The sequence below is a fragment of the Sinorhizobium sp. 22678 genome, from assembly GCF_052044265.1.
Lineage (GTDB): Bacteria > Pseudomonadota > Alphaproteobacteria > Rhizobiales > Rhizobiaceae > Sinorhizobium > Sinorhizobium meliloti_A.
The window spans coordinates 1-45,269 of record NZ_JBQEMS010000037.1 but is presented as its reverse complement, the minus strand read 5'-3'; the positions used below and the strand labels follow the sequence as shown (position 1 = coordinate 45,269).

The following is a 45,269-nucleotide window of genomic DNA, read 5'->3' as shown; positions in this document are numbered from 1 at the left end:
CGATCGCCGTCATTTTCTCCGACTTCGGCCCAAAGAGCTGACCCTCCAGGAAGGCAACGCGCGCCTTGAGGTCGGCATTCTCCGCATCGAGCGAGAGAATGATCCGGCTCAATTGGGCGCCATCCTGAGGTAAAGGGTCGGGTCGAAGCGGCATGACTGACCCTAGCACATGATCCTGAATCTTCAAGCAAATCCAATAGGATCAGCCCACTTTCGTCGACCGCTTTACGACGTTCCGTTTAACCCGAGTCCAGTCGATACCGGCCAGCAAAAGCGAGAACTCTTGGCTACTCATCTGCATCGCGCCATCGCGGATCGGTGGCCAAACGAACTTGCCCGCCTCAAGCCACTTCGTCGCTAGGATCATGCCCGACCCGTCCCAATAAATGCAGCGCAGGCGATCGCACCGCTTGGCGCGGAACACAAACACGTCACCACAGTAGGGATCAGCCGAAAGCGCTGACGCCACCAGCGCAACAAGGCCATTCATGCCGCGCCGGAAGTCGACAGGCTGCGTCGCCACCATGATCTTCACGCCATTCGGCGGAAGTCCGATCACCGGCGTGCTCGCAACGCTGCCACGATCGCCTGCGCCAACTCAGGCGCCACCGAGCCGATCACGGTCATGCGTGCTCCGGCAATCTCGATCTCAATTCGGCCGGAAGCAACGGAAGCGATATCCGACGACGCGCTCTGGGGAGGCGCTCGTTCTCCAACGACGGTCACCGGCACGAACATGGCCTGCTGCGCGCAGGCTTGCGCGGATCGTCGAGCGGTCAGCCCGGCTTGGCGGCGCCAGACATTCAGCAAACCACGGTTGACGCCCCAGCGCCGGGCGACGGCCGAGATGTTCACGTCGGGTTCTGCGCTTTCAGCAAGGATCCGCGCCTTCTCCTCGTCGGTCCAATTCCGCCGCTGGCGTCGCCCGGTGATCACCTCGATCCGCCGGTAGACTCCATCATGCCTGGCTTCATCCATGGCTTCATCCATGACTCCAAGCATGGCGCCAGCGCGATCTCCAACCATCCCGTTCCACTCCTGCAGATGAAGGACCTTATCTCGCGGTCTCAATCAGCAAAGAAAAGGTGGGCTGTTCGTCGCGCTCACTCTCGAACGCACGAAACAAGGTGGATGCAGGCGCCTACCATTGAGTTCCCTACCTTCCAATTTCCGGAAAAGCGCTTTTCCATTGAGCGAGAGAAGCAGGCGGCGCCAGCTCCATCAATATCATGCGCGGGCCTGCCACTTCACGGAGTCTATATCGGCGTAGAGCAGCCCGTAGCTCGCCAGTTCGTATGACTTGGGCAGGTATTGCCCAAGAGTGCAGTCCTCTACTGACAGAGGTGTAAGTATTTTCTGTGAAAGTTAACTGGAAGTCGCGCCAACCCAACATGAATACGTAGAGCGTCAGATGCTACACTGCGTACTCGAAATCATCCGCAATTTAAATGAAATTGTATCCGATATCCGCGTTAGTGTTCAGCAGTCCGTCCACGCGATATTTCAAGCGTAGACCAAATAGAATATCACCCACGCGATCCTCGCCATCTTCGAAGTAGGCGAATCGAACTTTAAGCTGCGTCTCCTGATAGAGTACTGAGAAGTCACCGTAGCTAGCAGGATCAAACGGCAAGTGGAGATACTCTGTGCGGGGGGGCGGAGGCAGTCATTTTTCCCGTTCTGATCATTTCAGCAGTTCCCGGGCCATAAGCTGGAGAAAGCTGGAGGTCGCAAGCCGGAAAACCCATTGTTTGCAACCAACGTACTTGTTCACAATCCACTTCTCTGTAGACCGAGGAGGTCTCACCCTACTGACGGAGCGTTCGTCTGACGCTCCGAAAGCCCATGGTTGGCCCGAGCAGCAGACAGTGACAAACGCCCATTAGGCCCACCTCAAGCGCGATGCCGGCACGCGCTCGCGCCATCCGTGCCGTATCTGCTTCGAAGTCGTAGTACTTCAGCAGCTCTTCGAGGTCTGAGCGATGTCGGCAATCGAAATCGAGCGCCCTGCGGCGCCAGGGAGAGCGGAGGCGTGCGGCTGGCCTTCGGCCTGGCCGAAGGAAACCGTCCTGGGAGCGGAGAAAATAGGGGCGAAGTCGTCTGTTGGGCGTCGCGTCACCGCCATCGGTGCATTGGTTCCAGGAAAGCAAGACTGCCATCTACATGCGCTGCAATCGGTCCGCCAGTCTCATGCGATTGCTGTCACAAATTATTGCTCGCGGACGGTCGCCCGTTCAAGCTCTCCGAGTCGTTCGGTGCAAATCATCTCGACGAGGCGGAGGAGGTGTTCCGTTCGGTCGAGAAGCCAGCTAAGCGCCTCCTCGGTTATCTCGAAGTGCTTCGAATAGCGTGCTTTTACATAGGCTTCGTTGAGGATGTTGTACCAGGTCGTGAAGTGGTGCTGTTCACGAGGCCATACCTCGATGAGCCGGCGATCGTGATCCTCGGCCAGGCCGCGCAGGAATTTGAGGTTGTGCGATGGCGGACTGTAGTTCGTCAGCGTTAGGAGTAAGCAGGAGTAGGCCGTTTCGACAGCTTGATGGAGCTCAAATGCTGCACGGCGATGATTTCCTTTCGCTAGGTAGAATCTACAGCCAGCGATTAGGTCGCCAATTTCCGGTATATGGAGATTTGTGTGCTCCCGTGCGACCCTAAGGGCATGGGTGGAAGACAGTGGTTTCGGTTCCGCCAGCGGCTCGTCGTCCAGTTCGTAGAGCACAATGCCATCGCGCCGGATATCAACGAAGAAATATTGTCCTTCGTATAAGGCCGTGTTCACCTCCCGGCGCGAATGAACAATGAGGCTCACCGGCGTTTGAACCTCCGACAGATGCAACAGACGATCCTGCGCCTTTGACCAGTAGGTGGCAAAATCCGTCAGCCGCCGGTCATTTACCACGACCAAGAGGTCGTAATCGGATTTGTAGCCTTTCTTCGTGTGTGGCTCGTCGACCCAAGTCCCGCGGGCGTAAGAGCCAAAAAGAATGATTTTGAGAATACGACCGCGCTTCTTGAATTCGCTCGTCCCGCCCTTCAGTGCGTCTTCAAACTCCTCGTGAATGACCTCGACAATACGGGCGAGCTCGCGCTGCTTTTTCTCCGGCAGGTGTTCGAGACTCGATCTCATCGACGATTGTGCGCGTTTCTCTTCGGCCATTCCCTTGAAACCACTAAATGAATCGCGACTACTGTAGATCGCGGTCACTCTTGTGCATACCCGTAAAATCGTGTTGGCCATGCGAGAGGTTGAACCCACCTGGCGATCGCGGCGATGCAGCGATGCTGTTCTTGGACGTCTTCTGATTCTTGGATGGCAGACAAGAAGTGTCAGCTTAGCCTCGGGCGTTGCGCCCGAGTGGGACGCGTCATTTCGCGCACCCGAACTGAAGCCGAGCCAAGGGCGACGATCGCCGCTTGGGTCATAGCGTCTTGAACAAGCGGGAACGAATGTCGACCGCTACGATCATTATACACGTTGCAAGTGCCGCTTAGACGGGGTGGACCTGGGCCGCCAAGCGGAGCAACTTGCCGGGCGCAGTCGGTCCCGGCTTCCGGCCCTTCGGGCGGCGCTTCTCTAATCGGCGGGTCGAGGCCGGCGTAATGTTGCATGGCTGCGCTTCCTCTTTCTGATGCTTGTGGCTGTTACGAACAGACCACGTTTTATCATCAGCTCGGAGCGCAGCACCTTCCTTCCGGTCGGCGAAGATGGGGCACGAAGCCGATTACCCCATCTATGCTATGCCTCCTGCGGCTGCGCTGTTAACCGGCGTCTGCGCCTGGTACGCTCATTTCACTTGCCATGACCCTGGCGGGCTAGCTGCTGCATCCCAGGTCATCACGGTGCTGCGGGGAGGGGCAGGTTCACTGCTTTCGCAACGGTTGGAGCTCGGTTTCGTCGTACCGCGCCAGGCTGTATAAGGCATAATGGCTTGAAGCATGCGATCGGTGCTGAAGGGAGGACGGAGCAGTCGATCCCTTCCGGGGAGGCGAGAACATCAATCGTGCCACTTTTCGCCGGAAGATTGGTGCGGCCCTATGCTATACTGCTATTTTCAATTTGGCCTGCTCTAGCGACCAGTACTCCATGTCGAAGAGATCTGCCTCGCTGATCGGGGTGAAACAGCCATAGGCTTGCGCGGCGTTGATTACCCGCGCAGCCTGTTCGCAGAGATCTCCGCCGATTTTGGCCGCCTTGGCATTCGCGCCGATTGCGAACATGCCTTTGCCAAGCACCAGAACCACCCGTGGATAGTCGTCCAGTATCCGTTTCTGCTCGTTGGCGCGGGTCGGTGGCATGCTCGCGACCGTTCTCGACGTCACCAGCAGGTACGACCCTTGTGGAAACGCTTTCAGGGCTTGTCTCGCGTCGAAGTTCCGCTTGAACAGTCGATAGCGTCGCTTAGTCCAGGCTCTTTGCAATCATCGGTGATTTGCAGGGTGTTGTGATAGCGGACCTCGATTAGAGGAACACTCGCCGGGCCCTGAGGAGGAGTTCACCACCTCCCGCCGTAGCCGCATATTGCCGAATTTTGAACGCAGGCAGGGCAACTGGTAAGCCGCGTGGCTCATAACCACGAAAGACCGGGTTCGATTGCGCGCCTACAAACGCTCACGCGCAACCACCCAATGACCGCCGACTATGCCGTAGGGTGGTCGCCTATTAAACGTTATTGCCCGGACGGTACCGGGCAGGAAAGATCGCCTTCCTGGCAATTGAGGTAAGCCTTCAGCGCCTTCGTTCTATCTGTCGTCAGTTCGGTTCTGCAGGCAGCAACGAGCATAGGGTAGGCGCTACCGTCCGCACTGGCTGATGTCTGAAATGCACACTCGTTGTCGCGGAAGGAAATCCACGCCTTTTGGGCGGAGACAAGCAGCTTTTTCGTGCCTGCATCGTCGCCAATGCGTGCCTCGATGTCCTTGAACGTCGAATTCAGTTCCTTGTCAGCCGTAGCGAACGCCTCGTCGCCTTCGGCTGCGACAGCAACAGTTCCAAACGAGCCGATAAGCATCACGGCGGGGATCAATAGGATACGCATTGCAAGCTCCTCCCGTTCGACAGTTGTAGCAGCCACCGATGGTGACTAGAATAAGACGTTCGCGCAGGAGTTTAGTCAAATCAAGTGGCCGAATTTATCCGTCTCCCGCCGGAGTAACCGCCAAAGTGGAGTGATCCATGCATCCCTGAAAGCTAGTTCATCTCGGGGGCGTCGGAGGGGTCACCTCCGGTACATCGGTTGGCACCTCTTCTGGGACGAATCCCAGGATGCTCACCACGAGAGCGACGAGGATGCAGATGAGTACGAGGAAGGCGACGCCGGCTTTGTCCATGCATTATTAGCAGTTTCGAATGTGAGCAATTCGAGGCAATGCCTCCCGAAGATCGGGAAGGCGGACAGTTGTTCGTGAAGATCGGGGCTCGTGCCTGGTCATTCCTTCCCGAGAAAGATCAGGACGGCTCCGCATCACGACTGTGTTAACCGGGATCCAAGGTTCACGTCTGACACAGAACTTCTTTGCGTCGGTAAAGGCGGGCCTTGCTGCCGATCTGCCAATCAACGGCGTTGGTGCGCTCGGCAAGCCACGATTGGCCTCTCGGTCATGGCCATCCATGGGTGGGTTTAGCCATGCTCACGTCCTGTTCACGGCTATTTCACAGCGCCCAATTGAACGCAAAGCCTAGCCAATGAGCTCGGAGGAGACGGAGCAACTTGCCGGGCGCAGTCGGTCCCGGCTTCCGCCCTTCGGGGGGCGCTATGCTAAGCCTCCTGCGGCTGCGCTGTTAACCGGTCAAGTTGCGCGCGAACGGGCTTCGACGCTGAAGCGTCTGCGCCTGGTACGCTCATTCCACCTTCCATGGCCCTGGCGGGCCAGCTGCTGCATCCCAGGTCATCACGGTGCTGCGGGGAGGGGGGAGGTTCACCGCTCTCAAAAACAGGCTGTAGCTCGGTTTCGTCGTTCCGCGCCTCTATGAGAGGCAAGATAGCCGCGCAGTGAAGCGCACCTCCCGCGTAACTGCGTCGTAGTACTCAACCAGCGGCTTGCATTATCCAGCCGTACCTCACTGGGAACACCGGAAAACCGCAGGAAGGCTCCTTCCAACCTCTAACTTGTTCCCAGTGGCCCCGCATGTGCTGTCAGTTCAGAACCGCCATTTGCAACTCGGCCTGTCGCCCCAGTGTTGTCATCCACTCGGTGAACTGCGGTCGGCTTTTGATTTGCCGGCCATAATGGCGGCCGAGCGCTGCTGTTAGGTCGCCTTTGCGTCCAAGTTGCTCGTCGGCGAAACGGATCATCTGCGAATTCGGCCATGCTTGCGGCCGGATCACGATCAAACGGGCAAACAGGTCCTCGGCAGACTCATCTGGGTTCGCCTGCGCCATCAGTGACAGCATGGCGGCCGTCGAGCGCGACACGCCCATATGGCAATGGACGAGCAGATGGCTTGAGCCATTTGCATCCTGCCTTGACTGAAAATCCGTTCCGAAGCGGAGGATCTCGGCCACATGGTCCGGATGGGGCATCACCCGCCCAGGCGCCTCCGCAATGATGTCGTGGAAGCGTAGCGTGGTGCGGTGGTGTTTGCCGTAGGTCTGGAAGGCGTCCAACTCGGGATATTCGGGATCGATCAGCGAGAGGACATGGGTGACGTTGCGTGTGCTCTGGCCCGGCAGTTCCTCAATCCCGCAAACGGTCAACTCCGGTGTGAAAATGACATCCATATCCGTTCAATCCCGTTTTCCGCGGCCTATCAGCGCTATCGCGCTCCTGAGCGACAAGCTAACGAATGTCACATACATCGGTTTGGGCGGCCGCGGTAGGCGGGATCCAAATCCTCACTTCTGATCTGTTTTGCGCATCCAGTCCGGCCGGACCTGTCGCTCGTTAATGTCGCGGCGACGTTTAGAAATAAGGACCGGACTTGCCGAAATGGTCGGCCAGAAACGCGCGCCATTTTTAGGCGGTGCAGGCTGTGGCCAGCCTCCCTCGGCATGTCGCCGCGCCACAGCGATCAGAACTGCCAGCCAAAACTCGTCGCGGCCACGCTCAAGAAACTGGCCGCGCGGAGATATGGCAGGGAGGTTGAACGCACCGCACGCGAAATGTGGCATGAGCGAAAGCCAACAAAGGTTCGAATCACTTGTCCGCACGACAAGCTGCGCCTGCCTTCCGCTTCACGCCTGCCTCGGCGGCCTCGGCCTTCTTCAACGCGTCGATGAAGTGATCGTTTTCCGCAGGTGAGCCGATGCTGACGCGAATATACGTCTCGAAGCCGGGTTGTTTCCACGGTTTGACGATGACGCCTCGCCGGAGCAGTGCTTCGGCCATACGGGTTGCCTCTGTGCGTGCGTCGAAGAACAGAAAATTGCATTTCGATGGTGCAATCCGGTAGCCCATCGTCGTGAGCTCTTTCTTCATCCGCTCACGTTCGACCAGAGCAAGCTCGACGGAACGGGTAAGGTGATTGGCGTCATCAAAGGCGGCGAGGGCGGATACCTGGGCGATCGCATTGGTGTTGAACGGAGTGCGCGCACGATTGAAAAAATCGCAAAGGCTGCCGTCGCTGACAATACCATAGCCGATGCGCAGGCCTGCCAGTCCGTAGGCTTTCGAGAAGGTACGTAGCACGACCCAGTTCAAGCCCGTCGCCTTCAGCACTTCGGCCGCACTTGGATAGTCGTCGCCGGCTGCATATTCCGCATAGGCCTCGTCCACCACGATGAGCGTTTCCGGATCGAGCGCGGCGATAACCTTTTCCAGTTGGCGCGGTGTCAGCCATGAGCCGACCGGGTTCATCGGGTTCGAGAACATCAGCATACGCGGCTTGCGGGCAATTGCGGCGAGAAGCGCGTCCATGTCGACGGTGAGGTCCGGTGCCACGGTGACGCGATCGACTTTTCCGCCCATCAGGGTCGTATAGTCTTCATGCAGGGGGAAGGATGGATAGAGCGTCACCACAGTGTCGCCCGCACGCACCACCGAGCGGCAAATCACGGCGATCAGATCTTCCGAGCCGTTGCCGAGGATAACCTGATTGTTCTCGACATCGAAGCTGGCAGCCAGGCGGGCGCAGAGCGCGCGGCCCTGCGGATCGGGATAAAGCCGGGCTAGTTCGCCGATGTCGGGAAAAAGGCCGCGCAAGGCGGGCGAGGGGCCGAGAGGGTTCTCGTTGGAGCCGAGCTTGGCGACTTCGTCGACATGGTACTTCGCCCGCACCTCTTCGAGCGTCAGGCCGGCATTATAGGGGGCGATCGAGCGAATTTCTTTCCGTATGGGGGTTGATGGGTTTGCCATTTTACCGTCTCCATGGGGTACCCTTGCTATGTGCTATTCATAAGCCGGGATTCATGATCTGTATATATGTATAGACATGTTGTCGAGATAATGATGTCATCCAGGTTGGAACCAGGACAGGAGCCGTCATGACCCGCCCGATCTTCGACCTTTCCGGCCGCCGCGCGCTCGTTACGGGAGCAAGCCGCGGCATAGGGCAGTCTATCGCTTTCGCTCTGGCCGAGGCCGGTGCGCACGTGGCGGTGACCGCGCGAACGGTAGAGGGCTTGGCTGAGACCCAGGCCCTGATCGAAAAGGCCGGCAGCCGCGCGGTGGCGCTTGCCCAGGACGTGCGCGACGTTGAGGCTTGCGCAAGCGTCACGAGAGCAGCGGCTGAGGGTTTGGGCGGTCTCGACATCCTGGTCAACAATGCCGGGTTCGAGAATGTCCGGCCTTCCTTCGAAGTAGACGAGGCGCTCTGGGAAGCGATCGTCTCGACCAATCTGAAGGGCGCCTTTTTCTGTGCCCAGGCGGCGGGCCGGATCATGGCGGACGCAAACGGCGGAGCAATCGTCAATCTCTGCTCCCTGACGTCCTATGTCGGCATTCCGACGGCGGTACCCTACGGCGCCTCGAAGTCGGGCTTACTCGGCGTAACGCGTGCCCTGGCAACCGAGTGGGCAACGCACAACATCCGGGTCAACGCCATAGCGCCCGGCTATTTCCGCACCGCCATGACTGAGGGCTTCTACGAGGACGAGGATTGGCAATCCCGCATGCTGGAAAAAATCCCTCAGCGGCGCTTCGGCAAGGAAAGCGACATCGGCGGTGTCGCGGTTTTCCTCTGCAGCGATGCGGCTGCCTATATCACGGGGCATTGTATTCCTGTCGACGGCGGCTATCTCGCCTCCATCTGATCCGTGCGCGAGCCTGCATGAATGCTCCGTGTGGGGTGCAAACTGTGTGACGGACCCGTCTTGACTGCTTGTCATTCTGTCCATCGCTAGCCAAACTGTCAGCGGCTTTGCGCCTTCCTTTCGCATGTGCACAAATAATCGGCATATGGAATTGCAGTGCAAAAAATGCGCAATGTCAGTTGACGATACTTGTACTAATATGTATAGACAACTAGACGTAAGGGCCGGTGGAGCGCCTTTCCCGCCGGGTCGAATAGAATAAAGCTTCGCCGCGGCCTCATCGGTTGGAGCAAGACAGGGGAATTCAATGGGCGTTGTTGCTGCTGGTCTCCGTCCGACCGGATCCGTTAATCCGGTCGCTGTTTCCGTCAAGGACGTCGGCATGGCTTTCGGCGATGTTCACGCTGTCAGGAATGCCTCATTCGACCTCCCGAAGGGGCGGTTCCTGACCATTCTCGGCCCGTCCGGATCCGGTAAGACGACACTGCTGCGCATGATCGCCGGTTTCGACCGGCCGACCCACGGTGAGATCTTCATCAATGGGCGGCCGGTCAGTGCCGTGCCGGCGCACAAGCGCGCCATCGGTATGGTGTTCCAAAAGCTCGCACTTTTTCCTCATATGACGGCGGCCGAAAACGTCGCCTTTCCGCTCAAGATGCGACGCCATGACGCCCGCACGATCCCGGAAAAGGTCGCGCGCTATCTCGATCTCGTGCGCCTCGGCGGCTATGGCGGCCGTCGGATCAATGAGTTGTCCGGCGGTCAGCAGCAGCGTGTCGCTATCGCCCGTGCGTTGGTGTTCGAGCCGGACCTGCTTCTGCTTGACGAACCGCTTGCTGCGCTCGATCGCAAGCTGCGCGAGGAGATGCAGCTCGAGTTTCGCCGCATCCAAAAAGAGCTCGGCGTCACCACGATCAATGTCACTCACGACCAGCGAGAGGCGCTGGTGGTTTCCGACGAGGTCATCGTCATGGATGGCGGCTCCATTCAGCAAAAGGCCCGGCCGGTCGATGCGTATCGCACGCCGTCGAATGCTTTCGTCGCAAACTTCATCGGCGTGACCAATTTCATTGAAGGCAACGTTGTCGAACTTACTTCGGCGCGAGCCGTGTTCGAAGCCAACGGTGTGCGTCTCGTCGGGATCCCTGCCGATGCTGCCCTTGCGACCGGCATATCCTGCAGCGGCGCTGTTCGTGCGGAACAGATCCGCATCGCGCCGAAGGACAGGCTGCTCGAGGGACTCGAAACGGTGGTCGACGGCCAGGTCGTCGATTGCATTTTCGAAGGCGAACGCGTCGTTTACGAAATTCAGGTTCCGAGGCTGGCCGGCGTGCTGATGCGGGTCTTCGACCACGATCCAGAATCTCACTTGCAGTTCGGTCCGGGCGACGAGGTTCGTCTCGGCTGGAATGCCAGGGATATGCATGTCTTTCAAAAATGACCCCGAGAAGGTCCAGCCAGAGGAGAATGTCTAATGCCGCATGAAAAATTTCTGTCCGCGCAGATCCGCCGCCGGACGCTGCTTGCGTCGATCGCCGCGGCCGGCGCCTCGGCGGGCCTCTCGACGCTCGGCGCCAGTCGCGCCTTTGCCCAAGAGCCGGAAAAGCCGGCCGAGATCATCGTTCGCGCCTGGGGCGGCAGCTGGGTCGATGCGCTCAAGGCTGGCGTGTCCGACAGCTTTACCAAGATGACCGGGATTGCCGTCCGTCACGATCTGACTGAGGACAACGAGATCCAGCCGAAGGTCTGGGCCGCTGTTGCCCAGAAGCGTGTCCCGCCGATCCACATCAACTGGGATACGACCACGAACGCGACAAAGTCGGCGCTGCGCGGGGTCACCGAGGACCTGTCGGACCTGCCGAATCTCAAGAACGCCACGGATCTTGCGAAGCCGGTCGGTCTCGACGGCTATCCGATCGTCAATACCTACGGCTATGTTTACGTGCTCGCCTATCGCCCGTCGGCCTTCCCGAACGGCGCACCAAAGTCCTGGAAGGATCTTCTCGACCCCAAGCTCAAGGGTCGTATCGCGCTGTATAACGACGGCATCGGCTTCCACTTCCCGGCCCAGGTCGCCGGCGGCGGTAAGCTCGAGGACATTCCGGCCAACATGCAGCCGGCCTGGGATTTCATCTCGAAGATCAAGGAGCAGCAGCCCCTGCTCGGCGAGGACCCGGATTTTACCACCTGGTTCCAGAAGGGCGAGATCGACGCCGCCTGCACCATCTCGACCAATGCGCGCGAAGCCAAGAAGAACGGCATCGAGATCGCCTGGGTCGTGCCGGAGGAAGGCGCAAAGTTCGACACCGACGGCCTTTGGATCCCGAAGGGTCTGCCCGAAAATGAGCTTTACTGGGCCAAGAAGTACATCGATCACGCCCTGACCAAGGAAGCACAGCAGATCTGGCTCGACGGTCTCGGCCTTCCCGGCGTCATCCCCGGCATCACTCCGCCGGCCGATCTCGTGGGCGATCCGTCCTACCCGACCACGGAAGAGGACTTCAAACACTTGATCCGTATCTCGTCCAAGGTACAGGTCGAGAACGAAAGCCAGTGGTTCGCCAAGTTCAAGGAAATCATGCAGGGCTGATGCCTCGTGTGCCCGCCGCGTCCCTTCTCACGGCGGGCAACGTTCTCTCGTGAAACAGGATCGATGCCATGCGCGCTTCCCGTGCCGCATATCCCCTGACGTGGCGCGTCATGGATATGCTCGAACGCCTTGCGGCTTTCGTCTGGCCCTCGAGCTTCCAGCGAGGCTTACCTTATCTCATGCTGATGCCCGCGATTGTGCTCGTGGGGCTGCTTGTGCTCGGCCTCGTCCAGATTGGCGACACGAGCCTGAGAACGCTCGATACCAATACCTTCCTGATGTCGGAAAGCTATACGCTCACCAATTATCAGCGTGTTCTGACCGAGAGCTTCTTTGCGACCGTGGCAGGCCGTAGCCTGATTGGTTCGATGATCGTGACCGTGATCACGCTGGTCTTCGCGTTTCCATATGCTTATCTCATGGTGCGCACGCCCTCGTCCACGCTTCGCAAGTTTCTGCTGGTTGCGTTGTTTTTGCCCTTCTTCATCGGACAGGTTGTGCGCGCCTATGGCTGGCTCATCATTCTCGGCAATCAGGGCATGGTCAACGAGGCGCTCGGTCTCGTAGGCGTCCAGCCGATACGGCTGCTCTACAACTACCCTGCGGTACTGTTCGGCCTCATTCAGTACATGCTGCCTTTCGCGGTGCTGATGCTCGCACCGGCTCTGACCGCGATCCCCAGCGACCTCGAGGCGGCAGCGGCCTCGCTCGGCGCGGGCTGGACCCGCACCTTTCGCCACATCGTTCTGCCGCTTTCCCGACCGGGGCTCGTGGGGGCCGGCCTGGTCGTGATGACACTGTCGCTCACCGACTTCGCTATCCCCGCCATCCTCGGCGGCGGCACGCAGGACTTTATCGCCAACGCGATCTACGACCAGTTCTTCCGCACCTCCGATCAGGGCATGGGTGCTACGCTGTCAATGATGCTCGTTGCGGTCGGGTCCATGCTCGTCGGCGTCGTTTTCATGGTATTCGGCGCAGGCACGCTCGCCATGACAGGAGAACGTAAATGACGGGCAGCAAAAGTAAATCCTTCGTGCTATGGGCTTTCGTTGCTACTGCGCTTGTGATGTTGTCTGCGCCCACCGTCGTGGTGCTCGGAGCCTCGTTTACGGCCGGAAACATCATCACCTTTCCGCCGGACGGCCTATCGCTGAAATGGTACGGGGCGATCGCTCAGGCAAGTGACCTCAGGCAGGCGTTCCTGCGTTCGCTGATCGTCGCCACGATATGCACCGTGGTCTCGATCCCGGTCGGCACGCTCGCCGGCATCGCGTTGGCCAAATATCGGGTGCGGTTTGCGCGATCGATCCAGATCTATCTGCTGTTGCCGTTCACCATCCCGCTGATCGGTTCCGGCATCGGCATGATGCTGGTTCTCGGCAACATAGGCGTTCTCGGGCGATTGTGGCCGGTGGGTATCGCCTGCTCCGTCATTAACCTGCCCTTCATGGTCTGGGCTGTGACGGCCAGTGCCAGCAATCTATCGCCCGACCTGGAACTGGCTGCAGCCAATTGCGGAGCGCCGCCGCTGCAACGCTTCCTCTACATCACGCTGCCTGCGGTCTTACCGGGCGTGATCACGGGATCGCTGCTGATGTTCATCCTCGCGCTCAACGAGTTTCTGGTCAGCCTCCTGCTGGTCGACGCTCGAAGCGTGACGCTGCCGGTGCAGATCTACAATTCCATCCGCTCGATCATCACGCCCGACCTGGCCGCCATCTCCGTGGTGTTCATCGCCTGCGCGGGTGTTGCGATCGCGCTGCTCGACCGGCTCGTCGGTCTCGACATCTTCCTGAAATCGAAATGACCCTTCGGCCCTGCGAGGGCTAGATACAAGGACAAGACGATGACCAACGTGTCTTTCTACGAATATTCCAAGCTGAACCTCGAAGAAAAGGCCGCCCTGCTGCGCCGTTCGGAAGCCGACATATCGGCCTTCATCGAGAAGGTCGCGCCGATCCTGGAAGCCGTCCGCACCGAGGGTGACAGGGCGCTTGCACGATTTGGACGCGAACTCGACAAGGCCGACGTCACGGAAGCCAATCTGAAGGTTACCGCGGCCGAGTTCGATGCGGCCTTCAAGCTGGTCGATGCAAGCGTGATCGAATCCGTTCAATTCGGCATAGACAACATCCGCAAATTCCATGAGGAGCAGAAGCCTGAAGCCATGTGGCTGAAGGAGATCCGTCCCGGCGCATTTGCCGGAGACCGCTTTACACCCATTCAGTCGGTCGCGCTCTACGTACCGCGCGGCAAAGGTTCCTTCCCGTCGGTGACTATGATGACATCGGTCCCGGCCGTTGTTGCGGGCGTCTCCAATCTGGCCATCGTCACGCCGCCGGCACCGGACGGTTCCGTCGATGCTGCGACGCTGGTTGCCGCACGCCTCGCCGGTGTCGAAACCGTCTACAAGGTGGGCGGCGCGCAGGCCGTTGCTGCCGTCGCCTATGGCACCGAAACCATCAAGCCGGCGCTGAAGATCGTCGGTCCCGGCAGCCCTTGGGTGGTCGCCGCCAAGCGCTTGCTCTCCGGCGTCATCGATACCGGTCTTCCCGCCGGTCCGTCCGAAGTGATGATCCTCGCCGATGATACGGTCCATGGCGGTCTTGCCGCGCTCGACCTGCTGATCGAGGCGGAACATGGCCCGGATTCCTCTGCCTATCTCGTTACCCACAGCCGCCGCGTCGCCGAGGAGGCGCTCGCAGCCCTTCCAGAACACTGGGCGAAGATGACCGAACAGCGCGTCGCCTTCTCAACGGCCGTGCTGAGCGGAAAGACCGGCGGCATCGTTCTCACCACTTCCATCGAGGAAAGCTACGAGTTCGTAAACGCCTATGCGCCGGAGCATCTGGAGCTTCTCTCAGAAGAGCCCTTCATTCATCTCGGCCACATCACTGAAGCGTCCGAAATCCTGATGGGTCCCCATACTCCGGTCAGCATCGCCAACTTTTCGCTTGGGCCGAACGCCGTATTGCCGACCAGCCGCTGGGCCCGAACGTTCGGCCCGCTGTCGGTCAGTGATTTCGTCAAGCGCAGCTCAATCGGCTATGTCACGGCACCGGCCTATCCGGAATTCGCAAAGCATTCCCACAATCTGGCGATCTACGAGGGTTTCTCCTCGCATGCGCTTGCCGTGTCGCCGGTGCGGGATCGCTATCTGAAGCAGGGCGCCTGAACTATGAAGGCTGTGCGGCTCTACGACGCCAAAGACTTGCGGGTGGAGGAGGTCGCCGAACTGTCGGCTCCGCCGCCAGGCTTCGTTAACCTTGAAGTAAGGGCTGCTGGCATCTGCGGTTCCGACCTTCACAACTACCGTACCGGCCAATGGATCTCGCGCCGGCCCGCCACGGCAGGCCATGAATTCTGCGGTCGCGTGACTGCGATCGGAGAGGGCGTCAGTCACGTGGTGCGGGGAGACGTCGTCTCTGCCGACTCGCGCATGTGGTGCGGCAACTGCCCGGCTTGCACGAGCGGCCGCAAAAATGTCTGCGAGGCCTTAGGTTTCGTCGGCGAGATCTGTGACGGTGGTTTTGCCGAGGCGGTGCAATTGCCAGCCCGACTGGTCGTGCGCCACGATCCTGAGCTTTCGCCCCATGTTGCCGCTATGGCCGAACCGATGGCGGTCGCCTTGCATGCCGTGCGTCGCCTCGCCATTCCGGCCGGCGAACCAGTTCTCGTCATCGGCTGCGGCACGATCGGCGGGTTGAGCGCCCTTCTTCTCTCCCGGTTGCACGCCGGTCCGCTGCTGCTGGCCGATGTGAACGCCGACAAAGCCGCTCTTGTCGCCGAGGTGACTGGCGGCGCGGTCGTTGCTCTCGACAGGGCGGCGATCGAAGAAGCACTTTCCGGCGGAAGGGTGCGCTATGCGCTGGATGCCACCGGCAGCATTCAGGCGATCGCCCGGGCTCTCGACATCCTGTCGGGCGGCGGTGCGCTGGCGCTCGTCGGCATTGGCCACGGCAAGCTCGATTTCGACCCGAACATCCTGGTGGAGAGGGAGATGTCACTCGTCGGCTGCCATGCCTTTGCAGACGAGTTGCCCGAGAGCGTCGGGCTACTCGTCGATCTCGCACCCGCGCTGCAATGCTTCATCGAGGTGCTGCCGGCGCTCGACGATGTGCCCGAGGCTTACGAAAGGCTGCTGCGGGGCGACAGCAAGGCACTCAAGACGATCATCGAGGTGGCGGACTAAGTCCGGTCCGTCATGTCATTCCGGATGCCGGCTCATCCGAGGCGGCGGTGGAGGCAGTGAACCATGAATACGCTTTCAGATTCTGCATCGCCGCTCTACGCGAAGGTGAAGGACTTCGTCCTTGGCAACATCGGCAGCGGCAAGTGGGCCCGCAACAGCCGGCTTCCGTCCGAAAACGAGCTCGTCTTGGCACTCGGCGTGTCCCGTATGACCGTTCACCGGGCGCTGCGGGAACTCACTTCGGAGGGGCATCTGCGCCGCATTCAGGGCGTCGGCACCTTTGTCGCTCCGCCGCGGCCGCAGTCGACGTTGATCGAGATCAGCAACATCATTTCCGAGATCAGAGCGCGCGGTAGCCGGCACCGGGCCGAGGTGTTCGTGCTCGAGCGCATCGCACGACCGGAACCAGAGCTTCTGCTCGCCTTCGAGTTTGAGGCGGTGAAGCCCGTGGACCATTCCGTCGTCATTCATTTCGAGAACGACCTGCCGGTCCAGCTCGAGGAGCGCTACGTCAATCCCAACCTCGTTTCCGGCTATGTCGACCAGGACTTTGCCGCAGTCGCCACTTATGACTACCTACAGAACGCAACGCCGCTGACCGAGGTGGAGCACCTCATCAGCGCTCTGCCGGCCAGTGCTGACCAGGCTCGCCTGCTGAACATTCGCCCGGGTGACTGCTGCCTGGTCCTGCACCGCAAGACCTGGACAGGACCGGTCGTCGCAACTGTCAATACCTTCACCTATGTCGGCAGCCGTTATTCGCTCGGCAGCCGCTATCTGCACGGCGGCAAGTGACCGCCGTTCCTATCAAAAAGACCCATTCGGAAAGAACGCTATGAGCCAGGCCACGAGCCGCACCGCGCAAATCAGGAAAATCGCCAAAGCCGGAGACGGCATGGCGGAACAGTTGCTTGCCGAGCTGCTGCGCGACCTTTTCAGGATCGAGGCAAAGAACGTCGCGATCAATCACGACCAGTATAGTCTCAATTCACTCAATGGATTCTTCGATACCGAAGATGGCGCGTTCTTTTTCAAGTTCCATCAGGAAGAAGGCGAGGAGGCCATGAGCGGCGAATATTACCGCGCCGACATCCTGGCCCGCGCGGGACTTCCCGTAGATCAGCCATTGCTGATGTCGACTCTTCCGGGCGAACAGATCCTCGTCTATCGCCGACGCACTGATCCGCGCTTTTCCGATGTGCTGCGAGCGCTGGATCTGAATGACGATGCTGCCGCGAGGGAAAGGGCTGTTGAGGCCGAACGGAGGCTGAGCGAAGCCGTGCTTCAGGTCTATCTCGATACGCTGCATCCGGTGAATGCTGGAGAGGTTGCGGCCGAGCCGATCCACCGGCTATTTTACGAACGGCTCATCGACCCGTCGGCAGGAACCTTTCCGGGCGGGCGAATGGCGAGCTTCTATGTCGGCAAGGACTTTACCTTTCCGAACCTAACGATCGATTGGGAGACGCTTTCGCGCTGCCGGTTTGTGGTGAACGGCATCGAATACCGCGACAGCCTCGGTGCTCTCTTCGATGCCGCGCATGAGCGGCTGAACCCCTCGCGGCTGACCGATGCCGGGGGAGTGGTCGCGCATGGAGATGCCCACAACGCGAATGTCTGGTACGAGGAGCGCGATGACAGGGCACGCTTGTCTTTTTTCGATCCCGCCTTTGCCGGCGAGAACATCCCGACATTGCTCGCCGAAGTGAAGACGACCTTCCATAACACCCTCGCCCATCCGCTGTGGCTCTACGATCCTGCGATGGCAGCTGAGCACTACAAGGCAAGCGTAATGCTCGATGGTAGTCTGCTCCGCGTAACGACCGACTTCATGCCAAGTCCCGCCAGGCGGGCGCTACTCGACGTGAAGGCAGAGGCACTATGGCGTCCACTGCTCCACGAACTGAAGGCGCGGGGCATGCTTCCGGCCGACTGGCGCCGGGTCATCCGGCTTGGCCTTTTCCTCTGCCCGACGTTGGTGATGAACCTGCGGGCCGGCGCTACGACCCATAACACGACTTCCTCCCTGATAGGCTTCTCCGTCGCGGTGATGGCCGGAAGCGAGCCGGCTGCGGGACACGATTTAATTTCAAAATTCATCGACACAATCGATCCGGACAACGGCTGACATGGCGCCGGTCAACATACACGACTTTCGCGATCTCGCCCGACGGCGGCTGCCGAAGATCTTCTTCGACTATATAGACGGCGGCTCCTTCGAGGAGGAGACGATGCGGGCGAATCGCTCGGACTTCTCACGCATAACCCTGCGCCAGAAGGTACTAGTCGAGCCGCAGCCGCAGGACCTTTCCACGGCTTATCTTGGGCAACGTTATCCCCTGCCGTTCATGCTTGGGCCGGTCGGCTTCCTCGGCCTTTATGCCGGCAAGGGCGAGGTCAAGGCCGCGCAGGCGGCGCATGCCGCGGGCATCCCCTTCTGCCTATCAACCTTTTCCATCGCTTCACTAGCCGACCTTCGCACCGTCACGGACGGGCCGCTGCATTTCCAGCTCTATGTGCTGGAGGATCGCTCGCTCTGCGAGGAATTGCTACAAGCGGCAGAACACGCCGGCGTCGATACCCTGTTCGTAACGGTGGACACAGCCATCACGGGCATTCGCGAACGGGACGTGCGAAACGGCTTCCGGTCGCTGACGCGGGTGACGCCGGACCTCTTCGCCCGCCTCGCGCTGAAGCCGCGCTGGCTCGCACAGGTGGCCCTTGCCGGCATGCCGTCGGTCAGGGCAATCGAGCACCGGCCGGAATTCGGTCGCGGCGCGCTGGAGCAGGCGGCCAATCTCTCGCGCCGAATTGACAAGACGCTGTCGTGGAAGGACATCGCCTCGCTACGCGAACGCTGGACGGGCAAGCTCGTAATTAAAGGCGTTCTCACGCCCGCTGATGCCGTACGCGCTCGCGATCTCGGTTGCGATGGGGTGGTGATTTCCAACCACGGCGGACGTCAACTCGACGGTGCCCCGAGCACGATCCGCGCCCTGCCCAGCATTCGCGCCGCCGTCGGAATCGACTTCTGCCTTATGCTTGACGGCGGTATCCTCCGGGGCGCGGACGTCATCAAGGCGATCGCACTCGGCGCAGACGGCGTGATGCTTGGCCGAGCTTATACTTATGGCCTCTCGGCCGCGGGGCAGGCGGGTGTGGCCGAGGTGATTGCCATCCTCGAGCGGGAGATTTCGATCAGCCTTGCATTGATGGGGATTGCCTCGATCGAGCAGCTCAAGGCTCTCGGCGCGGAAGCCGTCTCGAAATTATGACGGGAGAGCTGCGCAGCTTGCCGGCGACGAACGGCAGAAAGCGCCGGATGCCGTCGTCGGGCCGCCGAGACGAACCCCCACCATAGGCAAGATGCGTTCAGCCAGTAAAGACGCCCCGGATATGGTCGAAAGCGCGGGCGACGGCCAGCCGCGACGGGGCTAGTGCAGGGTCTTGCTCGGCTTCGACCACCAGCCACCCGCGGTAGCCATTTTCCCGGACAAACCGGGCAATCGGGTCGAAATGGACAACGCCGTCGCCGGGCACAGTGAACATGCCGCTTCGCACGCCGACATTGAAGCTCAGGTCACACGCCCGAACGTTTTGGAGCACCGGGCCACGGACGTCCTTCAGATGGATGTGGACGATGCGATCCCCGAAGCGCTCGATCAAGCGGGTATAATCAAAGCCGCCGGCGACAGCATGTCCAGTGTCGAGAAGCAGGCCGGCTTGCTCCCCCGTTCTGCCAAAAATGTCCGAAATCTCATCGAATGTCTCTGCCACCATCATCAGGTGATGGTGATAGGCAAGTTTGAGATCGTACTCGCCCGCCAGACGCTTGGCGAACTCGGTGAGCCGGGCGGCATAGGCGACTACCTCCGTCTTCGGCATAGTCAAGCGCTCAGACATCGGTGCATCGAGCGGCGATCCCGGTGTCATCATCGCGACCTCGCCATAGACCATGACCTTGCACTCCATCTCGCGCAGAAGTTCGGCATGGCGGGCAACGGCTTTCATTTCTTCGCCGACGCCGCGTTCAGCCAGTTCTCCCGAATGCCAGCCGGACGCCAAGGCGAGGCCATGGCTCGCAAGAAGCGGTCGCAATGTTGCGGCATCTCGTGGGAATTTCCGTCCGAGTTCGACGCCTTGGTAACCGGTCTCGGCTGCGTCGCTCAGGCATCTCTCGAGCGAGATGTCGGCGCCAAGGTCCTCAAGCACGTCATTGGTCCAGGACAGCGGACTGACGGCAAGACGCACGCCGGCGGGCAAGGCAATGGCTTTTCGAGGGATCATATTGTTCTCCGCATGGGCTGGATTCTTTGAGCGGTGGGGCGCTCCCCGTATTCGAGAAATAACGGTCTCGCGGATGACTCCCGCTTATGTGGAATTGCGCACGACAAGGGTGCCCGGCAGTGTCACGGTCTCGGGCTCCAGCCGTCCCGTGATAATCCCGACGATCACCTCAACCATTTCGTCGCGGGGCTGCTCGTAGGTAGTGAGGCTGTAGGCGGACGACCCACAGAGCTCGTAGTTGTCAAAGCCGACGACGGCCATGTCTTCCGGGACGCGCAAGCCAAAACGGTCGCGGATCTCATCCATCGCTCCGAGCGCCAAGATGTCGTTTTCGCACATCAGGACGTCGACTCGGTCCGCGGGGTCGGTCTCCTTGAGATAGCCGCGGACGGCTTCGGCTCCGGCTTCGGCGCTGTATTTCTCAGCCGAGAACACCGCGACGTCGTCCACGCCCTTCTCCCCCCAGAAATCGACGAAATGCTGCCGGCGTCTCAGCGCCGTCGACAGGACGGTCGCTCCCGTCATAAAGCCGGGACGCCGGTATCCTCTTTCGAAGAGATGATCGACGATCTCCCGCAGCGCCAGTTCGGCATCGCATGTGACCGCCGGCACGCCTTCGATCTGACTGTCTCTCGCCAGCACGAACATGGGTGGCGTCCCCCGGCCGAATTGCAGATCGTTCAGTGTCTCGCTGCGAAATGCCGTTCCGAACAGGATGACGGCATCGACCTGGCGCTGGTCTGCGTGGAGCAGTGCGTGCACATGGTCGAAGTGCGTGTTGATATTGATGAGCACGGCGACCAGCCCCTCGGCCTGCAGTCGTTCGGTCAATGTCTCCAGGAACGGCAATTTCTGAGGATTGGCGAAATCATCGACGAACACAGCCACCTGATGGGTGGAGTTGGTCGCGAGGCTGCGGGCAAGCAGGTTCGGAGTGTAGTTGAGCGCCGCAGCCGCTTCGAGGACTTTGCGTTTGCTTTCCTCCGCGATAGATGCGCCCGGAGTGAAAGCCCGTATGACCGTCCACTTCGAGACACCGGCGGCATCCGCCACTTCCCTCGCCGTCGCCCGCTTGCGCATAGAGCCTCCCTGTGAAATGGAACGGATATTCCATTTTTTGATTCGGATGAAATGAATGCTTGCTTTTACGGCATCCGAGGATAACATGCACCTGTTTGCACCCGGTAGCAAACAGAAATGCACCCGGTAGCATTCGTTTTTCTCGCCATCCTGTGGAGTGGACGGCGAATGAGGAGGAGCAAATGAAATCCCTTTTGAAGAAGCTCGCATTCGGCGCGGTCGTACTCGGCGTCGCCACCTCGGCGGCCGTGAGCGCGAAAGCTCAGGAGCCCACCATAATCGCCGTGACGCACGGGCAGGCATCCGACCCTTTCTGGTCGATCGTGAAGAACGGCATCATGCAAGCCGGTAAGGACAGCAACGTCCAGGTCGATTACCGCGCGCCGGAGACCTTCGACATGGTGGCGATGGCTCAGCTCATCGAAGCTGCCGTAAACCAGAGCCCTGCCGGCATCGTCATTTCGAACCCGGACCCGGATGCGCTTGGCCCGGCGATCGAGAAGGCCGTCGCCGCCGGCATTCCGGTCATATCGATGAACTCCGGCATCTCCGCAGCCGAAAAACTCGGCATCAAGCTGCATGTCGGCCAGGATGAGACGCCGGCTGGTGTCAAGGTCGGCGAGAAGTTGAAGTCGCTCGGCCTCAAGCACGTCCTCTGCGTCAACCAGGAAGTCGGCAACGCCGCTCTCGACCAGCGTTGTGCCGGTACGGAGCAGGGCTTCGAGGGTGGCAAGGTCACGGTGCTGCCGACGACCTCCGATCCCGCCGAGATCGAATCGAAGATCCAGGCGGCGCTGACGTCCGACCCGTCGATCGATGTCGTGCTCGGCCTTTCGGCTCCGCTCGTCGGCGAGCGGGCCGTGGCGGTGGTGGAGAAGATGGGTGCCGGCGACAAGGTGAAGGTCGCCTCCTATGACCTCTCAGCGAGCTTCCTTCAGTCCGTGGTCGACGGTAAGGCGCTGTTTGCGGTCGATCAGCAGCCTTTTCTGCAGGGCTATCTGCCGGTGACTTTCCTGGCGCTCAATGCGCGTTACGGAACGATCCCGGCCGGCAACGTGGCGTCTGGTCCGAGCTTCGTGACCGCCGAGACGGCTGCGCAAGTAATCGAGAAATCCTCCCAGGGTATCCGCTAAGGCGGAGCCTGGCAGCCCCCGTCCTGAACGGGGGCTGCCCCTGTCGCCGCGCATTTGGCCAACGCGACACTTCGATTCGCGGGCGGTCGTCGCGCGAACGGACAACGACCCAGATTTTAGGAACGAACCATGACGCTAGCCAACGAACAGAACGGGTCTGTAGCCAGATCCGATGAGCGGCTGAAAAAGGTTTCGACATTGACCGCAATTCTACGGCGTCCCGAACTCGGCGCTGTAGCCGGTCTGGTGCTCGTGACGATCTTCTTCCTTCTCACCGCCAATCCCGCCATGTTCACGTTGGCGGGTGTGATGAACTTCATGGCCCCGGCCGCCCAGCTCGGCATTCTCGCCATCGGCGCAGCCCTCTTGATGATCGGCGGCGAATTCGACCTTTCGATCGGCTCGATGGTCGCCTTTGCCGGGCTGGTCTTCGGCACGGCGCTGGTCGTCTGGCAGGTGCCGCTCAGCGTCGCCATTCTCGTCGCCATCGCCTTTGCCGCATTCATCGGCATCACCAACGCTCAGCTCACCATGCGCACCGGCCTTCCGTCCTTCATCGTGACGCTGGCCTTCCTCTTCATCCTGCGCGGCCTGACGCTGGTCGGCCTGAAGTGGGCGAGCGGCGGCGCGACCCAGCTTCGCGGCATGAAGGAAGCAGTGGCCGGCAGCCCGCTTGCCCGCCTGTTCTCAGGAGATGCCTTCCCCGGATTGTTCACCTGGCTTGCTGAGGTCGGCATTATCGACACCTTCCCGAACGGCGCACCGAGGGTGCCCGGCATCCCGGTCGAGATCCTGTGGTTCATTGCCATCGCGCTCCTTGCCACCTGGGTTCTGTTGAGAACGCGCTTCGGCAACTGGATCTTCGCATCCGGTGGCGATCCGCGCGCTGCGCGCAAGTCGGGTGTGCCGGTGGCGAGAGTCAAAACAACGCTCTTCGTCGTCACCGCCCTTTGCGCCACGCTGGTCGCCATCCTCACCGTGCTCGATGCCGGCTCGACGGACGCCCGCCGCGGCTTTCAGAAAGAATTTGAGGCGATTATCGCGGCTGTCATCGGCGGCTGCTTGCTGACCGGCGGCTACGGCTCCGCCATCGGCGCGTTCTTTGGATCCATCGTCTTCGGCATGGTGCTAATCGGCCTGACCTACACGTCGATCGACCAGGATTGGTACCTCGTTTTCCTCGGCGGCATGCTGCTGACCGCCGTCGTCTTCAACAACGTCATCCGCAAACGCGTCACGGGGGAACGCTGATGAGCACATCTCAGACGCCCCTCGTCGAGGTCAGGAACCTCGTCAAGCATTTCGGTTCCGTCATCGCCCTCAACGGCGTGTCCATGAACGTGTACCGCAACGAGGTTCTATGCCTGCTCGGCGACAATGGTGCGGGCAAATCGACCCTGATCAACGCACTTGCCGGCGTGCACAAGCCGACCTCGGGCGATTTCCTGGTCGAGGGTCAGCCTCGAGTGTTTTCCGGCCCTCGCGACGCACTCGATGCCGGCATTGCCACGGTCTACCAGGATCTTGCGATGATCCCGCTGATGTCGGTGACCCGCAACTTCTTCATGGGGCGGGAACCGTTGACCGGCTTTGGCCCCTTCAAGCGCATGGACATGGATGAGGCCGACAACGTGACTCGCGACGAGATGCACAAGATCGGCATCGATGTCCGCGACCCGCAGCAGGCGGTTGGCACGTTGTCAGGCGGCGAGCGGCAATGTGTGGCGATCGCCCGCGCGGTCTATTTCGGCGCCAAGGTGCTGATCCTCGACGAGCCGACGTCGGCACTCGGCGTCGCCCAGACGTCGATGGTGCTGAAGTATATCAACCAGGTCCGAGCCAAGGGCCTCGGGGTGATCTTCATCACGCACAACGTTCGCCACGCCTATGCCGTCGGCAACCGCTTCACCGTGCTCAATCGCGGCAAGACGCTTGGAACCTATGCAAAGAACGAGATTGGCATCGACGAACTGCAAAACCTGATGGCCGGCGGGAAGGAGCTGCAGTCTCTGTCGGAAGAGCTCGGCGGAACGATCTGATCGAAACCGGCTCGCATGCCTTTCGGTGCGGCGCTTTTGCGCCGCTCCACCCATCGTCATACCCAAAATTCGGAAAACGCCAATGAGTGCTCCCAAGACTTCCCCCTTCCCCCTCGCAGCCTGCGCGGAAATGCTCTGGCGCGACAAGCCGATCGAGTGGCGCGCCGCGCGCCTGAAAGAAATGGGTTTCGGGGTCGGTCTCTGGAACTGGCCGGAGCACGATCTCAAGAAGTTGGAAGCGACCGGCGCGACCTTCACGATCATGAACGGCTATTTGACCGGCCGTCTGACGGACGACGACGGTGCAGCAGAACTCCTCAGGACAGCGCGCGAGACCGCGCAGGTGGGAAAACGGCTCGGCATACAGCGACTCAACCTGCACGGCACGGGCCTCGGAGACCGCGGACTGCCGGTCCAGCCCATCGAAGTGGTCACCGGCGCGATGTGGCTGAAGGCGCGCGATACTCTGTGCCGTATCGTGGATATGGCCGAAGACGAAGGCGTCACCTTCACGCTCGAAAACCTCAACCTGCCGGTCGACCACCCCGGTGTGCCCTTCGGCCGCGCCGAGGACACGCTGGCGCTTGTCTCGAGCGTCAATCATCCGCGGCTCCGCCTCAATCTCGATCTCTACCATGCCCAGATTGGCGAGGGCAACCTGATCGAACTCTGCCGCAAGTGCCTGTCTTGGATCGGCGAGGTCCAGGTGGCCGACGTACCCGGCCGCTGTGAGCCCGGTACCGGCGAGGTCAACTGGAACGGCATCGCCAAGGCGCTGAATGCGATGGGCTATTCCGGCCCGATCGGGATGGAAGCCTGGGCCGCCGGCGACCCGGAAGCGGCGCTCGAAGCGTTCCGCGCCGCATTCACCATCTGACATTTTCAACGTGACAGGATCAATTCCATGCCCAAGAACAAACCCGTCAATGTCGGTCTCATCGGTGCCGGCCGCATCGGTTCTTTCCACGGTGAGACCGTCGCACGTCGCCTCGTCGACGCCGAGCTCGTCGCCATCGCCGATCCCGCCCCAGGGGCTGCGGACGCTCTTTCCGGGAAGCTCGAAGTCGAAAGCTCTTATACCGATGTCGCCGATCTGCTCGCCCATCCGGAACTCGATGCCGTGATCATCGCCACGCCGGCGCGGTTTCATACGAACATCCTCGTGCAGGCCGCCGAAGCCGGCAAGGCGATCTTTTGCGAGAAGCCGATGGCGTTGACCCTGGAGGACGCCGACCGGGCAATCGCGGCGGCACGCTCAGCCGGCGTTCCCCTCCAGGTCGGTTTCAACCGCCGCTGGGATCAGGCCTTCTCGGAAGGACGTGCCGCGATCGATGGCGGAAAGATCGGTACCCCTCAGTTGCTCCGATCGCTGACCCGCGACCCCGGTCCGTTCGGTGCCGACCCCGCCAGGATTCCGCAGTGGACGATCTTCTACGAAACGCTGATCCACGATTTCGACACGCTGCTTTGGCTGAACCCGAATGCCAAGCCGGTCGAGGTTACGGCAGTTGCCGACGCGCTGGTTCGTCCGGATTTCGCCGACAAGGGCTTCCACGACACGGCGGTCGTCACGATCCGATTTGACAATGGCTCGATCGCTGTCGCGGAGGCGAACTTCTGCGCGATGTACGGCTACGACATCCGCGGCGAGGTCTTCGGCTCCGGCGGCATGGTGACCATGGGCGACGTCCGTCGTTCCAGCATGACGCTGTTCGATAAGAACGGCGTGTCGAGCGACACCTGGCGTCGCGACACCGACCATTTCGTCCACGGTTACACAGCGCAGCTCGCGTCCTTCGTAGCAGCCGTTCGTCGCCGCGAGATCACCGTAGGACCGACCGGGATCGATGCGCGCAATGCGCTGAGCATCGCGCTGGCCTGCATTGAGTCTTTCTCACGAAAGGCAGCCATCGCGCTGTAATAAAGGGCAGATGGAGGCGGTCATGAAAACGAGCGAGGTGACAAAACCTCCGACCGACGTCATGGAGCTCAAGGGCATGTTCGCTTCCAGGTCCCTTAGGCTTCCCAAACAACTCGAGCAGGTCGCTCGTCTGGCGCTTGCAAGGCCGGATGTCATCGCCTTCGGCAGCGCTCGTTCGATCGCTGCCGTTTGCTCCGTCTCCCCCACCTCGGTCACGCGCCTTGCTACCGCCCTTGGCTTCGACAGTTTTCGGGATTTCAAGTTGTTCTTTCAACAGCATCTAAGGAGAACTGCGAACTCCTATACCAGGGGGTGTGTTTGATGGGCTTTGGGTATCCGCGGCCCCTGTGGCGGCCACGTTGTCTCGTCGACGCGAGTAACGGTCAGCGGCCGCTGTGGGGTCAGCACCGGAAATTGCGGGCGCTATAGGCGAATGACAGCGTTGGGTCGAACTTTGGCCTTCAGCGTGGCCAGATGGCGGCGCCTCTGTTCGAAGCGCCGCCACTGAGCAATACAATTCAACTTGCTCAGAGATAGCCAGGGCGTGGTCCACCCCGATTCCGAGGTATTGTACGGTGCTCTCCAGCTTCTTATGGCCTAGCAAGAGCTGGACGGCGCGTAGGTTGCCTGTCTTCTTGTAGATTTGTGCCGCCTTCGTCCGCCTCATCGAATGCGTGCCGTAGCGTTTCGGATCAAGCCCGATGCTCGACACCCACTGCTCGACAACCCTGCTATATTGCCGCGTCGACAGATGCGGCTTTGTGTGCACGCGGCTCGGAAACAGATAATCCCGTTCCCCGAGTCTGCGACTTTCAATCCATGCGCCGACAGCCTCCCGCGTTTGATCGGTCAATTTGAATTGCACGGGTCGGCCGGTCTTCTTCTGAATGCTGATCGCCCGGTCACGAACCCTTCCGAAAATCGAAACATCACCAACTGAGATCGCAACGAGATCACTCGCCCGCAATTTGCTGTCGATCGCGAGGTTGAACAGCGCCAGGTCGCGTACTTCGCTCAACATCTGAGGGCGGGTACGGATGGCCCAGACCTCCTTCGGCTTCAATGGTGGCTTCTGACCGATGATGCGGCCCGAGTTCCAGCTAGATATAGCCTTCCGCCCAGAAGCCACCCCCCACACCTCAGCGCTCAACTTTCAAGCAGACGGATGGTACTTCGGGAAGCGATTTATCGGGTGGACAGCCGAAGTCCGATGCGAAGCTGCGGGACGGCGGCTTCGCATCCAGCAGCAGACGATTTCTGGAATGTCGCGGACATACATGCCACTGAACTTTGATCCAGCGGCGATTAGAGGCTCGGCGGTGGCAGGTCAGACGCTATATATCTCTGCTTGTCATCCTTACGAGGGTTCCATGGCTGAAAACCACCCGCACTGGCTCCGGAAAGAAAATACGGATCAGACGAAGGCGAGCTTTCCTGAACTCTTTTTCGATCTCGTTTTTGTTTTTGCCCTGATTCAGCTCTCCGAGAGCCTTTCGGATGATTTCAGTCTTGGCATCGCCGCCGAAGCAGTGCTCTTCATCTTCGCGCTTTGGTGGGTATGGATCCATACGACGTGGGTCATGGATCTTCTGGATACCGAGATCGAACCGGTCCGCCTGCTGCTCTTCACTCTCATGTTCTGCGGCATCGTGATGGCGATTGCGCTGCCCGAGGCCTTCAAAGGCATGGGCCTTCTCTTTGCCGTCGCCTATTCAGCCATGCAGGTCAGTCGGTCGCTTTTCGCACTCTATGCATTCCGAAGAGGCGACCCGGCCTCGTTCATGACCTTTTTCCGGATCACCGCATGGCTTACGATTTCGAGCACCTTCTGGATTACGGGAGGCCTGTTGGACCCGCATCTGCGCGTCGTCCTGTGGATCGTGGCGCTCGTTGTGGAATATACAGGTCCGACGGTCCGCTACTGGGTGCCACTTATCGGAGCTTCGCCGCGGGAAACCCTTGATATCGACGGGGAACACCTAGCTGAACGCAGCGCTCTTTTTGTCATCATCGCACTTGGCGAGACCATCCTGACAATTGGCAAACACACGTTCAGCAACCTCGAGACTGAGGGCACGCCCTGGGTCCTTTGTTTTTCCTTTCTCACCACGGTTCTCATGTGGTGGATCTATTTTCACGACGGCCAGCAACGGGCCGCTGACAAGGCAGAAGTCACGTCCAAACCGCAAACCACCGCGCAGTATCTCTTCACCTATGGCCACCTTCCGATCGTGGGCGGCATCGTCTTCACGGCGGTCGGAGAAGATTTCAGCCTGGCGCACCCTTACCAACTGGGAACATACGATTTCGCGCTGGCTCAGCTCGGCGGGCCGATCTTATTCTTGGCCGGGACGATGTGGATGAAAGGCGTGTCTTCGCGTGTCCTGCCCTATTCGCATGCCATTGGCGTTGGCCTGCTCGCCGCCAGTTTCCCGCTTGTGCCTGTCGTCGCCAACGTCGTCATCCAGGCGGTATCAGGTGCTATTTTGCTCGTGGTCGCCGTCTGGGAGTATGTCGCGCTGAAGCACCTGGGGCGCGGCGCCGCTTGATTGCCATGGCTTTCATTTCTGCTGCGCCCTAAAATTTGCCACACTTTCCTCTTCGTGTAGAAGGTGTAGACGGACGCTTGGGCATCCTCCACAGCTCCTTCGTTTTACCGCTACTGCTTGGTAAATTGGTGCCGGCCCCAGGCACCGTCTTCAAGGCGCCGGTCTTCAATGAGCTTCCCGACCGACAGGAGTCGAGCGCAGCGCTCAGTGCCTGCGCCATCGCGATGCGCGTCGGCGCAACGCGGGTAAGCCCCCGCGAGTTCTGGGATCGCGGAAATCCCAGACGGCCTCGCCCCGAGGTTCAGGGCGCCGCTGCACCAAGGGCAGCATTTTTTTGACTCCGTCTTCCGCTCGGCCGAAAGCAGACGTCCGCTTCCAGAAGGAGATCATCTGATGGCTGAAGTCGAGCGATTTGAACTTTCGTGAACTCGGCGGCACTCCTATAAGCGCGCCTGCGTCATCTTCGTTTGGCGGGAAGCCCTCGCCGCCATTCAATTGAATGGGTGCGAAGCCTGTTGAGCAGGCACCCAAATAGGACCAGTGCGTATTCGCCGACGCGTGCTGCGCCTCAAGACAGCCCAGCGCTTTGCGGTGAGCGCTTCAGCTTCTTCTGACTTGCGTGGCAAAGCTCGCCTTTGGAGTTCGTCCAGGAAGGCCCTTCCGATTATCTCCAACTCGCCCGGCTAAAATTACGTCGAAAAATCAAGGGTGTGAGCTGAATTCATCATTCCCCTCCTTCCGCCGCTGCGACGGAAGATCCTTCGTGCCTCTGCCTTTCAGCCTGAACTGAACGGGTGCAGCTTCGCTTGAGATCTATCGAAATTGAGCCGTCGTTACGGCCTGACGGTCCGTATCAATCCACTGGAGTGCCCCAATGGCGGAGCCAAATAGCAGAGCAGGTACAGGCAGAGCTCCCATGAACCGGAGCATTTGGAGCCGACGTGTTCGCTTTCCATCCCAGTCGTAAGCCATTTGCACGCCCTGTCGTCTAAAGTGCGCGGAGATAGAACCAGAGAACGACTTTGCGTCGAGTCTATTTTCAAGTATTACTTTTAGAGGAATTTCGTCTGTGGGATTTATATTGCGCATCCAACGGGCGTTGATAGAAAATGAGAAGTAGAGGTGGCCAAGCAAGCATGTTGGTCGCCTTGGCCGTAACCAAAGCTTTCTATAGGTTTAGTCCCGGCATCTGGTGGAGCGGATTGAGGGTGAAGCGTCGGGCTGCGACGCCCATGCCAGGATTGAACATCTAGGTGTGGAGCCTCAAAAGGTTGTCGTCGGTCAGGCCGAGTCTGCTGATTGGTGTATTGGACTTTAGGCTGCCATACGAGCGATGCCAATTGTAGCGGCCAATGAGCTCGCTGGTAAGGCCAAACAGGCCGCAGGCGATGCAACCAACAACAACTCGCTCCGCACCAAGGGCGCGGCGCAAGAGGCAAAGGGCGGTGCCCAGCAAGCCAAGGGAAAGCTAAAGGACGCTGTTAAACGCGCTGTCGACAAGACTTAGCATTAAAGCGCGGTTGATGAGGACCTGTTCCTGCTCTTGCCGGAACAGGTTTCGGGCCGATCGCCTGATGAGCGCGACCTTCGTAGACATCCATCGATTTCGACGATCGCTCATGTAATTGGCCGACCGACAAGGTAGAAACGCTCGTCCACCGCGTTTTGAAGACCCGGCGCTTGAACGATCTCGAAGTCGTCGGAGCACCATCCGATGTTCGAACGTTCGACAGCGACCTGACCGTTGTGGAGGCGATCATCGGCCGCTCCGGTGTGGCGCACCAGCAGCAGATTGTGCAGCTTCATGACCCGGTAAACGCGCTTGGCATTGGGCCACGAACGCCCGTCTTTCCGGGCATTGCGGCGCAGGATGGCATGGACACGCCGATAGCCGTAGGTGGGCATGTCGGCGATGATGGCCTTGATATCCTCCACCAGTTCCCGATCCGGGAGTGGTGGACGTCCTCTGGCTCTGGAAGGGGAATTTGCGGCACGCGCGGCGATATTCGACCGGGCGACACCTAGAGTTTCGCAGACGGCCTTCATTCCAAAATTCTCCTCGGAAGAGAGATCGAGCGCAACATTCGTTTTTTTGGGCCTCCGGCGATTTCGAGGGCTTCCTTCAGGATTTCGCTCTCCATCGTCTTCTTGCCCAGCAGGCGCTGCAACTCCTTCACCTGGGCCTGAAGCGCCCGGTATTCGGAAGCCGGAACGACCTCCTCCTCGGCGGCCGTCGCCGTCAACGCGCCTTGGGACGCCAGCCTGCGCCACGCGAACAACTGGTTCGGCTGAATCCCATGACGGCGGGCCACGATGCTCACCGTCGCGTCCGCCTCGTAGGTCTCGTGGATGATCGCCAGCTTCTCTGCCGTGCTCCAGCGCCGCCGACGTTCCGGCCCGGAGAGAACTTCCATCTTAAAATTGCTGCTAGTCATAATACCGACATTACTCCTACCCACTTAGTTACGTGGGGGAGCATGTCCGGGCCTTTCGGGGGCTAATTCAGGTCTGCGCGGCGATCAGCGCTTTCTTGATGGTCGATTGTGACCATGGTGCCGGGGCCTGCATCGCTCAACGTAATCTCGCCTTCCAGGTTCTTGACGAGTGCCTCCACAATGCCGGTTCCCAAGCCCGCCTTGGGTGCATCGCGTCCTGCAGCCATGCCGATGCCGTTGTCGGCGACTACGAGGGTCCAGTCTCTGCCGGAGGATCGATAGTCAATCTGGATTTTGCCGGACCGCTCGTCGGGAAAGGCGTGTTTCAAGGCATTGATGACCAACTCGGTGACGATAAGACCCAAGCTGACGGAAACATCTGCATCCACTGCGCTGTCGTCGGCCGAAACGTGAATGGACAGCCGGCCAGGGTCAGCTATCATTGATGCACCGAGGCTTTGGCAAAGCTGCTTCAAATATGTGCGGAGTTCGACGCTGCCGCCGGGAGACGTGGAAAGCTGTCGCTGCAGGGCAGCTATCGACATGACCCGGTGATGGGCGTTGTGGAGATGGCCGCGCGCTTCCTCCGATTGAACACGCCGTGCGCTCTGCATCAGAACGCTTGCAATGATCTGAAGACTGTTTGCGACCCTGTGCTGGACTTCCTGCAGCAGGATCGCCTTGTCGCGGGCCAGGTCGTCTTTCAGTCGCGCTTCTGCGCGCGCATCGGTCACGTCCGTCACGGCCACAAGAAGGCGAATATGTTCGACGTCACCATCATCAAGCGTCTGTGCATTGACGACCAACTGCCGTATGCCGTGGTTCGGCCGCTTGAGGTCTATTTCATAGGCTTGAATGTCCGCACTTCGCGAGGCGGTAGCTTTTAGGAGCGACTCAAGCTTGGGCATCGCCCATTCCCCGTGTCCGAGTTCGCCGAGCTTTTTGCCAGGAACTGCCGTGGGGTCGACGTCGAAGGCCCGGCAGAACGAGGCGCTCGCAGCGATAATTTTCAGGTCGTCGGACAGGAAAAGCAGAGGTTCGTGGGACGAGACCACCACGGCAAGAGTACTTGCCGCTTCGAAATGCACAGTCGGGGTTGTTGACATGAAATGGCCCTCAGGGGCCGAAGACTCACGGAGCGAGTCATTGCTCGGCAGCACTGCCGAGAAGCCCAGCAGGGCAGGCTCGACTAGAGGACTATAGCACGCCTGATGATAACCGGCCGCGTTATTTCTCGGTTGACGAATTTTCAGTGCGCGACGAACCCTGGGATGACTGCTCCTCACAGCCGACTTGCACTAATGGGGTCGGGCGTCTTTGCCATTCATACTCGAGCGGCTGATGAAGCGACCGCTGACCCTCGCGATCAACGGCTGCAACGTCGGACAGACTGCACTTCTTCAGAATGCCCTGCAGAAAGGCCCTCACAACCACCTGCAAAGCGTCCCCAAACAAGAGACGAGACGGGGTCACGCACTGCTCCGCACACCAGCATACCGGCAGGGGTTCATCGTCCGGCGGTCGGGTGCCTTCATTCCTGTACATCGAGGAAGAAGCGCACCATTTGACAAGACGCATCCGGACCGTGCGGGTCCGTATAGGTTCCCGAGGGATGGCCGCCGGACCAGGCATGGCCGGCACCCTCCACCAGCCAGTATTCGACCGCCGGGTTCCCCCCGGGGTCTGCTACGATGGTTCTTGTATAGATCCGCCCGCCGGCGGAGCGGCCGGATTCCCTACGGACCGCGCATCCCGCGCCAGTTGGCGCGGCCGCGGCGACGATCCGATCGGCGTTCGAGGGATGGACCGTCCGATCCGCACTTCCCTGGAAGACGATCGTCCGGAGCCGGTGACCATTGGCAAGCCGCTTCGGGCCGGATGCAAGACCGCCATCGCCGCGCATCGAGGAAAAAGCCGACATGACGTCGTTGGCCGATCCATAGGCCAGGCCGGAATGAATCCCCGCGGCTGAATAGAGATCGGGATAGGTCTGGCCCATGACGGCCGCCATTGCTCCCCCTGCCGATAGGCCTGCCACGAAGACTCGGCTGCGATCGAGGCCGAAGTCCCACATGATGTCCTTGGTAATCCCCGCGATTATCGAGGGCTCTCCTCGGTCGCGCATCTGGTCGGCGGGCCTGAACCAATTCCAGCAGGACGACGCATTGTCAGCGCCGCTTTGACGGGGATAGGCAATCACCAGACCGTACGCCTCGGCGACCGCGTTCATACCGGTTCCTGCAGCAAAATCTTCGGGATCCTGCTTACAGCCATGGAGCATGACGACAAGGCCGCGCGGCCGGTCGGGTGCGGACGCGGGAACGTAGAGCCGGTAGCTTCGCGAGCCCGCGGTGCAGGTGAAGGATCGTGCCAGGAACTGTGCCCCATCGGGAATGACGGGCTGGCGGACCTGTCTTGCCGTGCCCGGCAGGCCGACGTCGTGTAGCGATCCGAAGAGGCCGTGCGCCAACCGACCCTCGCGCAAGGTCCGTACCGTTTCTCGCAAGGGCTTCCGCAACCTTAGCGACGACGTACCACCGGCGACCTTTTGGGCGGGCTCGTCGGGCTCAGGCCTTGTAGGTGGCTCAATGATCTCCGCATCCGGATCGACCGGGAAGGGGGTGGAACGCTGAATTGGACGCGGTGGCGCGATGTCCGGTGACGAGGTGCGAGTATCGGAGACCGATCGACCGGCCAGCGCATCCCGGATCACGCGTGTCGCCTCGGCGACGTTCAAGGCGCGCGTGAACCGTACGGCGCGGCGCATGGCCGTTTCAAAATCGTTATTCATGGAGTTGTCCTTTTTCGTCCGGTCGCAGTTTCTATCGGATGCGTTTGGCCAGCGCTGACTTCAGCTCTGTGCTGGCCTGGAGGGCGCCGAGCACGGTAATGGACTCAATTGTTGCCAGAGCAAGTTCCGGTGTGACGTCGGAAGCGATGCGGGCAAGCCCGACCACCTTGATGTGAAGTCTTTCGCCGGCCGCCTTCAGCGCTTCCAGTTCGGCTCTGCTGTAGTCGCGCAAACCCAGTTCCAGCGAGTGCCGGTCGATCGACTGCTTGACGGCCTCGGCCTCGGCCGTGAGCTGGTTGCGGATCGCCGTGCGGATGAAGTCGGTGCGATTGGAATAGAATCCTTCCTGCACGAGAACGTCGATGCGACCGAGATCGACATAACCGAGATTGATGGTGATCTTCTCCGATTCACCGCCCTTGTCGCGTAGGAGATTGTCCTTCATGCCATCCAACTGCCATCTGCGTGGATGGTATATGGATGTTCTTGCGCCCTGTTGCAAGAGCTGGTGCTAGCGGGCAGCGCCGTTACGGCTAAGAAAGCTTCGAAGACTCTTAACCAGCTTGGTTTCGCGGGCACAATGCATAAAGGTCTGGGGTGTTTCGGGATTGGTCGTGCTAAACGTGTAGAGCGTACCGAAAGCGAAGCTGCGTCAACAATCGCGGGTTTTATGGTTTTCCTTTCGGACGAATGTCGCCCCACTGAACGGGCGCGATCTCGTTGTTTTGTGTTGCTCGACAGTTCCTGGTAAACGCATTAGCTTTCAAGGGCCTCCCAAAAGTGTGCCGCTTCTAGGTGGAAACTCGGCCGTCATTTCCGCATTGTGCGGGTAGGATGCGAAACACGAGCAATGTCGATGATTACTCAGGGCAAACTGATTGGGCAGCTTCTTGCGCTCGGCACGCTTGGTCTGCTGGCGATCGGCTGTACCTTGGTGCTTTGGCCCTTCCTATCCGCCATTCTGTGGGCGGCTGTGATATGTTTCTCGACATGGCCCGCCTACAAATTGTTTGAGCGAGCTCTCGGCGGCTATCGGGCACTCGCCGCGGCCGCCATGACAGTGCTGGTCGTCGTTGTCATCGTCGCACCGCTTGCATTGCTGGCAACGACGCTCGCGGACGATATCAGCAGTTTGGTGGCAGGGGTCACCCATGTCCTCGAAAAGGGCCCGCCGGCACCGCCGGATTGGGTGAGGGGGCTACCCATTGCCGGTGAGGGCTTGGCTAATTATTGGGAGGGCTTGGCACATAACGCGCCGGCCTTCGCCATCGAGCTGAAGAAATTGATCGGCCCTTTCGCCGATGTCGCTCTGATTGGGGGAACGCTGTTTGGCGCCGGTCTTCTCGAACTCGCGCTAAGTATCTTCATCGGCTTTTTCTTATTTTTGCACGGGCGGCGTCTGACCGCCCTTACCCGTCAGATCGCGGAACGGGTGGCGGGAGCCCGCGCTCGAAGATTGCTCAGCGTGGTTGGAGTGACAGTGACGGGCGTTGTCTATGGCCTGATCGGCACGGCCCTGGCCCAAGGCCTCCTCGCCGGCGTAGGTTTCTGGATTGCCGGTGTGCCCCAGGCGTTGTTGCTCGGATGCCTGACATTTGTTCTGTCGTTCGTGCCGGCGGGGCCTCCCTTTGTATGGGGACCTGTCGCGCTGTGGCTTTTCATGCAGGAATCAGTCTGGTGGGGCATCTTCATCGCGATTTGGGGCCTACTTCTTGTTAGTAGTATCGACAATTTCCTGAGACCCTATCTCCTCGGGAAAAATATCAACTTACCCGTTTTGCTTGGGCTCTTCGGTCTAATTGGTGGCGTCCTGGCCTTCGGCCTCATCGGCCTTTTCCTCGGGCCCACGCTGCTGGCGGTTGCCCACAGCCTATTTCGCGAGTGGATCGCGGCGGAGCTTGAAGAGCGAAGGCAACCTCCGTCCTCTTCAACGGGGCGAGACCAGCGTTCGGGACCGCGCCAGGGGGGCTAACTTCGTTGGTGCCGCGGCGCGTCGTGAGCGCGCCTCGCCCGGAGCAGATTGCCCGCCGTCACAAGCCGCCGGTCGGCTCCAATGCTGTTGATTTGCCGGGCACTGCCAGTTCTAAGCTCGGGCGTCCAGAAGTGTCCCGAAGGGCATTATGCTAGAAATGCCGTTCCCCCCCAGCAAAACTGGTAGAGACTGCGTCCAATTTTCTAGCAACATAGCCACATCGTCATCGCTGTAGCGAGAACGCCCTGCAAGGATGCAACAGGTGCCCATCCGGGAAAACCCCGATCTTGCGGAGCAGGTCGCGGGCCCAGATTAAAACAAGAAAAACCAGCCTCTTGGTAAGGAGCTCAGACCCTTCGCAACTACGGCGGAGCCCTTCCTCGATGATCATTTCAGTGGGGGCGAGTATCGGGCGTGGGACCGATGAGCGGAAGTTGAGGCATCCCTCGTTTGAGGAGATCAGGGAGAGGGCCGACGATGGACGGTGTCTGGCATAGCAGCCTGCTCCCCGGATCGATCTAGGTGAGCTTGCTCTCCACCGCGGCCGAGGAACTCTTTCGCAGGTACTTAGTTTAGACAAGTTGCATAAAAGGGAGGAACACCATCATGAGCGATCCTGTCGCCGTTCATCAAACCCGCGAGACCGTTTACGCTCCTGATCTCTCGGCACATTCCGTCATCAACGAAATCTCTTGGGGAGCGGTGCTTGCGGGCGTCGCGCTCGCGCTTGCGGTCCAATTTCTGCTGAACCTCTTGGGCGTCGGCATCGGAGCCGCCGTGATCGATCCGACAACGAACGATAACCCAAACCCAAGCACTTTTTCGATCGCCGGCGGTCTCTGGTTCGTCGTCTCTGGCATAGTTGCGGCCTTCGTCGGCGGATATATCGCCAGCAGGGTTTCCGGCCGCCCTGGCAAAACGACGGGAAGTTACCATGGGCTGACGAGTTGGGCCGTCACGACATTGATCGTTCTTTATCTCCTTACGACCTCCGTCGGCGCGTTGGTGGGTGGCGCCTTCAGCGGTCTGAGTAGCATCATCGGGGGCGTCGGCAAGACTGCCGCCACAGTCACCTCTGCCGCCGCACCGACAATCGCCGCGTCCGCGGATCCAATGGCCGACATCGAGCGGCAGGTCAGGAGTGCGACGGGAGGCAACGATCCGGCAGCGCTCCGCGACGCAGCAGTCGCCGCTGTGCAGGCAGCAGTCACCGGCGACGAGGCGACCGCGGAAGAAGCACGAAATCGCGCTGCTGATGCCATTGCAAAGGCACAGAACATTCCGGTGGACCAGGCACGCGCGCAGGTTCAAAAATACGAAGAGAGTTACAAGGCCTCGATCGAACGCGCCAAACAACAGGCGACCGAAGCCGCGGATGCGGCCGCCACCGCAGTTTCTAGCGGGGCCATCTTGGGCTTCTTCTCTCTCGTTGTTGGCGCGGTCGCGGCTTGGTTCGGTGGTGCGTTTGGAACGCCGCGTACTCTGGTCACGACTGATGCCACGCGTCGTGCCGGCTAGTAAGTAGCCCCGATCTCCCGCAGCTGCGGGAGATCGGCGGTCGGAAACGCGTTTGGCTCCCCGCGCTGGAACGGGGAGGGCCGGGCGAGTGCTCACCATCAGGTGTCGGCGGCTATCAATGTTCCGCAAGAATTGGCGCAGTCGACTGGAAGAACTTCCGACCGAAGAACGTCGCGGGTTCGTGATCGCCCAGCCGACTCGAAAACGAGCGATGGAGCGATGTTCATCTCTCGTCTGGAAGGCATCCTGATCTCTGCCGTGCCTAACTGGCAGCGGTTAAAGGATAGCCGGCTGGTAGCTCCACTTCTCCTGATTGGTCGGCCGAATTTAGCCGCAAGTGCCGTTTCAGAGGTTGGGATTCCCCCCGCTTCCAGGAGATGATGAACTCCTCTGTAACAGATCTCTTGATGAACCTTTGGGGCGCTCTTGCAGCATGGGCGCTCACATACGCGGATGTCAGCTTAATTTTCGAAGATAGCTGGACGGTGCTACTGTGCCAGACGGGACAATGGCAAGATGATGTTCACTGATAAACCGGTCGGACGCCAGTCATAGTTGAGGGTACCGCCGAATTGGCGGATCACAGTCTGCTCCACCAACGTGCTGCCGAAGCCCTTGGAAGCAGGAGGGGAGGATATCTCTCTCTCCCCCTCTTCATTCCAAGTGATGCTCAGGTCGTCGCCGTTGATCTGCCAGACAATGTCCACCCTGCCATTGTCGCCGCACAGCGCCCCGTATTTGGCCGCATTGGTCGCCAGCTCATGGAAGACTAGCGCAAGTCCGTTGACCGATTGCTCGCCGCATAAAATGGTAGGGCCTTCAAGAGAGAACCCGCTCTTGCCGGGGATTGCGGCAGGCTCGTGAGGCGCGATGACGATGCCCATTAGGTCCGCAAGATTGGAGGCCGCCCCTTGGACGTCGCTAAAAGATGGTTTCACCAAGGAATGGGCAGCGGCGAGCGCATGCAACCTGCCAGACAACAGCGCGACTAAATCATCCTTGCTGTCCGTGCTTCGGGCGCTGATGCGGATTATGCCGTCTACGATGGCGAAAAGGTTCTTGAGCCGGTGGCTCATCTCTCTGGTGAGCAGTTCCTGCTGTACAAGCGCCTGCTGGAGTTCCCGTTCGGATCGCGCCATCTTCAGTGCTATACCGATGAAATCGGCAAGCTCCTGCAGCGTGGCTCCGTGACCGCAGTGGAAATACCCGATCCTGTTGGCGACGACCCAAAGGGTCCCGAGTGGCTCCGTCCGTCCTATATATAGGGGAACGAGCAAAACCTCTGGCAGCGACAAGCCCGCTGGTATCCAGTCATAGACGCGTTCCGGATGGATCGCCAGTGTTGGTGCGCTGCGGTCGAGCGTAATGCCACACGGCGAGTAATCGCGGGGAGTAGTCGCCCCGTTGAACGGCGATAGAATTCCCTTCAGATTATGCCAGCGGAACACCGGGAACGACTCTGTCTGCTCGAGCAGGCTGACACCGGCGGAAATCGCGCCTGTCAGTTCCATGGCGAGTTCGACGAACTTTGGGAGCATTTCTCCAGGCGCATCGTGCATGCGTCCGGCGAGCTGAAGAAGTGCGGCCTTCTCCTGCGCGGCATCGCCGCGTGGCACTGGCCGCTCACTCAGGTCGACCGTGTAAACCGCCGAAACGTCGGGCGTGGGCACCTTCACCGCTTCCATCTTCTCGCTTCCCTCTCGGTGCGCGCAGACCCTCAAGGGTCATCGGTATCCTATTTACACGATGGAGGCAAAACAGCAGACATGGGGCCCAGTCTTCAAGACGCACCTGTTTATGACGGTCATCTGCGCTCGCTTTACTGCCCCAGTAACGCCACTTGGGCACGTGTGGCATTGTGCAGGAGCTCGCAAGACGGTGCAAGCGCTTGCGCGCCAGCATGCGTACTCGCTATGAGGCGCGGTCGTTGGCAAATTCCGAGCGATAGCGAAGCCAGGCTCAGCTCTTGTTCAGAATCCATAGCGTTCCGCCCCGGTGCGGAAACAGGAAGTTCTGCTCGAAGCGCAGTCCAACCGGCGCTTCCAATTTCGGATCAGTCTGGCAGTCGGACCAGAGCGGCACGCTGCAGTCTTTGCGCCCCCATGCCATGCGGGTGCGCGACCGCCGATCGACGACGACCTTGCCGACGCGCAGATGGCGCATTGCCTCGTCGAAAACGCTCCTGAATATTCACCAAAGGATCACATAACATACCAAAGGGAATTGCTCGTCGAATCTGGCAATGGAGAGGCCGTCCGGTCGGACGGGAGAACAAGCGTCCACATTTGGCTGGGTCACTCCTCCGGCCTCTGAAACCGCGGCGACCACCCGCGCGAGATCCCCACACTCATGAACTGCTCGGCGATCGCAAGCTGTTCGCGCAGATGCTTGCAGTCGAGCAACGGTGTGACGATCGTTGGCCGCGGATCTCCATCGTGCCATGCGAGCGCTGCCTCGACCTCCAATCCAGATCGGCGCGGTCTGCCTCTTCGAGGTGGGATAGTCCGGTTTCTCCGACCAAGCGACCATAGCGACCCTTCCAGGATTCTGCGTCCGGGACGTTATAGAACACCAGTCTCCTGCGAATTTCGGCGGCACGGCGTTCAGAAGACAGCTTGCCACGTGCTTTCCGCCGCTCCCTTCAACTGCGCCAGAAGTTGAATGGCGGGGTCTCAAGTTCTGCTCACATTAAGGCGAGGGACCTGTCCGAAGTTCAGCGCAAGCTTATTCTGATATGCGGCCTGTTTGGCCTTCGTTAGGATTGGGAGCTGCGGATACATCGATGCGGCTCAAAATATGTTCCGAGATGCTCCGCGCGATCTCCCGCTCGCCCATGATGATGAGGTTCGCTCCCAACCTTGTCAGGTAATCGACCTCAGCGTCGGAATGCGCGCGGGCGATGATCTCGAGTGTCGGATTCACTGTGCGGGCGCGCTCGATGAGGTTGCCACTTTCGAACGGACTTGGAATGGCGCTGATCAACCATTTGGCTGCGCCAACGTTGGCCGCCTCAAGTAATCCGGGCTGAGCGGCATTTCCAATAATGACTTCGGCGCCAAGCGCCCGGAGTTGATCGGCAACCGCTTGCCGCTCCTCAATTATCAGGTAAGGCAACCGTGCTTTTTGCAACGTCTCTGCAACCAGGCTCCCAACCCGCCCATAGCCGACAAGGACAGCATGGTGGGTGAGACGGGTACCCGTGAGCTCGGGTGTGTCTGTCTTGCGGTCTTCTTGTATGGCGCCGACCGGCTCGCGTTGCTTGAGCCATGGCATTAGGCGACCGAATCCGGCGAATAGAAGAGGGTTGATGAGAATGGACAGGATCGCTCCGGCAAGCACCAGGTCCCGTCCTGCCTCCGGAAGAAGCTTGAGTTCAACTCCCAGCGCCGCAAGTATGAAGGAGAACTCGCCGATCTGTGCGAGGCTGAGGCCGAGTGTCAGAGCTACAGGCAGGGAATAGCCGAACATGATGGCGATCGCGGACGCGGCTGTAGCATTGCCAATCACGATGATCAGGAATGTTGCTCCGACGAGCAGCGGCTGCTCGACCAGAATCATGGGGTTGAACAACATGCCTACCGAGACAAAGAAGAGCACGGCAAATGCGTCGCGGAGCGGCAGCGTTTCCTGAGCGGCCCTTTGGCTCAACTGTGATTCGGCGAGGATCATCCCCGCGAAAAATGCGCCAAGAGCGAAGGAGACACCGAACAGTTCAGCTGCTCCGAAAGCGACTCCCAGGGCAATCGCCAGTACCGCCAGACGGAAAAGCTCTCGCGAACCGGTGTGAGCAACATAGTGCAGTACCCACGGAATGACGCGCCGGCCAAAGATAGCCATCGCAGCAAAAAAGGCAGTCAACTTGGTCAACGCAAGTGCAAGCGCGCCGGACACAGTTTGCGGCTCAAGAAACGTGAAGAGGCCGCCATCGCCTGAACTCGGCCGAGTTGTGCTGCCGCCAAAACTGCTAGCGAAGGCCGGCAATAATACGAGGGCGAGGATCATGGCGACGTCTTCGACGACCAGCCATCCGACGGCAATACGCCCTCCATCGGTTTCGAGTTGTCGCTTTTCCTGGAGGGCCCTTAGTACCACGACCGTGCTTGCAACCGAGAGTGCCAACCCGAACACCACGCCGGCTGCAATTGGCCATCCGATCGCTTGCGCCACGATGAACCCGAGCGTTGTCACCAGAGCCATTTGGCCGAGAGCCCCAGGAAGCGCGATAGTCCGCACGGAAAGTAAGTCGTGGATGGAGAAATGTAGCCCTATGCCAAACATCAGCAGGATAACACCAAGCTCGGCGAGTTGGCGCGCCAGCGATTGGTCTGCAACAAAGCCAGGCGTAAACGGGCCGATCAAAACACCTGCCAAGAGGTAGCCGACCAGCGGCGATAGGTGAAGTCGATTTGCCACAGTGCCGAAAATGAAGGCCAGCCCAAGGCCGGCAACGAGGGTGGCAATAAGTGGTGTGTGAGGCATTTCTCCCAGTCCGGCCGCGTTCCATTAAGAGGCCAAGTGCGGCACGAGCATAGACATAATGGACTATGGCGCGAGTGTCTCGTTATCTTTGTGAGGGTGCTTTCGCCGGCGTCGCGTACGGTTATATGACAAGTTGGCGTGTGGGTTCGGCATAGGAGCCATGTTGAATAACCGACAGGAGATCGCCATGTGCTGCCCGATAGTCAATTCCGCCATCATCCGCGCCCATCAGCACGCCGCCGGCGCAAAAAACGGGTGAAGATCAGGCCCTTGGCCGCTCGCGCGGCGGCTTGAACACCAAAATCCACATGGCCTGCGAGGTCTCGGTCACACTCACCGCAGGCCAGAAGGGCGATGCGCCGCAAGCCGACGCCCTGATCGAGGGCCTGCCCGCCGAGGTCGTCATGGCCGACACCGCGTTATCGTCTGCGCGACGCCATCGTCGACAAGGGCACTGTGCGGTGATTCCCAACAACCCGTCCCGTGCGCGAATGTACCCGCTGCACGAGCATTTCTACGCCCAAAGGCACCTGATCGAAGCTGCCGACGTCCGGATGCTCCTTCGCTGGCGCCAAAAGACGGAAGTGGTTGAGATTAATTCGACGTTCAACCTTTAAGGATATCGTGCCGAGCACATTGGTTTAGATCTGCGTTTGTATTGATGAGCGAATTTCAGAACAAAACTATCAAACTTATGACGGTCTGCGACGGCGAGGCTTCAGTGACTGATCCTGCCCAGCGCCGGCGAAACCTTCTTTCGTCGACCCTGGAGCTCTACCGGGCTCTGGGAGGGTCTTTTGAGGAACTCGAGTCAGCCATTATGAAAGAGGAAACAGGCACCCTCCGGCGCCGCGACCTCATAGTAGGCGATCTGATGAAGGAATTGGCGGCTATCTGTCACATCTGCGATATGGACATCATGCAGGCCGGTCACAACACACTCGACAAGCTGATATATGAGGAACGGTCTTTTCCAACGATGGAAATGGACCGGAGCTTCTAAAGTAGCCGTTGCGGGCGCTCGTCAGCCGCTGCAACAGGTTTCGCCCATCTACGTCTCCGAATCGCGCGCGCTGACATCAACAAGCTTAAGGCGCATAGATGAAGCCCTGACCGTTTCCGGTCAGGGAATTTCGTTGGAACTGTCGTTCTGCAGTATGAAGCAAGGACACGGAAATACGGTCCGCCGCAAAGCCCACTACAAGCACTGGCAATGCTAGAGGGTGTGTCAAAGCGTGGTCGATCTTATACGAAGGTATTAGGTGTGCCAGTAACAATTTAGGGGTTTTTGTATTCTTGTTTTACTCTTGTCGAATTGACCGGAGTGTGCTTGTCCCCCGGAAAACAGTCCAAGCAAAGGCTTCATCGAATGGTAAACGCTCAGTGCCAAGCGTGCCCAACACCATGGCCGATAGGAGGATCCAAGGACGCAACCCAGAACGGTCAGGACCCGGCCTTCCTCGATGCGCTGGCCACCACGCACTAGCATTGCGCGAGCGGCCGAGGCTGACCGTTATTGTGGCTCGCATGCGACCCGCATCTTCCACCGCGTTAACCGAACTTCAAACTTATCTTCTGCGAACAGGCGCAGGGGCATCAGCGGGCGTTGATGCGTGTCTCTTTCCAAGCCCCATCGCCCGTGCGAGTTCCGAGCGCTGCAGAGCATAGGGTCGTGTCCCCACAGGTGGTGTAGCTCGGCGGTAGCGAAGCCGCTCGCGAGCGCGCCCTTCACAGCGCCGTAGTGAGCGGGCGGCGGAGCGGTGGTCATCGATGTTCTCCGGTAGGGTCGGGTTGCTGACACCAACCTGATTCGAAGGAACCACCGATGACCGACGACATGATGAACCTGCGTGCGCTCGTGGAGAAGTCCCCCGACGCCGATCTTTTGCGCGAGATGATCGGTTTTGCCGCCGAGCGGCTGATGGAGCTGGAGGTGGGGGCCGCCACCGGTGCCGGCTATGGTGAGAAGAACCCGCTGCGGACGGCCCAACGCAACGGCTACCGCGAGCGGGATTGGGAGACGCGCGCCGGAACCGTCGAGCTGCGCATTCCGAAGCTCAGGAAGGGCTCTTACTTTCCGGGCTTCCTGGAGCCGCGGCGCATGGCCGAGAAGGCGCTGACGGCGGTCATCCAGGAAGCCTATGTGCAGGGAATCTCGACCCGCTCGGTCGACGATCTGGTCAAGGCCATGGGCATGAGTGGCATCTCCAAGAGCCAGGTCAGCCGGCTGTGCGAGGAGATCGACGGCAAGGTCAAGGCCTTCCTCGATCGGCCGATCGAGGGTGACTGGCCATATCTATGGATCGATGCCACCTACCTGAAGGTCCGCCGCGGCGGCCGGATCGTCTCCGTCGCCGTGATCATCGCCGTCGGTGTCAACAGCGACGGTCGCCGGGAGGTGCTGGGCATGGAGGTCGGCACCTCGGAGGCCGAACCGATCTGGACCGAGTTCCTGCGCAAGCTGACCCGGCGCGGACTGCGCGGCGTCAAGCTGGTCGTCTCCGATGCGCACGAGGGCCTCAAGGCGGCCGTCACCAAGGTTCTCAGCGCCACATGGCAGCGCTGCCGGGTCCACTTCATGCGCAACGTTCTCGCCCACGCCGGCAAGAGCGGCCGCCGTGTCGTCTCCGCCTTCATCGCCACCGCCTTCGCCCAGGAGACACCGGAAGCCGCAAGCGCCCAATGGCGCGCCGTCGCCGACCAGATCCGGCCGAAGGTGCCCAAGCTCGCCGTCATCATGGATGATGCCGAAGAAGACGTTCTCGCCTACATGAGCTTCCCGAAGGAGCACCGCGCCAAGCTGCACTCGACCAACCCGATCGAGCGCCTCAACGGCGAAATCAAGCGCAGGACCGAGGTCGTCGGCATCTTCCCCAATGATGACGCCATCGTCCGCCTCGTCGGCGCGATCCTGCTCGAGCAGAACGACGAATGGGCTGTGCAGCGCGCCAGATACATGACGCTGGAAACCATCAGCCAGATGAGCGATGATCCGCTCATCAGCCTGCCAGCCGTGGCGCGCTGATCATACCGGCCATGCCGGAGAACGCGGCGACCCAGCCGCCACCTACACCACTCCCTGGGACATGATC

At 60.1% G+C, this 45,269-nt stretch carries 37 protein-coding genes and 6 pseudogenes; 23 read left to right on the top strand and 20 right to left on the bottom strand.

Annotated features, from left to right (window positions below; genetic code table 11):
- Positions 1-202: 202 nt before the first annotated feature.
- The 9 genes and pseudogenes from tnpB to ACTJKL_RS30350 form a co-directional block, all read right to left on the bottom strand.
- The gene (tnpB, locus tag ACTJKL_RS30390; protein ID WP_440854625.1) at positions 203-559 is read right to left on the bottom strand and encodes an IS66 family insertion sequence element accessory protein TnpB; all 357 of its coding nucleotides are present in this window, start codon (positions 557-559) and stop codon (positions 203-205) included.
- The gene (gene tnpA, locus ACTJKL_RS30385; protein ID WP_440854624.1) at positions 556-1,026 is read right to left on the bottom strand and encodes an IS66-like element accessory protein TnpA; all 471 of its coding nucleotides are present in this window, start codon (positions 1,024-1,026) and stop codon (positions 556-558) included. The genes tnpB and tnpA overlap by 4 nt, the downstream gene beginning before the upstream one ends.
- A gap of 869 nt (positions 1,027-1,895) precedes the next feature.
- Positions 1,896-2,064 (bottom strand): annotated as a pseudogene (locus ACTJKL_RS30380) (capsular polysaccharide export protein, LipB/KpsS family); the annotation flags it as partial.
- Positions 2,065-2,209: 145 nt separating this feature from the next.
- Positions 2,210-3,127, bottom strand: a complete 918-nt coding sequence (locus ACTJKL_RS30375; RefSeq protein ID WP_440854629.1) for a nucleotidyltransferase and HEPN domain-containing protein — start codon at positions 3,125-3,127, stop codon at positions 2,210-2,212.
- Positions 3,128-4,038: 911 nt separating this feature from the next.
- Positions 4,039-4,287, bottom strand: a pseudogene (locus ACTJKL_RS30370) (class II aldolase); the annotation flags it as partial.
- Positions 4,288-4,667: 380 nt separating this feature from the next.
- Positions 4,668-5,036: a lysozyme inhibitor LprI family protein gene (locus ACTJKL_RS30365; RefSeq protein ID WP_018099207.1), complete on the bottom strand. Its 369-nt coding sequence runs from the start codon at positions 5,034-5,036 to the stop codon at positions 4,668-4,670.
- Positions 5,037-5,193: 157 nt separating this feature from the next.
- Complete coding sequence (locus ACTJKL_RS30360) at positions 5,194-5,328, bottom strand: hypothetical protein (RefSeq protein WP_018099206.1); 135 nt, start codon at positions 5,326-5,328, stop codon at positions 5,194-5,196.
- 806 nt (positions 5,329-6,134) lie between these two features.
- Complete coding sequence (locus tag ACTJKL_RS30355; protein WP_411927392.1) at positions 6,135-6,719, bottom strand: tyrosine phosphatase family protein; 585 nt, start codon at positions 6,717-6,719, stop codon at positions 6,135-6,137.
- Positions 6,720-7,134: 415 nt separating this feature from the next.
- Positions 7,135-8,292, bottom strand: a complete 1,158-nt coding sequence (locus tag ACTJKL_RS30350; RefSeq protein WP_440854623.1) for a histidinol-phosphate transaminase — start codon at positions 8,290-8,292, stop codon at positions 7,135-7,137.
- 128 nt (positions 8,293-8,420) lie between these two features.
- Here ACTJKL_RS30350 and ACTJKL_RS30345 point away from each other — a divergent pair, with 128 nt between their 5' ends.
- The 10 genes from ACTJKL_RS30345 to ACTJKL_RS30300 all read left to right on the top strand — a co-directional run bounded on the left by ACTJKL_RS30345 (position 8,421) and on the right by ACTJKL_RS30300 (position 19,248).
- Positions 8,421-9,188, top strand: a complete 768-nt coding sequence (locus ACTJKL_RS30345; protein WP_440854622.1) for an SDR family NAD(P)-dependent oxidoreductase — start codon at positions 8,421-8,423, stop codon at positions 9,186-9,188.
- 307 nt (positions 9,189-9,495) lie between these two features.
- The gene (locus tag ACTJKL_RS30340) at positions 9,496-10,629 is read left to right on the top strand and encodes an ABC transporter ATP-binding protein (protein WP_440854621.1); all 1,134 of its coding nucleotides are present in this window, start codon (positions 9,496-9,498) and stop codon (positions 10,627-10,629) included.
- Positions 10,630-10,662: 33 nt separating this feature from the next.
- Complete coding sequence (locus ACTJKL_RS30335) at positions 10,663-11,778, top strand: ABC transporter substrate-binding protein (RefSeq protein ID WP_100674381.1); 1,116 nt, start codon at positions 10,663-10,665, stop codon at positions 11,776-11,778.
- 68 nt (positions 11,779-11,846) lie between these two features.
- Positions 11,847-12,791 carry an ABC transporter permease gene (locus ACTJKL_RS30330; protein WP_440854620.1) on the top strand — a complete coding sequence of 315 codons (945 nt, stop codon included), beginning with the start codon at positions 11,847-11,849 and terminating at the stop codon, positions 12,789-12,791.
- Positions 12,788-13,588: an ABC transporter permease gene (locus ACTJKL_RS30325; protein WP_100674383.1), complete on the top strand. Its 801-nt coding sequence runs from the start codon at positions 12,788-12,790 to the stop codon at positions 13,586-13,588. Before ACTJKL_RS30330 ends, ACTJKL_RS30325 begins: the two co-directional genes overlap by 4 nt.
- Positions 13,589-13,627: 39 nt before the next feature.
- Positions 13,628-14,956 carry a histidinol dehydrogenase gene (hisD, locus tag ACTJKL_RS30320; RefSeq protein WP_440854619.1) on the top strand — a complete coding sequence of 443 codons (1,329 nt, stop codon included), beginning with the start codon at positions 13,628-13,630 and terminating at the stop codon, positions 14,954-14,956.
- 3 nt (positions 14,957-14,959) lie between these two features.
- A complete protein-coding gene (locus ACTJKL_RS30315; protein ID WP_440854618.1) occupies positions 14,960-15,973 on the top strand; it encodes a zinc-dependent alcohol dehydrogenase in 1,014 nt (337 codons plus the stop codon).
- Between the two features lie 63 nt (positions 15,974-16,036).
- Positions 16,037-16,768 carry a histidine utilization transcriptional repressor HutC gene (gene hutC, locus ACTJKL_RS30310; protein WP_440854617.1) on the top strand — a complete coding sequence of 244 codons (732 nt, stop codon included), beginning with the start codon at positions 16,037-16,039 and terminating at the stop codon, positions 16,766-16,768.
- 112 nt (positions 16,769-16,880) lie between these two features.
- Positions 16,881-18,101, top strand: a complete 1,221-nt coding sequence (locus ACTJKL_RS30305; RefSeq protein WP_440854628.1) for a hypothetical protein — start codon at positions 16,881-16,883, stop codon at positions 18,099-18,101.
- A 1-nt stretch (position 18,102) separates the two neighbouring features.
- A complete protein-coding gene (locus tag ACTJKL_RS30300; RefSeq protein ID WP_440854616.1) occupies positions 18,103-19,248 on the top strand; it encodes an alpha-hydroxy acid oxidase in 1,146 nt (381 codons plus the stop codon).
- A gap of 97 nt (positions 19,249-19,345) precedes the next feature.
- Here ACTJKL_RS30300 and iolE read toward each other — a convergent pair whose 3' ends face one another.
- Positions 19,346-20,260 carry a myo-inosose-2 dehydratase gene (gene iolE, locus ACTJKL_RS30295; protein WP_440854615.1) on the bottom strand — a complete coding sequence of 305 codons (915 nt, stop codon included), beginning with the start codon at positions 20,258-20,260 and terminating at the stop codon, positions 19,346-19,348.
- Positions 20,261-20,344: 84 nt separating this feature from the next.
- On the bottom strand, positions 20,345-21,340 hold the full coding sequence (locus tag ACTJKL_RS30290) for a LacI family DNA-binding transcriptional regulator (RefSeq protein ID WP_069456430.1): 996 nt from the start codon (positions 21,338-21,340) through the stop codon (positions 20,345-20,347).
- Positions 21,341-21,522: 182 nt separating this feature from the next.
- Here ACTJKL_RS30290 and ACTJKL_RS30285 point away from each other — a divergent pair, with 182 nt between their 5' ends.
- The 6 genes from ACTJKL_RS30285 to ACTJKL_RS30260 all read left to right on the top strand — a co-directional run bounded on the left by ACTJKL_RS30285 (position 21,523) and on the right by ACTJKL_RS30260 (position 26,755).
- A complete protein-coding gene (locus ACTJKL_RS30285; protein ID WP_440854614.1) occupies positions 21,523-22,473 on the top strand; it encodes a sugar ABC transporter substrate-binding protein in 951 nt (316 codons plus the stop codon).
- 129 nt (positions 22,474-22,602) lie between these two features.
- A complete protein-coding gene (locus ACTJKL_RS30280; protein WP_440854613.1) occupies positions 22,603-23,724 on the top strand; it encodes an ABC transporter permease in 1,122 nt (373 codons plus the stop codon).
- A complete protein-coding gene (locus ACTJKL_RS30275; RefSeq protein ID WP_440854612.1) occupies positions 23,724-24,512 on the top strand; it encodes an ATP-binding cassette domain-containing protein in 789 nt (262 codons plus the stop codon). Before ACTJKL_RS30280 ends, ACTJKL_RS30275 begins: the two co-directional genes overlap by 1 nt.
- 82 nt (positions 24,513-24,594) lie before the next feature.
- Positions 24,595-25,389 (top strand): TIM barrel protein, encoded by a 795-nt coding sequence (locus ACTJKL_RS30270; protein ID WP_440854611.1) that lies wholly within the window; start codon positions 24,595-24,597, stop codon positions 25,387-25,389.
- Between the two features lie 27 nt (positions 25,390-25,416).
- Positions 25,417-26,433 (top strand): Gfo/Idh/MocA family oxidoreductase, encoded by a 1,017-nt coding sequence (locus ACTJKL_RS30265; protein WP_440854610.1) that lies wholly within the window; start codon positions 25,417-25,419, stop codon positions 26,431-26,433.
- Between the two features lie 10 nt (positions 26,434-26,443).
- Positions 26,444-26,755: a MurR/RpiR family transcriptional regulator gene (locus tag ACTJKL_RS30260; RefSeq protein WP_440854609.1), complete on the top strand. Its 312-nt coding sequence runs from the start codon at positions 26,444-26,446 to the stop codon at positions 26,753-26,755.
- A 192-nt stretch (positions 26,756-26,947) separates the two neighbouring features.
- Here the strand turns inward: ACTJKL_RS30260 and ACTJKL_RS30255 are convergent.
- Positions 26,948-27,541, bottom strand: a pseudogene (locus ACTJKL_RS30255) (tyrosine-type recombinase/integrase); the annotation flags it as partial.
- A 262-nt stretch (positions 27,542-27,803) separates the two neighbouring features.
- Here ACTJKL_RS30255 and ACTJKL_RS30250 point away from each other — a divergent pair.
- Positions 27,804-28,982 carry a low temperature requirement protein A gene (locus ACTJKL_RS30250; RefSeq protein ID WP_440854627.1) on the top strand — a complete coding sequence of 393 codons (1,179 nt, stop codon included), beginning with the start codon at positions 27,804-27,806 and terminating at the stop codon, positions 28,980-28,982.
- 1,249 nt (positions 28,983-30,231) lie between these two features.
- Here ACTJKL_RS30250 and ACTJKL_RS30245 read toward each other — a convergent pair.
- Positions 30,232-30,330: pseudogene (locus tag ACTJKL_RS30245) on the bottom strand (IS481 family transposase); the annotation flags it as partial.
- On the opposite strand from ACTJKL_RS30245, the gene ACTJKL_RS30240 reads away from it, so the two are divergent.
- On the top strand, positions 30,316-30,489 hold the full coding sequence (locus ACTJKL_RS30240) for a CsbD family protein (protein ID WP_440854608.1): 174 nt from the start codon (positions 30,316-30,318) through the stop codon (positions 30,487-30,489). The pseudogene ACTJKL_RS30245 and the gene ACTJKL_RS30240 sit on opposite strands and share 15 nt — an antisense overlap.
- A 179-nt stretch (positions 30,490-30,668) precedes the next feature.
- Here the strand turns inward: ACTJKL_RS30240 and ACTJKL_RS30235 are convergent.
- From ACTJKL_RS30235 to ACTJKL_RS30220, 4 genes and pseudogenes are all read right to left on the bottom strand, one after another.
- Positions 30,669-31,417 (bottom strand): annotated as a pseudogene (locus ACTJKL_RS30235) (transposase); the annotation flags it as partial.
- Between the two features lie 62 nt (positions 31,418-31,479).
- Positions 31,480-32,523 carry a sensor histidine kinase gene (locus ACTJKL_RS30230; RefSeq protein ID WP_440854607.1) on the bottom strand — a complete coding sequence of 348 codons (1,044 nt, stop codon included), beginning with the start codon at positions 32,521-32,523 and terminating at the stop codon, positions 31,480-31,482.
- Positions 32,524-32,948: 425 nt separating this feature from the next.
- Positions 32,949-34,208 (bottom strand): extracellular catalytic domain type 1 short-chain-length polyhydroxyalkanoate depolymerase, encoded by a 1,260-nt coding sequence (locus ACTJKL_RS30225; protein ID WP_440854606.1) that lies wholly within the window; start codon positions 34,206-34,208, stop codon positions 32,949-32,951.
- 31 nt (positions 34,209-34,239) lie between these two features.
- Positions 34,240-34,653 (bottom strand): ribbon-helix-helix domain-containing protein, encoded by a 414-nt coding sequence (locus ACTJKL_RS30220; RefSeq protein ID WP_440854605.1) that lies wholly within the window; start codon positions 34,651-34,653, stop codon positions 34,240-34,242.
- A 411-nt stretch (positions 34,654-35,064) separates the two neighbouring features.
- Between ACTJKL_RS30220 and ACTJKL_RS30215 the strand changes: the two genes are divergently transcribed.
- Both ACTJKL_RS30215 and ACTJKL_RS30210 read left to right on the top strand, forming a co-directional pair.
- The gene (locus tag ACTJKL_RS30215) at positions 35,065-36,180 is read left to right on the top strand and encodes an AI-2E family transporter (RefSeq protein WP_440854626.1); all 1,116 of its coding nucleotides are present in this window, start codon (positions 35,065-35,067) and stop codon (positions 36,178-36,180) included.
- Positions 36,181-36,786: 606 nt separating this feature from the next.
- Positions 36,787-37,698 carry a PhnA-like protein gene (locus tag ACTJKL_RS30210; protein WP_440854604.1) on the top strand — a complete coding sequence of 304 codons (912 nt, stop codon included), beginning with the start codon at positions 36,787-36,789 and terminating at the stop codon, positions 37,696-37,698.
- A 488-nt stretch (positions 37,699-38,186) separates the two neighbouring features.
- On the opposite strand, the gene ACTJKL_RS30205 is transcribed toward ACTJKL_RS30210, so the two are convergent.
- The 3 genes from ACTJKL_RS30205 to ACTJKL_RS30195 form a co-directional block, all read right to left on the bottom strand.
- Positions 38,187-39,383, bottom strand: coding sequence for a sensor histidine kinase (locus ACTJKL_RS30205; RefSeq protein ID WP_440854603.1), 1,197 nt, complete (start codon positions 39,381-39,383; stop codon positions 38,187-38,189).
- A gap of 274 nt (positions 39,384-39,657) precedes the next feature.
- Positions 39,658-39,861 (bottom strand): hypothetical protein, encoded by a 204-nt coding sequence (locus tag ACTJKL_RS30200; RefSeq protein WP_379939881.1) that lies wholly within the window; start codon positions 39,859-39,861, stop codon positions 39,658-39,660.
- 561 nt (positions 39,862-40,422) lie between these two features.
- Positions 40,423-42,177, bottom strand: a complete 1,755-nt coding sequence (locus ACTJKL_RS30195; protein ID WP_440854602.1) for a cation:proton antiporter domain-containing protein — start codon at positions 42,175-42,177, stop codon at positions 40,423-40,425.
- Positions 42,178-42,376: 199 nt separating this feature from the next.
- Between ACTJKL_RS30195 and ACTJKL_RS30190 the strand changes: the two are divergent.
- From ACTJKL_RS30190 to ACTJKL_RS30180, 3 genes and pseudogenes are all read left to right on the top strand, one after another.
- Positions 42,377-42,716, top strand: a pseudogene (locus ACTJKL_RS30190) (transposase family protein); the annotation flags it as partial.
- Positions 42,717-42,838: 122 nt separating this feature from the next.
- Entirely contained in the window at positions 42,839-43,180 is a 342-nt protein-coding gene (locus tag ACTJKL_RS30185) for a hypothetical protein (RefSeq protein WP_440854601.1), read from the top strand.
- 822 nt (positions 43,181-44,002) lie between these two features.
- Complete coding sequence (locus ACTJKL_RS30180; RefSeq protein ID WP_440854436.1) at positions 44,003-45,202, top strand: IS256 family transposase; 1,200 nt, start codon at positions 44,003-44,005, stop codon at positions 45,200-45,202.
- Positions 45,203-45,269 lie beyond the last annotated feature (67 nt).

What these genes read in the sequence shown, in the direction of transcription:
- tnpA (WP_440854624.1), bottom strand. Translation starts at nt 1,026, where the DNA reads ATGGTTGGAGATCGCGCTGGCGCCATGCTTGGAGTCATGGATGAAGCC.
- ACTJKL_RS30375 (WP_440854629.1), bottom strand. Translation starts at nt 3,127, where the DNA reads ATGAGATCGAGTCTCGAACACCTGCCGGAGAAAAAGCAGCGCGAGCTC.
- ACTJKL_RS30365 (WP_018099207.1), bottom strand. Translation starts at nt 5,036, where the DNA reads ATGCGTATCCTATTGATCCCCGCCGTGATGCTTATCGGCTCGTTTGGA.
- ACTJKL_RS30360 (WP_018099206.1), bottom strand. Translation starts at nt 5,328, where the DNA reads ATGGACAAAGCCGGCGTCGCCTTCCTCGTACTCATCTGCATCCTCGTC.
- ACTJKL_RS30355 (WP_411927392.1), bottom strand. Translation starts at nt 6,719, where the DNA reads ATGGATGTCATTTTCACACCGGAGTTGACCGTTTGCGGGATTGAGGAA.
- ACTJKL_RS30350 (WP_440854623.1), bottom strand. Translation starts at nt 8,292, where the DNA reads ATGGCAAACCCATCAACCCCCATACGGAAAGAAATTCGCTCGATCGCC.
- ACTJKL_RS30345 (WP_440854622.1), top strand. Translation starts at nt 8,421, where the DNA reads ATGACCCGCCCGATCTTCGACCTTTCCGGCCGCCGCGCGCTCGTTACG.
- ACTJKL_RS30340 (WP_440854621.1), top strand. Translation starts at nt 9,496, where the DNA reads ATGGGCGTTGTTGCTGCTGGTCTCCGTCCGACCGGATCCGTTAATCCG.
- ACTJKL_RS30335 (WP_100674381.1), top strand. Translation starts at nt 10,663, where the DNA reads ATGCCGCATGAAAAATTTCTGTCCGCGCAGATCCGCCGCCGGACGCTG.
- ACTJKL_RS30330 (WP_440854620.1), top strand. Translation starts at nt 11,847, where the DNA reads ATGCGCGCTTCCCGTGCCGCATATCCCCTGACGTGGCGCGTCATGGAT.
- ACTJKL_RS30325 (WP_100674383.1), top strand. Translation starts at nt 12,788, where the DNA reads ATGACGGGCAGCAAAAGTAAATCCTTCGTGCTATGGGCTTTCGTTGCT.
- hisD (WP_440854619.1), top strand. Translation starts at nt 13,628, where the DNA reads ATGACCAACGTGTCTTTCTACGAATATTCCAAGCTGAACCTCGAAGAA.
- ACTJKL_RS30315 (WP_440854618.1), top strand. Translation starts at nt 14,960, where the DNA reads ATGAAGGCTGTGCGGCTCTACGACGCCAAAGACTTGCGGGTGGAGGAG.
- hutC (WP_440854617.1), top strand. Translation starts at nt 16,037, where the DNA reads ATGAATACGCTTTCAGATTCTGCATCGCCGCTCTACGCGAAGGTGAAG.
- ACTJKL_RS30300 (WP_440854616.1), top strand. Translation starts at nt 18,103, where the DNA reads ATGGCGCCGGTCAACATACACGACTTTCGCGATCTCGCCCGACGGCGG.
- iolE (WP_440854615.1), bottom strand. Translation starts at nt 20,260, where the DNA reads ATGATCCCTCGAAAAGCCATTGCCTTGCCCGCCGGCGTGCGTCTTGCC.
- ACTJKL_RS30290 (WP_069456430.1), bottom strand. Translation starts at nt 21,340, where the DNA reads ATGCGCAAGCGGGCGACGGCGAGGGAAGTGGCGGATGCCGCCGGTGTC.
- ACTJKL_RS30285 (WP_440854614.1), top strand. Translation starts at nt 21,523, where the DNA reads ATGAAATCCCTTTTGAAGAAGCTCGCATTCGGCGCGGTCGTACTCGGC.
- ACTJKL_RS30280 (WP_440854613.1), top strand. Translation starts at nt 22,603, where the DNA reads ATGACGCTAGCCAACGAACAGAACGGGTCTGTAGCCAGATCCGATGAG.
- ACTJKL_RS30275 (WP_440854612.1), top strand. Translation starts at nt 23,724, where the DNA reads ATGAGCACATCTCAGACGCCCCTCGTCGAGGTCAGGAACCTCGTCAAG.
- ACTJKL_RS30270 (WP_440854611.1), top strand. Translation starts at nt 24,595, where the DNA reads ATGAGTGCTCCCAAGACTTCCCCCTTCCCCCTCGCAGCCTGCGCGGAA.
- ACTJKL_RS30265 (WP_440854610.1), top strand. Translation starts at nt 25,417, where the DNA reads ATGCCCAAGAACAAACCCGTCAATGTCGGTCTCATCGGTGCCGGCCGC.
- ACTJKL_RS30260 (WP_440854609.1), top strand. Translation starts at nt 26,444, where the DNA reads ATGGAGGCGGTCATGAAAACGAGCGAGGTGACAAAACCTCCGACCGAC.
- ACTJKL_RS30250 (WP_440854627.1), top strand. Translation starts at nt 27,804, where the DNA reads ATGGCTGAAAACCACCCGCACTGGCTCCGGAAAGAAAATACGGATCAG.
- ACTJKL_RS30240 (WP_440854608.1), top strand. Translation starts at nt 30,316, where the DNA reads ATGCCAATTGTAGCGGCCAATGAGCTCGCTGGTAAGGCCAAACAGGCC.
- ACTJKL_RS30230 (WP_440854607.1), bottom strand. Translation starts at nt 32,523, where the DNA reads ATGTCAACAACCCCGACTGTGCATTTCGAAGCGGCAAGTACTCTTGCC.
- ACTJKL_RS30225 (WP_440854606.1), bottom strand. Translation starts at nt 34,208, where the DNA reads ATGAATAACGATTTTGAAACGGCCATGCGCCGCGCCGTACGGTTCACG.
- ACTJKL_RS30220 (WP_440854605.1), bottom strand. Translation starts at nt 34,653, where the DNA reads ATGAAGGACAATCTCCTACGCGACAAGGGCGGTGAATCGGAGAAGATC.
- ACTJKL_RS30215 (WP_440854626.1), top strand. Translation starts at nt 35,065, where the DNA reads ATGATTACTCAGGGCAAACTGATTGGGCAGCTTCTTGCGCTCGGCACG.
- ACTJKL_RS30210 (WP_440854604.1), top strand. Translation starts at nt 36,787, where the DNA reads ATGAGCGATCCTGTCGCCGTTCATCAAACCCGCGAGACCGTTTACGCT.
- ACTJKL_RS30205 (WP_440854603.1), bottom strand. Translation starts at nt 39,383, where the DNA reads ATGGAAGCGGTGAAGGTGCCCACGCCCGACGTTTCGGCGGTTTACACG.
- ACTJKL_RS30200 (WP_379939881.1), bottom strand. Translation starts at nt 39,861, where the DNA reads ATGCGCCATCTGCGCGTCGGCAAGGTCGTCGTCGATCGGCGGTCGCGC.
- ACTJKL_RS30195 (WP_440854602.1), bottom strand. Translation starts at nt 42,177, where the DNA reads ATGCCTCACACACCACTTATTGCCACCCTCGTTGCCGGCCTTGGGCTG.
- ACTJKL_RS30185 (WP_440854601.1), top strand. Translation starts at nt 42,839, where the DNA reads ATGAGCGAATTTCAGAACAAAACTATCAAACTTATGACGGTCTGCGAC.
- ACTJKL_RS30180 (WP_440854436.1), top strand. Translation starts at nt 44,003, where the DNA reads ATGACCGACGACATGATGAACCTGCGTGCGCTCGTGGAGAAGTCCCCC.